This is a genomic window from Photobacterium aquimaris, assembly GCF_002954455.1.
Taxonomy (GTDB): Bacteria; Pseudomonadota; Gammaproteobacteria; order Enterobacterales; family Vibrionaceae; genus Photobacterium; species Photobacterium aquimaris.
Genome location: NZ_MSCC01000001.1, coordinates 1,546,471 through 1,587,344, shown reverse-complemented (window position 1 = coordinate 1,587,344; position 40,874 = coordinate 1,546,471). Strand labels below are relative to the sequence as shown.

At 38.1% G+C, this 40,874-nt stretch carries 30 protein-coding genes and 1 pseudogene; 7 read left to right on the top strand and 24 right to left on the bottom strand.

Annotated elements, in window-relative coordinates; translation table 11 throughout:
* The 10 genes and pseudogenes from BTN98_RS07045 to BTN98_RS07000 all read right to left on the bottom strand — a co-directional run.
* Window positions 1-630, bottom strand: a 630-nt coding sequence (locus tag BTN98_RS07045; RefSeq protein WP_167390197.1) for an alcohol dehydrogenase catalytic domain-containing protein, incomplete at its 3' end; no start/stop codon positions are given.
* A gap of 385 nt (window positions 631-1,015) precedes the next feature.
* Window positions 1,016-1,579 carry an S-(hydroxymethyl)glutathione synthase gene (gfa, locus tag BTN98_RS07040; protein WP_061000963.1) on the bottom strand — a complete coding sequence of 188 codons (564 nt, stop codon included), beginning with the start codon at window positions 1,577-1,579 and terminating at the stop codon, window positions 1,016-1,018.
* 310 nt (window positions 1,580-1,889) lie between these two features.
* Window positions 1,890-2,498 (bottom strand): S-(hydroxymethyl)glutathione synthase, encoded by a 609-nt coding sequence (gene gfa / locus BTN98_RS07035; protein WP_082732232.1) that lies wholly within the window; start codon window positions 2,496-2,498, stop codon window positions 1,890-1,892.
* Window positions 2,499-2,712: 214 nt separating this feature from the next.
* Window positions 2,713-3,939, bottom strand: a complete 1,227-nt coding sequence (locus tag BTN98_RS07030) for an NAD(P)/FAD-dependent oxidoreductase (RefSeq protein ID WP_061000965.1) — start codon at window positions 3,937-3,939, stop codon at window positions 2,713-2,715.
* A 552-nt stretch (window positions 3,940-4,491) separates the two neighbouring features.
* Window positions 4,492-5,385 carry a LysR family transcriptional regulator gene (locus BTN98_RS07025; protein WP_061000402.1) on the bottom strand — a complete coding sequence of 298 codons (894 nt, stop codon included), beginning with the start codon at window positions 5,383-5,385 and terminating at the stop codon, window positions 4,492-4,494.
* A gap of 258 nt (window positions 5,386-5,643) precedes the next feature.
* Window positions 5,644-6,871, bottom strand: a pseudogene (locus tag BTN98_RS07020) (NRAMP family divalent metal transporter).
* Between the two features lie 237 nt (window positions 6,872-7,108).
* Window positions 7,109-7,828, bottom strand: coding sequence for an acetolactate decarboxylase (budA, locus tag BTN98_RS07015; RefSeq protein ID WP_061000405.1), 720 nt, complete (start codon window positions 7,826-7,828; stop codon window positions 7,109-7,111).
* Between the two features lie 12 nt (window positions 7,829-7,840).
* On the bottom strand, window positions 7,841-9,505 hold the full coding sequence (alsS, locus tag BTN98_RS07010; RefSeq protein ID WP_061000408.1) for an acetolactate synthase AlsS: 1,665 nt from the start codon (window positions 9,503-9,505) through the stop codon (window positions 7,841-7,843).
* A 279-nt stretch (window positions 9,506-9,784) separates the two neighbouring features.
* Window positions 9,785-10,975 (bottom strand): NupC/NupG family nucleoside CNT transporter, encoded by a 1,191-nt coding sequence (locus tag BTN98_RS07005; RefSeq protein ID WP_061000410.1) that lies wholly within the window; start codon window positions 10,973-10,975, stop codon window positions 9,785-9,787.
* Window positions 10,976-11,619: 644 nt separating this feature from the next.
* Window positions 11,620-13,041 carry an MltF family protein gene (locus tag BTN98_RS07000; protein WP_240616111.1) on the bottom strand — a complete coding sequence of 474 codons (1,422 nt, stop codon included), beginning with the start codon at window positions 13,039-13,041 and terminating at the stop codon, window positions 11,620-11,622.
* 240 nt (window positions 13,042-13,281) lie between these two features.
* On the opposite strand from BTN98_RS07000, the gene BTN98_RS06995 reads away from it, so the two are divergent.
* The 3 genes from BTN98_RS06995 (at window position 13,282) to BTN98_RS06985 (ending at window position 16,043) form a co-directional block, all read left to right on the top strand.
* Window positions 13,282-14,178, top strand: coding sequence for a membrane lipoprotein lipid attachment site-containing protein (locus BTN98_RS06995; RefSeq protein WP_061000413.1), 897 nt, complete (start codon window positions 13,282-13,284; stop codon window positions 14,176-14,178).
* Between the two features lie 77 nt (window positions 14,179-14,255).
* On the top strand, window positions 14,256-14,747 hold the full coding sequence (locus BTN98_RS06990) for a YehS family protein (protein WP_061000415.1): 492 nt from the start codon (window positions 14,256-14,258) through the stop codon (window positions 14,745-14,747).
* 213 nt (window positions 14,748-14,960) lie between these two features.
* A complete protein-coding gene (locus tag BTN98_RS06985; RefSeq protein ID WP_061000418.1) occupies window positions 14,961-16,043 on the top strand; it encodes an aspartate/glutamate racemase family protein in 1,083 nt (360 codons plus the stop codon).
* Between the two features lie 50 nt (window positions 16,044-16,093).
* On the opposite strand, the gene copI is transcribed toward BTN98_RS06985, so the two are convergent.
* From copI to BTN98_RS06960, 5 genes are all read right to left on the bottom strand, one after another.
* Window positions 16,094-16,624 carry a copper-resistant cuproprotein CopI gene (gene copI, locus BTN98_RS06980; protein WP_061000420.1) on the bottom strand — a complete coding sequence of 177 codons (531 nt, stop codon included), beginning with the start codon at window positions 16,622-16,624 and terminating at the stop codon, window positions 16,094-16,096.
* 3 nt (window positions 16,625-16,627) lie between these two features.
* Window positions 16,628-19,804, bottom strand: a complete 3,177-nt coding sequence (locus BTN98_RS06975; RefSeq protein ID WP_061000421.1) for an efflux RND transporter permease subunit — start codon at window positions 19,802-19,804, stop codon at window positions 16,628-16,630.
* Entirely contained in the window at window positions 19,804-21,525 is a 1,722-nt protein-coding gene (locus BTN98_RS06970) for an efflux RND transporter periplasmic adaptor subunit (RefSeq protein ID WP_061000423.1), read from the bottom strand. The genes BTN98_RS06975 and BTN98_RS06970 overlap by 1 nt, the downstream gene beginning before the upstream one ends.
* Before the next feature lie 8 nt (window positions 21,526-21,533).
* Window positions 21,534-22,901 (bottom strand): TolC family protein, encoded by a 1,368-nt coding sequence (locus BTN98_RS06965; protein ID WP_061000425.1) that lies wholly within the window; start codon window positions 22,899-22,901, stop codon window positions 21,534-21,536.
* A gap of 225 nt (window positions 22,902-23,126) precedes the next feature.
* Window positions 23,127-23,519 (bottom strand): hypothetical protein, encoded by a 393-nt coding sequence (locus BTN98_RS06960; protein ID WP_061000426.1) that lies wholly within the window; start codon window positions 23,517-23,519, stop codon window positions 23,127-23,129.
* A gap of 297 nt (window positions 23,520-23,816) precedes the next feature.
* On the opposite strand from BTN98_RS06960, the gene lgt reads away from it, so the two are divergent.
* Entirely contained in the window at window positions 23,817-24,617 is an 801-nt protein-coding gene (gene lgt / locus BTN98_RS06955) for a prolipoprotein diacylglyceryl transferase (RefSeq protein ID WP_061000428.1), read from the top strand.
* Between the two features lie 57 nt (window positions 24,618-24,674).
* On the opposite strand, the gene BTN98_RS06950 is transcribed toward lgt, so the two are convergent.
* The 5 genes from BTN98_RS06950 to BTN98_RS06930 all read right to left on the bottom strand — a co-directional run bounded on the left by BTN98_RS06950 (window position 24,675) and on the right by BTN98_RS06930 (window position 31,831).
* A complete protein-coding gene (locus BTN98_RS06950) occupies window positions 24,675-27,278 on the bottom strand; it encodes a TRAP transporter permease (protein WP_061000430.1) in 2,604 nt (867 codons plus the stop codon).
* A 128-nt stretch (window positions 27,279-27,406) separates the two neighbouring features.
* A complete protein-coding gene (locus BTN98_RS06945) occupies window positions 27,407-28,369 on the bottom strand; it encodes a TAXI family TRAP transporter solute-binding subunit (protein WP_061000433.1) in 963 nt (320 codons plus the stop codon).
* Between the two features lie 368 nt (window positions 28,370-28,737).
* Window positions 28,738-29,580, bottom strand: a complete 843-nt coding sequence (locus tag BTN98_RS06940) for an energy-coupling factor transporter transmembrane component T family protein (protein ID WP_061000434.1) — start codon at window positions 29,578-29,580, stop codon at window positions 28,738-28,740.
* A 2-nt stretch (window positions 29,581-29,582) separates the two neighbouring features.
* A complete protein-coding gene (locus tag BTN98_RS06935; protein WP_061000436.1) occupies window positions 29,583-31,277 on the bottom strand; it encodes an ABC transporter ATP-binding protein in 1,695 nt (564 codons plus the stop codon).
* A gap of 2 nt (window positions 31,278-31,279) precedes the next feature.
* The gene (locus BTN98_RS06930) at window positions 31,280-31,831 is read right to left on the bottom strand and encodes an ECF-type riboflavin transporter substrate-binding protein (protein ID WP_061000439.1); all 552 of its coding nucleotides are present in this window, start codon (window positions 31,829-31,831) and stop codon (window positions 31,280-31,282) included.
* Window positions 31,832-32,493: 662 nt separating this feature from the next.
* Between BTN98_RS06930 and uvrY the strand changes: the two genes are divergently transcribed.
* From uvrY to pgsA, 3 genes are all read left to right on the top strand, one after another.
* On the top strand, window positions 32,494-33,138 hold the full coding sequence (uvrY, locus tag BTN98_RS06925; RefSeq protein WP_061000441.1) for a UvrY/SirA/GacA family response regulator transcription factor: 645 nt from the start codon (window positions 32,494-32,496) through the stop codon (window positions 33,136-33,138).
* Window positions 33,138-34,991, top strand: a complete 1,854-nt coding sequence (uvrC, locus tag BTN98_RS06920; RefSeq protein ID WP_082732218.1) for an excinuclease ABC subunit UvrC — start codon at window positions 33,138-33,140, stop codon at window positions 34,989-34,991. Before uvrY ends, uvrC begins: the two co-directional genes overlap by 1 nt.
* Window positions 34,992-35,125: 134 nt before the next feature.
* A complete protein-coding gene (gene pgsA / locus BTN98_RS06915; RefSeq protein ID WP_061000453.1) occupies window positions 35,126-35,683 on the top strand; it encodes a CDP-diacylglycerol--glycerol-3-phosphate 3-phosphatidyltransferase in 558 nt (185 codons plus the stop codon).
* Window positions 35,684-35,765: 82 nt separating this feature from the next.
* On the opposite strand, the gene cobA is transcribed toward pgsA, so the two are convergent.
* The 4 genes from cobA to nirB form a co-directional block, all read right to left on the bottom strand.
* Window positions 35,766-36,590: a uroporphyrinogen-III C-methyltransferase gene (cobA, locus tag BTN98_RS06910; RefSeq protein ID WP_061000443.1), complete on the bottom strand. Its 825-nt coding sequence runs from the start codon at window positions 36,588-36,590 to the stop codon at window positions 35,766-35,768.
* Between the two features lie 38 nt (window positions 36,591-36,628).
* The gene (gene nirC, locus BTN98_RS06905; protein ID WP_061000445.1) at window positions 36,629-37,447 is read right to left on the bottom strand and encodes a nitrite transporter NirC; all 819 of its coding nucleotides are present in this window, start codon (window positions 37,445-37,447) and stop codon (window positions 36,629-36,631) included.
* A gap of 110 nt (window positions 37,448-37,557) precedes the next feature.
* The gene (nirD, locus tag BTN98_RS06900) at window positions 37,558-37,884 is read right to left on the bottom strand and encodes a nitrite reductase small subunit NirD (RefSeq protein ID WP_061000447.1); all 327 of its coding nucleotides are present in this window, start codon (window positions 37,882-37,884) and stop codon (window positions 37,558-37,560) included.
* Window positions 37,881-40,430 (bottom strand): nitrite reductase large subunit NirB, encoded by a 2,550-nt coding sequence (gene nirB / locus BTN98_RS06895; RefSeq protein WP_061000449.1) that lies wholly within the window; start codon window positions 40,428-40,430, stop codon window positions 37,881-37,883. The genes nirD and nirB overlap by 4 nt, the downstream gene beginning before the upstream one ends.
* Window positions 40,431-40,874: the final 444 nt, after the last annotated feature.

Genomic DNA, 40,874 nt, shown 5'->3' with positions numbered 1-40,874 from the left:
GCCGATGATTGCAGCAAGACCGATACCGCCTAGACCAAAGACAGCGATAGTATTGCCTTCTTCAACTTTAGCAGTGTTAAGTACTGCACCCATACCAGTTGTTACACCACAACCTAGTAGACAAACTTCTTCAAGTGGCGCTTCTTTGCTGATTTTTGCTAAAGAAATTTCTGGAAGTACAGTGTACTCAGAGAAAGTAGAACAACCCATGTAATGGAAAATTGGCTGACCGTCTTTGTAGAAACGGGTTGTGCCGTCTGGCATTAGGCCTTTACCTTGAGTTTCACGTACTGCCTGACAAAGGTTAGTTTTGCCTGATAGGCAGTATTTACATTTGCCACACTCTGCTGTGTAAAGTGGGATAACGTGGTCGCCAACTTCAACACTTGTTACGCCTTCACCAACCATTTCAACAATACCGCCGCCTTCGTGACCAAGGATTGCTGGGAAGATACCTTCTGGATCGTCGCCTGATAATGTGAATGCATCTGTGTGACATACGCCAGTTGCAACGATGCGAACTAATACTTCGCCAGCACGTGGTAGCATTACATCAATTTCTTCAACAGAAAGAGGTTGTTTTGGACCCCATGCGATAGCAGCTTTTGATTTGATAAATTTGTCAGTCATCGTTTACTCTCTTAAATATTTGCGACCCATGATCAAGCATGGTGTTCGTTGTTAATTATAGCCACAGGTTTAACATTGTCATTGTGACTTGATGTAGCTATTATATTTATTTCTCGAAAATTGATAATCCCCATAAATGGAAAATCATTATTACTTGCATGTAATAATGTGAGGTTTTTTGGATACGAATATAATATCAAGTGCTCAATAGAGGCCAAATGTTAGGTTAGACCAAGATATTAAATTAGGTCTTAAGTGGTTATATAAATGTGATTTGTGTCACGTTTGTTTTTTTTGTGTTAGTGATATAAAAAACGAATAAAAAAAAGCAACATCTTCAAAGAGATGTTGCTTAATTTTTCACACAATAGTTATGTAAATATTATTATGCGTGATTTTGAGCGTAAACATGTGTTGCGATTGCATCCATTAACGCTGGAGATAGGCAATCGTAAGTGTTTAGGCCAAGTTCATTTAAACGTGCACGGATTGCCGTCATATCTTTTGGATCAGTACCTGTTTCGATGATTGAAGAAACAAATGCAGCAAACTCAGGAGCAGACCAACCTTCATCAGTAGATAGTTCAGTATGAACGAAATCTAAACCAAAGAATGGGTGATTAGTATTATCAATACGACCGTACATATGAACACCACATTCTTTACAAGCGTGACGTTTGATTGCTGCAGACTCATCGATAACAACAAGTTTTTCAGCATTTGCAATTACTTCAACATTGTCACGTGAAATAACAGCGATTTGTGAAAATACTGCGCCTTCTGGTTTCCAGCATTTAGAACAACCACAAGCATGGTTATGTGCAGTTTGACCAGATAGTTTTACACGTACAGTATTTGACGCACAGTTACAGTTTAATACGCCACCTTGGAAGTTTTCTTTAGTAGCCGCAAAACCGTTATCAATTGAAGGGTGTAGAGATATAGACATAATTTTTCTCTTATTTAATAGTTATTGGATAATATTTATTTTGTAGGTTTATTATAATTAATTATAAACAACTTTTTTAAAAGTACCGTGTTTAGTAGTACCTATTTGAAATATGGAAATTAATTATAATAATAAGCAACGAAAAATATATTGGGTTGATGTGATATATATTATGCTTATTTTTATTTTTCACAATAACGAATACTGTAATTGATTATTACTAAATAGGAATAATCAAAAATTGATCGCCCTAATAAGGCACAACTTAAAAGGGCACCATTATAATGAAATAAATTAGCAGCTATTTTATTTATTTTTTACTGATATGTGTTGCAATTGCGTCCATTAAGTCAGGAGATAAGCAATCGTAAGCTTCTAAACCTAATGACTCAAAACGTTCGCGAATTTCAGGCATTGACTTAGGATCGGTACCCGTTTCAATCACTGATGAGACAAACGCAGCAAAAGTAGGTGCAGACCAGCCTTGTTCACTAGAAAGCTCTGTATGAACGAAATCTAAGCCATAAAATGGGTGGTTAGTATCTTCGATACGACCATACATATGGACACCACAATCTTTACAAGCGTGACGCTGAATCGTTGCTGTTTCATCAATAATAATTAGTTTTTTAGCATTTGCGATAACTTCAACATTATCACGTGGAATAACCGCTACTTGTGAAAATAAAGCGCCTTTAGGTTTCCAGCATTTAGAACAACCACAAGCATGGTTATGGGCTGTTTGTCCGGTTAATTTAACATTAACTTTATTCTTTCGGCAATGACAGCTAATTAACCCACCTTTAAATGTATTACTTGTTGGTTTTATTCCATTATCAATTGCAGGGTGCAATTTAATAAAAGGTGACGTTGAACCTTCAGTATTATTACCGAATAATTTAGCAAAGAATTTTTTCATTATATTGATCTTATATTATATGTAGAGTATTAAATGCTAATGATGAAAACATCATTAGTTATATATTTAAGCATTAAGCATTAAGCATTAAGCATTAAGCATTAAGCATTAAGTATTAAGTATTAGATATTAAGTATTAAATATCAGATATTAAATATTCGGTATTAAGTATTCGGCTAATGGGATTAGCCGAATACACATGTGATGCCAGTTACTACATTCCGTTAGGCTGGAATAATGCTTTTAAGCGTTTAGTAATAATTAAACGTGATACAGTAAACATACCTTCAACAGTACGTTGGTGCAGACGGAAAATAGTATCGTAAAGACGACGAATAAGGCGTCCTTTAAATACCAACTTGTTTGCCATTTTTGACTGAGGAGCAAATGAACCTACAGCAAAGTGATGCCCAACAGCGACAACCATACCACCATCTTTAAATTCAAAGTCGGTCAGTTCTTTACCACGTAATAAGCTAGTTAAACTTTTGCTTAAATGCACTGCTGCACGGTTCGCCGCTTGTGCTTTTGGCGGAACAAAACTGCCATCAGCTTGTGGAATTGATGCACAATCACCTAAAGAGAAAATGCTATCATCAACAGTCGTGGTTAAATTCGCATTAACAATAATTTGGTTCATGCGGTTATATTCTAAACCACCAACGCCTTTAAGCCATTCAGGTGCTTTGACACCCGCAGCCCAAAATTGAATATCAGCTTCTAGTGATTGATTATCAGCCGTTACCATACCATGTTCTGATACTTCACTAATACGCGTATTTAAAAGCACATTAATATTTGTTCGTTGTAGCTCTTTTAATACTTTTGCTGACATTTTTTGTGGGCTATTTGGTAACACACGATCAGCAGCTTCAATTAAGTTGATTGTTAGCTTTGCGGCATTGTAACGCTGTAATTTATGACTTACTCGCGCAAGTTCAGCTGCAAGTTCAACACCAGTTGCACCTGCGCCGACAATATTTACAGTGCGATCATCACCTTCACGTAGTAATTGACTGATTTTATTCCATGCGTGACGGGCTTGGCTTGCTGAATCAAGGAAAATACAGTTATCACGAGCACCACTCGTATTAAAGTCGTTACTTACAGCACCAACAGCGACAACAAGGTAATCATATTTTACCGCAGCTTCTGTGCCATCATTGCGGCGAACACAAAGCATTTTATTTTCACGATCAATATCAGTCATTGCCGCTTGATAGTGTTGGTAACCATTAATTGCTCCATGGGTGAAGTAGCAAACTGAATCTAACTCGCGATCAAAGGTACCTGCAGCAATCTCGTGTAAACGGGGTTTCCAATAGTGATCTGTTTCTGGTTCAACCAAAATAATTTCATGTTTTTTACGGTTAGCTTTTGCTAACAAAGTCGATAGTTCTATACCGGCAGCACCGCCACCTACAATAACGATTCGTGACATAACGAATACCTCAAAAAGTGAACCCTAGATATCATTCTCAGGGGATGGTCTTCCATCATTTAATAGATGAGCTGATCCGTTGCTACAAAATGACTTTTTATTAGCCACAACACGCAGGGCGGCTACCTGATATCTTATGTGTGATGAATTTCTTTGATATAAGACAATTAAATCAATCAAAATTCAAGTTCTGTGAACTCGACACGGGTGTTTTTTTTTAAAATATCACTGTTGTGCCATTGGTGACCATTATATTCCAAACATATTTAATGACAATGCCATTAAAAAGTAAATGACCTTTACGTATTGGTAATAATAGTGCTAAATAAATTGTGCTTGTAATTGTTGGTAACAATTATTTACTGGTAAGGTGCTGTTTTTTCTGTAATCGAATAATATGCATAACTATACAATTATAAATGGAAAATTGATGTCTAAAGCGAAGGTTAAAAGAGGGAGGGGTTCTTATAATGTGAGAATATTGTCAATGTTACGTAGATCAGAAAAGTAATAGTAAGCATGAGCAAACTGCTCATGCTTAAAGGCGGTAATTTAAAATGATTCTATGTCGGTAAATTGCCCTTGCAGCCAGTGAATCGCTGGGCTTAATTGAGAACCAATTGGGTAAATAAGCGAAGCGGACCATACATTACTGGTAATTTTACTGAATGAAAGATTAAGTTTTTTTAGCATTTCATTTTTAAGGTCATGTTTTAATACGAAATCAGGCAAGCAACAAATGCCAATATCTTCACGGCATAATGACAAAATAGTATGGATATCTTCAACATGCCATAGCTGTAGTGCTGCTTTTGCTTCATCAAATGGCAATGAATCTAAAGATGCAGGGATCAATAGACGTTGCTGACAAAAATCTTGGTAGCTTAATGTTGTCGCACCCGCGTTATATTTATCAAGGTACGATTGAGTAGCCACCCAGCTAACATTGATATTGAATGCTTGAGTATACTCTAGGTTAATTTTATTTTCGTGATCAAAAATACCTAATGCAATATCAAGATTTTTAGCTTTGATTTCTTCAGCTAAACGCTTACTGTTTTGTTGCATAATAAACAATTCAATATTAGGCAAGTCAGAGGATAACCTTTTGATTATTGAAAGTATTTTTTCATTGCATACTAGCGGATCAATACCGACTTTGATTTTTACATCATTCATATGGTAAATAGATAATGAGCGCTCAAGAAATGTTTGATATTGCGCCATCATTATTTTGGCATTTTTTAATACATGCTCACCTTTTTCTGTTAGGCGAGGGCACTTGCTTGAACGATCAAAGACTTGAAATCCTAAATCAATTTCAAAGTTTTGGATAGTGAGGCTAACTGCAGCTTGAGTTTTATTCAGCTGTCGTGCAGCAGCACTAAACGAACCATATTCGGCAGCAGCAATAAATGAGCTAAGAGTTTCAATCTTTATATTCATTTTTTAACGATTCATCTTATTTTTATAATGGTTAATAGGTCATATCTTATCGTTCTACATAAGAATAACGAAATTGGTGTTATTCTAATATAACTAAAACCTATACCTAAAGACAACCATTAGTGCTCTTTATATTGATATTTATTATATTTATGGCTTATGGGGTGCTTGGCAAAATTCAGCTCATATGTTTTTTTATTTTATTAGTTGATATAAATCAGTCGCTAAAGGGTATGCCTAGCGACATACCCCTAATGTTTAGCCAATAAATTTAGTGATAAAGCCACTAATATTAGAAAGGCTTGCTAGGCTCATAATAAGGATAATAGTGACACCAATTACCGTAAGGTAGAGTGGGTGTTTGTAAGTTCCTACGATTTTGGGGTTACGTGTAGCACCAAGTACTGTAGCTAGTACTATGGGTAAAATGATGCTGTTAACAAGTCCAGCTAGCATCAGTAACAGGATTGGCATATTCATTAATACAGTGCCAAGAGTTGTGAATATGATAAACCCAACACACCATGATTTTTCATTACGGGCAACAACAGGGAAAAGCGTTTGTATTAATGATATTGCCATGTATGAGTTGCCGACCACCGAAGTAATTGAAGCGACAAATAATACCAATCCAAAAATAAAGTAACCAATATCACCCGCACCATGACGAAATGCATCTGCTGCAGGGTTTGATGGCTCTAACGTTACTCCAGTTGTGATCACCCCAAATACTGCACAAAATAATAAGATACGAATAATGACCGCAATAGAAATACCTGCTCATGCGGTTTTGGTGACATTGTGGGTATTTTCAGTGCCTGTTAAATTCACATCGATTAAGCGTTGTGCGCCAGTGTAATAGCCGCCAACGGCTCCTCCGACGATTGTTAATGTTGGTAATAAAAGGTTTGAAAAATCAGAAGGTACTATTGCAGCGATCACTGTTGGTGCGAGTGGCGGTAAATTGGTGAGTGCGACATAAGCAATTAATATGATCATTAATAAGCCTAAGTAACGCGCCATTTGATCCATACGTTTAGATGCGTTATGAACAATAAATAACAGACTACCAATTATCCCTGTAAAAATGGCTCCCCAGGTAGTATCTAGCCCTGTGAGAACATTCATGCCAAGTGCTGAGCCGCTAACGTTACCAAAGTTAAAAGCAACCGCGCCAAGCGCTAATAGGATGCCAATAAAGTATCCCATTCCAGGTGCTACTTTTATTGGCAATGTCTTGAATTCGTAAGCCAGAGACGCCAACGATACGCCATAAGTTCATGACAATACCAAAAGTAATAAACATTGAAGCAAAAACAGGAAAAGCCATATCAATGTTATAGATATTGGTAAATACAGCGGTTTGCGTTAAAAATCCAGGGCCAACAGAGGTCGTCGCCATTAAAAAAGCAACACTTAAAATTGCTTTGTTTTGCCAGTTAGCGTGGCGTGGGGAAGTTGTTTTGGTTTGTGTATCAGTGTGCATTATGAATCCCAAAATTAAAGTCTCTCATATTTATAAAAATAGAAAGACAACTGATGAGGATCAGCTGCATTGTGGAGTGATATATTTGATGAAAAAGCAATAAAATGTAATCGATTGCTTTAGTTGGCGCGGATAATAAATATAGTTATAGAAACTGTCAATAACCTTTTTTTTAAACAATAAAAAAAGCCCTATCTCGGTAAAAGCTAGGGCTTTAAAGTATTTGTTTAGGCAGTATTATTTCTCAGTGGTATGAATGGCCGCTTTAAGATCATCTGGATTTAAATCTGCGCGATCAAACTCTTGAGATGCAGGCATACGTAAGTGGAAATCTTTAAATATCTCAACTTCAGCTATGCCTTCAGTTAAAATAAAGTCACTAACATGACCACCTTGAGTACGATCATCACTGATAAAGTGGAAATGGAATCCTGGAACATTAATACCGATCATGTATTCAGGGATCTTAAAGCCAATCATGACACCTGAGACATGAGTCATTTCAGCAATCGGTTGATGCTTCACCACTTCTACCATTGGCGGATAAGGACGATGTTGTGCTGGTACTGTACGGGTTTTAACGTATGAGAATTTACCTGTTAAACGAATCGCATTAATGGCGTTATTAGCAACAAAGTCTTTTTCTAAGCAAGTTTCAAACTCAGATTTGGTTAGCTCAATAAGACTGACTGTATCAGTTGGCTCGAAATTAACCACACCAGCAAATGGTGTAGTAATATCATGATTTACAAGATGCACATCGCCAGTACTAGTAAGTTGATATACCTCATCGCCTAAAACAATCATCTCGCCGTCAAGATCATTGAAGGTACCGATACCAAAATTACCATGATCAAGTAATTGGCCAATTGTAAAATCACCTTGGTATAAACCTGCAATTAAGGCACTCATCATTGATGTTTGATAAAACGTTTTATCGTTATTTTGATGACTCATGATGTGTTCCTCTTAATCTTGTTGGCAAGGGTGAAGTTGATCAAGTAGACGGCTGTTATCGCGGTAATCAACATTAACGTTAACTAATACTGGACCACTTAATGCCATTGCTTTACGAAGTACTGGCTCGATATCATCAGCATTGTTAATTGCCAAGCCATGTGCGCCAAAACTTTCCGCATACTTAACAATATCTGGACCCATGAAACTAACGGCACTCTCACGACCATATTTTTTCAGTTGCTGAATTTTAACCATGTCGTAACTGTGATCTGTCCAAACAAAGTGAACAATATTGCATTTATGGCGAACAGCGGTTGCTAACTCCATCGATGAGAATAAGAAGCCACCATCACCAGACATTGAAATAACTTTTTCATTAGGAGTCAGCAATGAAGCAGCGATAGCCCAAGGTAAGGCAACCCCTAGTGTTTGTTGACCGTTGCTAAATAACAAGCGACGTGGTTCAAAAGCATGGAAGTAGCGCGCCATCCAAATGTAGATAGAGCCTACATCACAACATACGGTTGTATCATCACTCACGAAGCGACGTAGGTCATGTACAAAGCGTAGTGGGTGGACACCCATAGATGATGTTTTGTTAACACCCATTCGCATAATATGTTGTAGGTCTTGACGTAAATCTTGAAGTTTTTTGTTATTTTCAAGAGGTTCACGTTGATCTAATTCTGCAGCAATAGCATCAACAGACACAGCAACATCACCAACAACTTCAAAAATTGGATTATAACTAATCTCTAAATCTGCTTGTTGGTAACCAATATGAATAATCGGCGTTTTACCATTTTTGTTCCATAAAATAGGATCATATTCGATTGGACTGTAGCCAATAGTGATAATCAAATCAGCATTGTTTAATGCCATATCACCCGGTTGGTTTTTAAATAAGCCGACGCGGCCAAGGAAACAATCATATAAATCATGTGAAATAACACCAGCTGCAGCAAATGTGTTAACTACTGCAATTTTAGTTTGTTGCAGTAATTGACGAATAGAAGTTGTTACAAAGGGTTGACTGGCATCCATACCCAATAGCAATACTGGATTCTTGGCTGCATTAATACGATCTGCTGCTTGACGAATTGCTTGCGGATGAGCACCACCAAATAAAATTGGCTTAGGTTGTTGTACGGGAATAAACGGAATCTGATTAGTTAGCACATCTTGAGGTAAGCTAACAAAACTCGCTCCTTGAGTCGGTTGTTCTGCAATACGGAATGCTTTATGAACCACATCAGGGACTGAGGCACTGTCCATTACTTCTGCTGAGAATTTAGTAATAGGATTAAACAGTGAACGTGTATCCATTGATTGGTGCGTATTATGAGAATACATCGAAAGCGGGACCGCACCAGCCAGTGCAACAACAGGGTCGCCTTCACTATTTGCTGTCGCAACACCCGTAACAAGGTTTGATGCGCCTGGACCAGATGTGGCGAGACAGATACCTGCTTTGCCTGTTAAACGTCCAGTTGCTGCTGCCATGAAAGCGGCATTTTGTTCATGGTGACAAATAATGATTTCAGGACCGTTATCACATACAGCATCAAAAACTGAATCGATTTTAGCTCCGGGGATACCAAAAATATGTGGAACATCATGTGCGTTTAGAGTTTCAACGACAAGATCGGCACCTGAAATGGTTTTATTTAACATATAAGCCTCATGGTTATAATTATTAATCGGCTCAGGACATGTTTTCGCTAAATCGAATTTTATGTGATGAGTGGCACAAAATTTAAATTATTTATCATACAAATTAAAGGGGCTAAAATTGGAAGTTAATATTTCTTATTTAGTAACAGGTAGTGTAATTGGTTGCAGTTTGATGGTGAGGCAGAAGTAAATAAAGAGCAGAAGTGAAAATCATGAGGAAAGATAGAATAAGAGCTTCAAAAAAGAAGCTCCTGATTATTAACGGAAGTGCTTATAATCTTATAGCATGATGTTTGCTATTAGTGCTGATAACACACTAACTAATGTTGAACCATAAAGTAGACGCAAGCCAAAACGAGCAACCATATTACCTTTTTCTTCATTCACACCTTTCACCGCACCAGCAATAATACCGATAGAACTAAAGTTCGCGAATGAAACAAGGAAGATTGAAACCGTACCGACAGTATGTGCAGATAAGCTTCCCACTTGTTTTTGAAGATCCATCATAGCAACAAATTCATTGGTAACTAATTTAGTTGCCATGATACTGCCTGCTTGTAATGCTTCATGAGCAGGTACACCCATAAGCCATGCAACAGGGTAGAATAAGTAACCAATTAGGTTTTGGAAACTGATACCAAAAGCGGCATCAAAGCCCGCATTGATCATTGAGATTAGTGCGATGAAACCAATTAGCATAGCAGCAACAATAACGGCGACTTTAAAGCCCATTAAAATGTATTCGCCTAGCATTTCAAAGAATGTTAATTTTTCACCACTTTCAGCTGCCATCATTTCATCGATATCCATCTCAGCCTCATGATCGTAAGGATTGATGATAGAAAGAATGATGAAAGTACTAAACATGTTAAGGAACAATGCCGCTACTACATATTTAGGGTCGATAAGTTTCATGTATGAGCCAACGATAGACATCGAAACTGTCGACATTGCTGTAGCTGCAAGGGTATACATACGACGCTCAGACATACCGCCTAAAATATCTTTATAAGTAATAAAGTTTTCAGACTGACCAACCATTAATGCGCTGATTGCGTTAAATGATTCAAGTTTACCCATGCCATTAACTTTCGAAAGTAAAAAACCTAACGCCTTGATAATATAAGGTAAGACTTTTATATGTTGTAGAATACCAATTAATGCTGAAATAAAGACAATTGGCATCAACACACTGAGGAAGAAGTTAAAATCATTGTTATTCGATAAATTACCGAACACAAAATTAGTGCCATCAGCCGCAAATGCAAGCAGACCATTAAATGCGTCAGCAAATTCTTTAACTATGCCAGTACCAGCTGATGAATTAAGTAAAAAGTATGCTAATGCTAATTCAATAATAAGCAGTTGAAGAATATATCGATATTTAATGTTTTTACGGTTATTACTAGCAAGTAACGCTAATACTGCAATAACGACTAACCCGAGTATAAAGTGTAGATAGACCATATTGGATTGTGCTCAGTGTGATTATTATCTGTTTATGTGGTTATGCTGAACGATTTCATTCTCAGATAAAGTGATATATATCGCATTTTTAATCCAGTGCTTTTTTTTGCAACTGACAAGAACTTATTTCTCAAAATTACGCAATCGCTTGCTATTTTAAGAAATTAGACAGTAAAAGATGTTAAAAAAAACGCTTTTCAAGCGATATTTATAATGGAAGAAATGTTATTTTGTGATGTGAGTTACAGAATAAGCGTCATTTTCCCCTTGTTTTTTAACTATTGATGTCGTTAATGATGTCAGCTTGTTAAAATGGTGAGGTGGGATTTGTGGGGGGATAGTGTAACTTCCAGAGGTGAAGTATATTTGTTGTATCAATATTACAATTTAACATTGTAAAGATGGTGTGTCGTTGTTGGCTGCATTAATTTACATTAAGGCTAAATAATAGGATGATATTTACTCTATTTTTATTGTGATTGGTAATGTAATGAAAAAATCATCTAAAAACCGTAAATTATGGTATTTTCAAAAACAAGAACGTCGTATGAAACATTTATCTATCCCTAATTTAAAAGCATAATATAAAAGTGCGTATTGGATGCGCAGTTATATTGTATGCATAATATATTTTTCGATGTAGGTTATTTAAATAAGACTGAACCATCAAATCGATACGGTGGAATAAATGGTCGAACTCCAGAGTCACGAAAGCGTTTAAGTTTCATTATTTGTTTATAGACAATGAAATAACGATTTATGTTATTAACATAGACAATGGGCTGTAATCCTATATGTTTACGAGTAATAAGCTCAACATTATTAAACCAAACGTTAGGATTATAGCCTTGTTCTTTGGCATATCTTCTCATTTTATTGATATTACCAGGTCCTGCATTATAAGCGGCTAATGAGAGGTAAATTTTATTATCATAATCTATTTCATTGTTACTAAAATACTGATCTTGTAGGAAACGCATATATTTAATACCGGCATGAATATTATTGGTTGATGTATAAATATTAGGAATGTCAACATTAGGATCACGAGCAGTACTGGGTAATATTTGCATTATACCTATGGCCCCTTTATTTGACACTTTATGTTGATTTAGTCCTGATTCTTGAAACCCTTGTGCCATTAGCATTAAATAATCAAAATCGTACTGTTTTGAGTAACGAAAAAAAGTATGTGATAACTTTTCCATTCGATCAATATTGTTAGGATCAAGTAGAGTATGAAGCCAACGATGATTTTCCAAGTATTTATTATAAATCATGTTGCCTATTAATGTACCTTCCTTAACGGTATTAATATATTGATTAACTAAACTCATAAGCTTAGGGCTATCTTTACGCATTGCCCATGCTATCTCACCATTGTTGCGTAAAACAAAGCTATCGTTTACTCGAATGTTTTTTAAAATTGGTCGCCAAATTTTTATTTTATGATCATCAATTACCGTTGCATTTAATAAGTCTAAATTTATTAATTCCAATAATTCATAGTCTTGTAATGTTTCATCAATAAATAATATTGATGCAATAGGTAAATTTTGCATCCTTAATTTATTATTAACTTTAAGTAAGCTTTGGTAGTAACTTGAACTTTTTCTGATCCATATAGTTTGACCACTTAAATCAGTTACTGTATTGAAAGGTGGCTGTTTTTGGTTATTAATTAATACTTCTGAAATATTACTTAATACCGGTTGACTAAAAGCGACTTGTTTTTTGCGTTCAGCAGTAATGGTAATATTAGCTATGGCTAAGTCACCTAATCCACTAACAATATAAGGCAGTAAATTATCACGATGAACAGGAATGATTTGTAAATGTAGCGCTGGATGAACTTTATGAATATTTTTTTCAAAGTGTTGTAATAAATCAGCAATAATGCCTTTAGTGATACCATCTTCGATGTAATAAAAACCCAAATCTGCTGCGACCAATACTCGTAACACGCGTTTTTTTTCTAATTCAGCTAAATCACCGACATATTTAGTGCCGCTCAGAGGTGCGAGTTGAATTGAATATGCCTGAAAACTTATTAATAACAGGCACAATATTACTAACTTGTGTTATATTTAATGAAGTGCGAAATATTGAATATCATTTTACCTGCCATACCTAAGTAAACGTAAATTAATAGGTTTGGGGTTAATTATGGTTGTTAATCATAAAAAATGCCTATTTATCTCATGTTTTTGTATGGTTTATACTGATTTTTCATATGTTAAAGATAATGATATGATGGTTAATTATTGCTTTGTTATATTGTGTAATATATGGGTAACTAATTAATAATGAAAAGAATTCTAATAGGATTGATAGCTGTATTATTACTGTCTTCATGCAGTATGGTAGCTACTTATTTTGTACGGAATACCCTTTATGTAGATATTTTGGCATATATGCCTAAAAAGCTAAGCGAGACATCGGGGTTAGCTATTATTGATGGTGATATTTGGACTCAGAATGATACTTATGGTCAAAATAAGCTTTATCGATTAAATCATGATTTAACAGCTGTTGTACAGACGGTAAAAATTAATAAAAGCCTTAATCGAGATTGGGAAGACTTAGCGCAAGATCAGCAATATCTATATATTGGCGATGTTGGTAACAATCTTGCCAAGCGTAAAGGTGGTGTTATTTATAAAGTCGCCAAAAGTCAACTTAGTCACCAACAAGTCGTAACGCCAACGGCAGTATTAAATTACCAATATACTGATTTTAAAAAAGGTTGGTTTAATAAGCATAATTTTGACAGTGAAGCGATTACCATTGTTGGTGATCAGTTATGGCTGTTTACAAAAAACTGGAAAGATGAAAACACAAAACTGTATCGTATAAACACATCAATAGTAGATAAAATGCAATATGTTAAACCTGTTGCTGAATATCCAAGTAAAGGTTTAATTACTGGGGTTGATTATGATCCACAAACAGCAACCTTAGCCTTCATTGGCTACCGTAAAAATATGTATTTAGGGTACTCATTCATTTGGTTGGTAAAAGTGAAGAATAACGAGCCAGATTGGTCGACGGGCATTTATAAACGGTTAGGTATTTATTCACAGTGGGAAGCTATTCATTGGAATGGTCAGGGAAGATTATTGATTACTGCCGAGAAAAATCCATTGAACAAAGCTCTGATCGGTATAGTTGATGTGCAAAAGCTACTAGATACGGGTGAATAGCAATGGATTATCTGTTATTCTTCGCCGATAATTTCGCTGTGATTATTGCAACCACGGCATACTAAATTGGATAAATTGTGACTAATAACGATGTTTTGCGCCGTGTTCGCTATACTTTTGATTTAAATGATAGCGAGATGATCGCTATTTTTGCAGCAGCTGATTGTGAAGTGACACGTGAGCAAGTGTGTAGCTGGTTAAAAGCAGATGATGCTGAAGGTTATAAAAGTTGTTCTGATGAGCAAGTTGCTACTTTCTTAAATGGCTTTATTAATCAAAAACGCGGCAAAAAAGAAGGTGCTCAACCAGCACCAGAGATAAAAATCACAAATAATATTATTTTTAGAAAATTACAAATTGCACTTAATCTAAAAGCAGAAGATGTTCTTGATTTGTTTAAATTAGTTGACTTTCGTTTAAGCAAGCATGAATTAAGTGCTTTCTTCCGTAAAGTAGATCATAAACACTACCGTGACTGTAAAGATCAAGTATTACGTAACTTTTTACAAGCACTTCAGATCAATCATCGTGGTGTAGAGTCACTTGAAGAATCAACTGACGAGAAGTAATTCTCTTCGTTGATCTGACTGTTAGAAGCAGCTCCCATTGGGGCTGCTTTTTTATTGGCTGTAGTGTAGTAATACATTATAGCCATTGTGTTTCGAAATATTTACTAACACATTTATCAATTTATTGGTTGGATTGATTGTACTCATCAAAGAAAAAAACAGCTGAATTTGTAAGCTATTCACTTCAGTCATAAATGTTGAGTCAGTGAGCTTATGAAAATTACGGATAATTTACACTCGCCACGTATTGGTGTCATTGGTGGTATGGGCAATGAAGCTATGGTCGATCTAATGCTAAAAATGGCATCGTTACCAATGCACAGTGACTATCAATTTGTCGCTTTTGGTAATTCACGTTTAGCCTATAAGCCTCAAGAAGTGATGCAACAATGGCTACCAACTGATATACCCGAATTACGTAAATATGATACCGCGGCCTATACATTACGATTAATGCAATATTTAGCCGTTGATCAGCTTGGTTTAGCCTGCAATAGTGCTCATGAATTATTTCGACGTATTTTGCCAGAGATACCAGTAACTTTTGTCGATATGATTCAACAGACAGCAACGTCGCTACAAGGTTGTCAAGATACGGTTTTAGTCATGGGGGTTAACAGTCTAATAGAATCGAAATTATATCAAACAGCCTTAACAGAGCAGGGAATTAAAGCCACGCAGCCTTCTGTTGATAATCAAGCTAAGATAATGGAAGCAATTTATAATCCCAATTTTGGTATTAAAACCGCTCAAATCACCAAGCAAGCGGAAATATTATTATGTGAAGTGATATGTGATGAAATAGCAACACAAGGCTGTTCAAAAGTGATCTTAGGTTGCACTGAATTGCCATTAGCTTTAACGGCTAGCAGTTGTCAGCGATTTAAAGCACAAGGGATACTGCCAGAAAATGTTGAAGTGATTGATGCATCGATGGCATTAGCACAGGCATTAGTGTCAATTCAAGGACAAACTGAACCGTTAACCCAACCTTTGACTACTTATCAAGGGCAACACTTAGACTGGGTACAACCATTAGCATTTAGGGTATCGTCATTAGCTGAAGGTATAGAGATTCAGCAGCGTATTTTTGATTATACAGTGGATTATTTAACAGCGCGAAACCAAAGTCTTGCTGGTAGTTATTTTCATTTACCAACATTATTCTTTTCAGCGTCAGCAACGGATATTGAGCACAAGTTGCATGCGCTAGATATTGATGTTTACAGTGGTATTAATGCATTAGATGAAATTATCACTGATAAATTCGTTAAGTATTATGCTGATTTTGAATAGTTAAATAAAACGAGGTAGAACACATGATCTACCTCGTTTTTAATAAAGACTTATAAGGTGATTGTTTGGGTCATACCTGCGGTGGCATGACCAGCCATATTACAAGCAAATTCAATTTTGTTACCGCCGTGAAAATGCCATAAGACCTGTTTGGCTTTTCCTGGTGCGACTGTAACTGCATTACCACTTTCTATATGGTGATCTTGTCCAATTTGTCGAGCTTGTGCTTGCTCTTGTGGAGAGCCAATTGAAAACTCGTGTGCCATTTTACCTTGGTTGATAACCACAAATTGCACCACGTCATTAGGCTTGATATCGACAGGTTGTTTGAAGGTGATTTGCATATCATCCGAGAGAATGACATAGGCCACTTTATCGGGTTTTGAACCTGTCGCAGGCATACCCACATCAGACATACTTTTCATATTCATCATCTGATGGTCCATTTTAGTAGTGTCCATTTGTGAGTGATCCATACTACTGTGATCCATTGCACTATGCTCCATTGTTGAGTGATTCGTAGCTGCAATGGCGTTGGTGGTTGTTAAGGCTAGAGCTAAAATAAGTAGTGTTTTTTTCATGATTCATTCCTTTGTAATTGATGATGAATTTAATGATGCTGTAGTATTGGTATTGGTATTGGTATTAAGTTCGCGATTTTTCCAAAGTTTGAAGATGGCAGGTAATACTAATAAGGTTAGTAAAAGCGCTGACGCCATTCCGCCAATCATTGGTGCTGCAATACGTTGCATTACTTCAGAACCAGTACCAGAACCATACATTATCGGAATCAAACCAATGATAACGGTTAGTACGGTCATCATTACGGGACGAACGCGTAAGCCTGCACCTTCACTGATTGCTTGCTGTAAATCTGTTGCGGTTAATGCACGTTGCTGATCTTGTGCATCTTGTTTTTTAAAGGCCCATGACTGGTTTAAGTACACCAACATAATCACCCCAATTTCAACCGCGACACCAGAGAGCGCGATAAAACCAACACCAACAGCAATTGAAAAATTAAACCCCAGTATTAGCATCAACCATAAACCACCTACCATCGCTAATGGCAGAGTTGCCATAATAATCAATACTTCTTGTACTCGGCGGAAACTGAAATAAAGCAGCAGCATAATAATGGCAAGGGTAATTGGCGTGACAATACTCAAGCGGGATTTTGCTCGCTCCATATACTCATATTGACCTGACCACACCAATGAATAACCGACGGGAAGTTGTAGTTTTTTGGCGACCACTTGTTGTGCTTCGGCAACGTAAGAGCCTAAATCACGCTGTTCAATATCGACAAATATCCATCCATTTGGACGTGCATTTTCAGTCTTGATCATTGGCGGACCATCTTCATAACGAATATTAGCAACATCAGCTAGTGCTATACGGGCACCATTGGGAGTAATCAATGGCAGATTTTTTAATTTTGCGGCTGAATCACGGTAAGATTGTGGGTAACGCACATTAATAGGGTAGCGCTCTAGACCTTCAATGGTTTCACCAACGTTCATTCCGCCAACAGCTGTAGAGACTATCTGTTGAATATCTTTAATAGCTAACCCATAACGTGCAGCTTGACGACGATTAATATCAATAGTGATATAACGCCCTCCAGCAACACGCTCAGCATAAATAGAGGTTGTGCCTGTGATGTTATTTAAAATAGGCTCAAGTTCTGTCCCGATCTTTTCGATCACCTTTAGATCTGGCCCTGCAATTTTGATCCCTATCGGCGTTTTAATTCCTGTTGCTAACATATCAATTCGAGTTTTGATTGGCATTACCCAAGCATTGGTTAGCCCTGGAAATTGGATCAACTGATCTAATTGCTTACGTAAAGACTCCGTGGTAACACCATCGCGCCATTGAGTCCGTGGTTTTAGCTGGATCACGGTTTCAATCATGGTTAAAGGAGCAGGATCGGTTGCGGTATCAGCACGACCAACTTTGCCCCAAACAGTAGCGACTTCAGGAACGGTTTTAATCAGTTTATTGGTTTGTTGTAATAACTGCCGTGCTTTACCAATTGAAATACCGGGGTAGGTGGTTGGCATATACATCAAATCACCTTCATCCAAAGGAGGAATGAATTCACTGCCAAGTTTTGCTAACGGGTAATATGAAGATGCCATTAAGACAACCGTAATCACGATCATTGTCTTTGGAAATTTAAGACTTAAATTCAACAATGGTCGATAGAGTGCAATAACAGTACGGTTAACTGGGTTTTTATGCTCAGGTAGAACCTTACCTCGAACGAAATAGCCCATTAGTACAGGCACTAGCGTTATTGCTAAACCTGCAGCAGCAGCCATGGCATAAGTTTTAGTAAATGCCAATGGAGAGAACATTTTTCCTTCTTGTCCTTCGAGCGCGAACACGGGAATAAAACTTAGAGTAATGATCAGTAATGAGAAGAACAAGGGTGTACCTACTTCTTCTGCAGCTTTACCTATCACTTGCCAACGGTTTTTATCGGTGAGGGGAGTTCGTTCAATGTGCTTATGAACGTTTTCTATCATTACGATAGCTCCATCAACCATTGCGCCAATGGCTATTGCAATACCGCCTAATGACATGATATTGGCATTAATACCTTGCCAATGCATGACGATAAAAGCAGATAAAATACCAATCGGCAAGCTAATCGCGATCACTAATGAAGAGCGAATATGAAATAAAAATAAAGCGCAAACGATGGCAACAACAAGAAATTCTTCAGCAAGTTTTTGCCAAAGATTTTTAACGGCATGGTCAATTAAGGTCGACCGATCATAAGTGGCAACGATCTCAACACCTTCAGGTAATCCTTGTTGTAATTGAGCCAACTTAGTTTTGAGGTTAGTGATCACTTGGCTAGCATTTTCACCAAAACGCATTACAACAACCCCACCGACAGCTTCACCTTCACCATTAAATTCGGAAATACCTCGACGCATTTGCGGCCCCAAATTAATATCTGCAATATCTCCTAATAGCAGTGGCGTACCATTATCGGTTACTTTTAAAGGCAGTGATTTTATGTCTTCAATATTAGTTAAATAGCCAGTGGTGCGAACCATATGTTCAGCTTCAGCCATTTCAATAACAGAGGCACCAGTTTCTTGGTTACCGTTTTGAATAGCCATATTGATTTGTTGAAGAGTAAGGTTATAAGCGCGAAGTTTGGATGGATCGATCTGAACTTGGTATTGTTTTACCATGCCGCCAACGGTTGCAACTTCAGAAACACCTGCAACAGTTTGGAGTTCATACTTTAGAAACCAATCTTGTAAACTAAGCAATTCGGCTAAATCATGTTTACCTGTTTTATCTTGTAATACATAACTATAAATCCAGCCAACTCCTGTCGCATCTGGCCCTAAAGTAGGTTTTGCATTAGTTGGTAACTTAGGTGCAACTTGGCTTAAATATTCCAGTACACGAGAGCGAGCCCAATACATATCTGTTTTATCATTAAAGATAATATAGACATAGGAATCGCCAAAGAAAGAATAGCCTCGAACAGTCTCAGCCCCCGGTACGGCTAACATAGCTGTCGTTAATGGGTAAGTCACTTGATCTTCAACCACTTGTGGTGCTTGGCCTGGATAACTGGTCTTAATGATGACTTGAACATCAGACAGATCCGGTAGGGCATCGACAGGAGTATTTTTAACACTGTATAAGCCACCAATAGTTAAAAATAAGGCCGCAATTAATACCAATAAACGGTTATGGATTGACCAACGAATAATAGCGGGGATCATTATTTATTCTCCCTTGGCTTAAGATCTTGCAGAGTATAATCACTGCCATTCTTAACCAGTTTAAATCGCACTGGCTGATCCTGTTTAAAATCGCTTAATACAATAGTATCACTGACGGTAAAGTTCATTTCACCCGCTGGCCATTCCCATTCAGGAATAGCTTGGTAGTTAATTGTGATTATATTAAATTCAGCCATTAACATTGAGATATTGCCATTGACCCAAATTTCATTAATCATTTCGGTCGTATCTTTTTTATAATCAATAACTTGAAACTGATTGTTGGCCGTTTTTTGAATTTCAAATTTAATTTGCTGACCAACGATGAGATCATTAATTGTAAGTGTTTGATTGACTTTAAAATCCATTGTCATTGCTGGCCAATTCCAAGATCTGACTGGCTGGTGGTTGATGGTTAATATACCTTGATCGTTATTGATCGCCGTGATCTCACCTTGAGCCCAAGTGACGATAGAGTGTTTATCGACACCGTCGACACCATTTATACGTGAGAGATCAGCACTTTTACTGGATTCTGAATCAAGCATAAATTGCGCTGAAGTGACAATACGATCTGCGGTGGTTAATCCAGCCACAACTTCAACTAAATCATCTGCTTCACGGCCAATTTCTATTTTTACTGAACGGTATTTTCCATTGCCTTCAGCAAGTACCACACGCGTCATGTCACCTGAGCGAATTACGGCTTGAGCAGGAATAGTTAGTACGGCTGTTTCTGTTTTTGGGGTTAGGGTGATATTGGCAAACATATTCGGCTTTAATTGACCATTATGATTAGCAAACTTTAACCGCATCCGTAATGTACGTGTTTTAGGATCTAAAATAGGGTAAACATAATCGACCTTACCTTGCCATTGCTGACCGGGGATCGCATCTAATGTCATGGTGGCTTTACTGTCAGTGGTTATCCAGTGTGCTTGGCGTTCAAATATTTCGGCATTAACCCAAACTTCATTAAGTGGACCTGCACTGATAGCCGCTTGTGCAGGGGATAGATAACCACCTTCACGCACGTTTAAACTCGCAATAATGCCATCAGCGAGTGCTTTGACTTCGATGGTTTTGGTGGCTTTGCCAGTTTTGATAATATGTTCGATTTGTTGTTTATCAACGCCAAGAGCGGCTAATCTATCTCGCGCACCTTGCATTAAACCACTGCGACCAGTGCGATAAGCATTAAGTAATTCTTGTTGAGATTTAACGAGTTCAGGTGAATAAAGTGTAAATAGCACATCACCTTTATTTACCTGTTCCCCAACAGCATTGACGTATAATTTTTGAACCCAACCACTAACACGAATATTGGTTTGCCAGAGATGACTTTCATCAAAAGCCACATAGCCAATGGTATTGATTTTAGGTACGAGATTTTGCTCTATCACTGCCGCTGTTTTTACGCCTAAATTATTTTCAATCGCAGCGTTAATAATCACCGTTCCTATAACATTGTCGTTTGCTGTATTTTTCTCGGTATAAACAGGAATGAGATCCATCCCCATTGGTGACTTACCTGGTTTATCACGTTGGTAATTGGGATCCATTGGAGCAACCCAATATAACGGTTCTTCGTCTGTCGCTGTTGTGGCAACTGCTGTCATGGATGTTGAGTTATTTGAGATATAATGGGTTGCTGTAACACCAACAGCAGTGCCAATAAGTAACGCAACGGTGGCGATTTTAACTGTATTTTTTGAAGACATGCTGCTACCTACTCATTGGCTGTTGAATGCTGAAGTTGTAACGATTGTGGTTGAATATCAAAACCATTAACTAATGTAGCTAAATTACTGTTAGTGATGTTTAAATCTGTAATAACTCGCGCTTGTTCAATAAGTAATGTCAGTTCATCAGTAGCTGCGGCAATTACATTATTAAACTGTGCGGTATTATTTTGATAACCACGCTCAACTGCTTGAGTACGTGCTTTTGCTTGCTTAAGTAGGGTCGTTGTATAGCGAGATAAACGTTGGCTTAAATTATCACGTTCAACCAGTAGAGCATTAACCTTGGCATTCATTTGGTTCAGCAGTAGATCCCGTTGGGATTTTGCGGCTCCCACTTGATATTGCGCTGCGGCAAGATGATGATCTTGACGGTTATCAGTAAATAGCGGTAAATTCATGGTGAGATACGCACTAACCAGATCAGGGGCTGGTTTACCTGACATACCATTGGCTTGGCGAGAGGCATACATAACTTCAATGCCAAATTGAGGTTTATAAGCTTGCTGGCTAATAGTGACTTGGGTTTCATTAGCAGAAATAGCACTATTAGCAATCAGTACCATTGGATGTTGTTTTAGTAATGAATAATGTTGGGTGGTGGCTGTTAATTGCGGCATTAATTGGTTAAGCCGCTGCCAAGATAACTGTTCTGATGCCTGAAGTACGGTTTGAGTCGTAAGCCAATCCGCTCCCAGCCATTCAGACAGTTGTGCCATGATACGATGTTGTGTTTGTCGGTTTGTTTGTAATTTGTCTTCTATCTTGACGAGTTGCAATTTAACTTGCAGTAAATCTTGCGCTTCACTTCTACCAATAGCGTAATTAGTCTTGGTGAAATTAGCTAGCTCCATTACTAAACGGTGGTTGCGCTGTAAGGTATGGTAAACTGATTGTTGATAGCCCAATTCTAACCACAATTGTGTCATTTTATTGGTAATATCGAGTTCACGAACAGCATGTTGAATACTAATAGCCTGAGCTTGAATTTCCCCTTTTTGTTGTTGTAATTCAAGGGTGTTACCACGGTCAAATTGTTGCATTAAACCAATAGATAGTGTGGTCATTGGATCAGTATTAAGAGAAAAACTATCTGTTGGTAAGCCACCAACCCCCAGTTTTAACTTAGGATCAGGTAAGCTGTTATTGCCTAAACTAGTTGCATACATTGCACGTTGCTGAGCACTAATTTGAGCCATACTCGCATCGTTTTTAATCGCTTTAGTGATCAGTTGTGTCAACTGTTGCGATTGTTGTGTTGTTGTCACGGTTGCTGATGGTGAAGCAAACAGAGTTGCTGGTATTATCGTGCTAGCACTGATAGCCAGAACTAACATAGAAGTTGTAACGTTCATAACGTAATCCAATCTTCCATAAGCGAATATAAAACAATAGTAGTGATGATCTAATTATTATTACGCAGTTAGTTATTAGTAATAACGGTTTAGAGCAGTTATTGCATTAAATAAGGCTTATGGTGATCTTAGATCTGCTGCAAAATAATGAAACACAGATCATAAGATACAATTAATCTGTCACGGACAATAATGATGTCGTGAGTAAAAATAGATTAAGTGGATTTATACTATCGGAGGGCGATATAACGTTGGTGTAGTCGTATTTAGTTGGTGTGTTTTTTCTATAGCAATGAGTGTTAGATTTGATGGTTGGAATAAGTTTTCAAATTGACTCGGAAGAAAAGCAATATTACTTAAACATGCGATAGAACAACATTTATCAATCCCGCCCATTTTATCGCAATGAGAAGGTGATTCTGACGCTTGGTTATGTTGATGAGGTGTCATTGATTCATCATCACAGCAATCCATTGTTGATGACATTACCATCATTGAATTATTCATACTAAGCATTTTTATCGACATTAAAGGTGCACTGGAAGCAACACTTGATAGCAATAATGCTATCAGCGTAAAGCTTGTAATCCAAATTGTACGAAGATGTTTACTGTACATCTTTAGCCTTTAATTAATGTTAAGTTGTTATTATATGCAATGATTACTATTTGAGGTCAAGTAGTAATTGCTATTTGGTGTGTTATTAATGCATAAAATACCAAAATTGATGCTTTAAAATGTTTGTCATAATAGCTTGGTAGTTTTTTTATGCCGAATTATTAATCATATTTATCATAAATAGTTTGAAAAATTAAGCTGCTGTTTATTCACCCCGCTGGTTTTTCTTGCTAGTCTGTGATGATTATCGATAGCATCTATTGTTTTGGCTATTGTTCACTCAGAAGGTAATCTTGTTTGAATCATTTTGTTTGGGATGTTAATCCAATACTAGTGTCATTCTTTGGTTTAAAGATACATTGGTATGGCGTGCTATTTGCGCTCGCTATTACGTTTGGCTTCCAAGTTATGAAGTCAATTTATGAGCGTGAAAATAAACCTGTTGAAAGTTTAGATTCACTATTAATGTATGCCGTTGTCGGTATCATTGTTGGCGCTCGATTATTTCATGTTGTGTTCTATGATCCAGGTTATTACTGGGCACATCCAGCGAAAATATTCGCAGTATGGGAAGGTGGGCTAGCAAGCCACGGTGGTGGTTTAGGCTTAATCATTGCGGTTTATTATTACAGCAAAAAGTATGCTATTGATCGTATGTGGTTACTTGATCGTTTAGCGATTGCAACAGCATTATTTGGTTTCTTTGTCCGCTTTGGTAATTTCTTTAACTCAGAAATTTTAGGCACCCCAAGTAATTTGCCATGGGCGGTTGTATTTGAACGTGTTGATTTAGTGCCACGTCACCCAGTTATGCTTTATGAAGGGTTTTCTTACTTAGCAATATTCTTCTTATTGTTTGCGCTATATCGTAAAACCGATATTGGTAAATACAAAGGACTGCTACTTGGTTGGTTCTTAGTGCTTGTGATGACAGTACGATTCTTATTAGAATTTATTAAAGTACATCAGGCTGATTATTCAACCGATATAGTACTCAATACTGGTCAGTTATTAAGTATTCCATTTATTCTGGTAGGTATTTATTTTGTGATTAAAGGTCAAAGAGCGCGTAGCTTAGACCACGCTAAAAATAGCTAATCTAACAAATAAGATAACTATAAAGAGAAAGCCGATCATTCGATCGGCTTTTTTTGATTATACGATTATGGTTTGTGTTGGTGTTTCTGTTATCGGTGCCAATGTTAAACGTCGACGTTGATTTCTGACAATGAAACCAAAAAGTAAAATAGCAGGGAGCCATAACCACTCTTTACGCCAACGTTCCACTGGGACTCGAATATCAATAATTTGTTGGTCAAACTGCAAGTTTTCGGTTGCTGCTGGGCTTCCAAATGTCACCATATCAATCAATGTCTTGCCTTGGCTTTGATAGGTTTCAATACCGATTTTTTCAAGCTTCTGCTGGCCTGTTTCAGCGTTAGGTACTGTAAATAACACACTAAATTCACGATGTTTACCGATAGCATCTTCACCTGCAATTCGCATTCGAATAACATCGCCAGCAGGCAGGTTATCAAGGGTACTTACTAAGTGTGTTGACGCAATATTTTGATAAGGCTCAACGATTAAATCTTGCCAAAACCCTGGGCGGAATAACGTAAACGAGATCAATAATAGTACGATATTTTCATACCAACGATTACGGGTAATAAACCATCCTTGGGTTGCCATTGCAAAAATAAGCATCGCAATTGTCGCTATAACAAAAATAATGATCCCGTGACTAACGCTAACATCTATCAGTAATAAGTCGGTGTTGAATATAAATAAAAATGGTAAAGCTGCGGTACGTAAACTGTAATAAAAAGCAGTAATACCCGTTTTGATTGGATCACCTTTTGATACCGCAGCCGCAGCAAAAGACGCTAACCCAACTGGCGGTGTCACATCGGCCATAATGCCAAAATAGAACACAAATAAATGTACGGCAATTAAAGGAACGATTAAGCCATTTTGTTGGCCAAGGGTGACAATAACGGGTGCTAATAAACTAGAAACAACAATATAGTTCGCCGTGGTTGGCAATCCCATACCGAGAATAAGGCTTAATAGTGCTGATAAAATTAGCATCAGCATTAAATTACCCATAGATAGCATTTCAACTAAATCAGCTAAAATTAAACCCACACCTGTTTGAGAAACCGCACCGACAATAATACCCGCAGTTGCAGTCGCGATACCAATGCCGATCATATTGCGAGAACCTGCAATTAAGGCTTCAATCAGATCGTTTTTACCTTCAATAAAATGCCCATAATGACAGCCATCTTTGCGTAATAAGCTCAGTAAGGGACGTTGCGTCACTATAATTCCCACTAGCATCACCGAGCCCCAAAAAGCTGAAAGTCCAGGTGATAAACGTTCAACCATTAAGCACCATACTAAGACCACTACTGGTAGAATAAAATGTAATCCTGCCAATAGCACACTGCGTGTTTCAGGTAATTCATTCAATGGTGCATTAGGGTTGTCTTCTGGTAATGGCGGGTGGTTGGCTGCCACTTTGAGTAGGCTAATATATACTGCGACTAATAATCCACTAATCACAAAAGCGGCATAATCGCCAAGTAATGGTTTTATCCATCCTAAACCGTAATAAATCGCTAATGAAAAGCCACTGATTAACAAGCAAGCAAAGCTAAAACTTGTTAGGCGTACTAGCCAAGGTTTATGGTGTTTGGGTTCAATTGCTGTCATGCCTAGCTTTAACGCTTCTAAATGAACAATATATAGCAGCGTGATATATGAAATAGCGGCAGGTAAAAAGGCATGCTTAATAATATCGATATAGGGAATACCGACATATTCCACCATCAAAAAAGCGGCAGCGCCCATCACTGGTGGCATGATCTGACCGTTTACCGAAGATGCAACTTCTATTGCACCAGCTTTTTCTTTGCTAAAGCCAACTTTTCGCATCATCGGAATGGTAAATGTACCAGTGGTAACTACGTTAGCTATTGAAGATCCAGATATTAGTCCCGTTAACCCAGATGCAACTACTGCTGCTTTAGCGGGGCCTCCACGTAGGTGTCCTAATAAACTAAAAGCTAGCTGAATGAAATAATGTCCAGCTCCCGCACGCTCAAGTAGAGCGCCAAACAACACAAATAAAAATACAAAGCTGGTGGATACCCCAAGGGCAATACCAAATACACCTTCAGTTGTGATCCATTGATGGTTTGCCAGTGAAGCAAATTGGACTCCTCGATGAGCAAGCAATCCTGGCATCCAAGGACCAGCAAAACTGTAACCAATAAAGCCAAGAGCAATAAGAGGTAAAGCTGGGCCTAATACTCGCCGAGCAGCTTCTAGTAGTAACGGTAAACCGATACATGCAATAACTAAGTCAAATTGAGTGAGGCTGCCAGGGCGTTGAGCGAGCTCATTATACATAACAAATAAATATAATGAGGTTGCAGCTGCTATCATACCAAGTGCGATATCACTGTAGGGTACTCGATACGTTGCTGAACAATGACGGGCAGGGAAGACTAAGAAAGCCAGAATAAGCGCAAAAGCCAAATGGATTGCACGAGTTTCAGTATCATTAAAAACCCCAATGCCAATAATAAAAGGCAGAGGAGAGGCAATCCATAATTGAAACAGCGACCATGAAATAGCTAAAAAAGTAATGACCTTTGCCATTATTCCTGTTGGTAAACGTGCACCTACATCTTTGGCGATAAGATCTTCGGTTGAAAGGATGGTGTCGTTCGAGAGATGTTGTTGAGCCATATGTATTCACTTACAAGTTGGCACTAATGAAAATAGCAAATGTCATTTAAGTCATTGTGAGTAGTGTATTTCCATTAGTAAAAAAAGAGAGCAAGCGAGAGAAATGGCTACCTCGCTTGGTGGTGAAATTACATCCAGCCTCGTTCTTTATAGTAACGAACAGCGCCATCGTGTAACGGTGCAGTTAAGCCTGTTTTTATCATCTCGGTTTCTTTTAGATCTGCAAAAGCAGGGTGCAGGCGCTTGAAGCGATCAATGTTAGTAAATACTGACTTTACTAACTGATATACCATTTCTGGATCAGTATTGGCGTTAGTCGATAATACCGCTTTACCGCCTATAGATACGGTATCATTGGGGTTACCACGATACATACCTCCTGGAATTATCGCTTTAGTGAAATAACTCTTTTCTTTTAGTAGCGCATCAATATCAGGCCCAGTAACTGCAATTAAACGGGTGTCAGTCGTGGTAGAGGCTTCTTGAATCGCTCCATTAGGGTGACCCACAAAATAGCTCATCGCATCGATTTTATTATCACTCATTGCAGGAGCTTGTTCTGCTGGCTTGAGATCAGAAACCAAGCTAAACACATCACTATTCCAGTTTTTAACCGCTAAAATTTGCTCAAATGTGTCACGTTGACCAGAACCAGGATTGCCTAAATTCACGCGTTTGTTTTTTAAATCATCAAAAGAATGAATTCCTGAGTCTTCACGAGCCAAAATCGTAAATACTTCACTTTGCAAAGAAAATACCGCTCGAATATCGTTCATTTTGCCATGATCTTGAAAAGGGGCTAAGCCGTTAAGGGCCTTAAATTGATGATCAGACTGCATGATGCCAAAGTTATATTCATGGCTACGGAGGCCATTAACATTCGCAACACCACCGCCACTGGTCGGGGCATTACATTTTATTTGATGGGTATCAGTAGTACGGTTTACAAAGCGACAAATAGATTGTCCGGCAATGTAATAAACCCCTGTTTGACCACCAGTACCAATAGAAATAAAGTTGTCTGCTGCAGTTGCGAAGGATGGGTAAAAAATACTGCCTAACGCACTGACAATAATTGCGAGTCGTTTCATTTTAAAGTCCTTTTTATGATTATTACAGGGTGATAATTATTATTTTCCTATCACAATGGCATTGATGTTGTGTTTGTTAATGTTGATGCATAAAGTGTGTTTACTGATGCTGATTAGCAATAAAAAAGCATCGTTTTGTGTGATTGATGGTCAATAAGTTTATTTTTTGTTAATACAAGGTACGGTTAAATAGGTAAGGTGACAATAAGTAAAAAGTTACTTTTCTTATAGTTTGAGAAAGGTGTGAATATTGTTAACAAGGAGGAATATTGAAAATAGAAGGTTGAGAAAATAATTAAGCTAGCTATGACAACTGCTTAAAAAAAACCGCCAATAAATGACGGTTTTTAATTCAGTTTTAGTGAGCCTTAATGGAACGGATACCAGAACAGCGTTGTTGATTGATAACGGTGTAAAATCCCCAGTCCAAGCACGAATGCAATAATGATTAATGCGATAACGTCGTTTCTCGTCATTGGTTTTAAGCTATACCAAGTACGTTTTTTATTGCGCCCAAAACCACGCAGCGTCATAGCATTAGAAATTACATCGGCACGGTCTAAACTTGAAAAAATCAGTGGTCCAAGAATTTTTGCAACGTTACGAATACGTGTCATTACAGGCGCTTTCTTTGAAATATCTACCCCTCGCGCTTGTTGTGCATGCATAATATTGGTGAAATCTTTCATTACTTCAGGTAGATAACGTAACGTTAGGCTTACCGCATAAGCAATACGATAAGGTACACCAAGTTTGTTTAAGCTTGCTGAAAATTCCGTTGGGTGAGTCGTGAAAACAAACACTAACGCAATCGGGAACATACTGAAATATTTAAGGGTAACAGTCAGTAAATAAAATACAGTCTCAAGGGTTATATTATAGTGCCCAAAAAGATGCACCAGCACCGTAGTTGAATGCATGTAATCGGTGCCTTGTTGAGGGGCAATCAAAAACATAAATAAAGCATTCATTAATAATACTACTGCGGTACCGATTAAGAGTGGTTTATAGACCGCAAATGGAATTTTAGTCGCTTTTAATAGCAATAATCCCACAATGATTAATCCACAAATAACACGCAGATCAAAGGTCAGCAGTACCATGGTTACCCACGCCATAAATAACACAAACTTGGTAATACCGTTCAAAGCGTGCAGCCAAGAGTGAGTGTTGACATAACTGATGCCAAATTTTAAATGTTTGCTTTTCATGGTTATTTATTTTTTAGTTCGTGGGCGATAAAACAGCGAATAAATTGGTCAATATGCTCAATACCCATTGCCTGAGCCAATGAATATAAGCTAGTAACGGTTAAGTTTGCTTGATCTAATAATGCGGGCTGACTAAAGATATGATTAACCTTATCGTCAGTCAGTAAGCGGTTATCAGCAATGACAATAGCGCGTTGGGTATATTCAAGTACTAAGTGCATATCATGTGAAATAATCACAATGGTTAGCCCTAGTTTTTGATTCAGTTCTTGAATAAAAGACATCATTGCAGTGTAGTGATGGTAATCTTGGCCAGCAGTTGGTTCATCAAGGATCAACAACTCTGGTTCCAGCACTAACATTGTTGCAATAGTTACCCGTTTTTTCTGACCAAAGCTTAATGCATCAACAGGCCAGTGGTGGTAGCGTCCCAGACCACAAAGTTTAAGCGTTGCTTCTACTTTGATTTTAATCTGTGCTTCATCCATGCCACGGTTACGTAAACCAGATGCCACTTCATCAAAAATCATATGGTGCGAGATCATATGATTAGGGTTTTGCATTACTACCCCAATATGTTGGCTGCGCTCAAAAATGGATTGGTTAGCTAAATTGTTACCATTAAGTGTAATGGTTCCGCTATCAGCTTCTAACACTCCCATGATCAGACGAGTGATTGTTGATTTACCCGAGCCATTTTTCCCCATAATGGCAACAAATTCGCCCTTATGAACATCAAAACTGACGTCATCTAAGGTGTTGCGAACACCATCATAGGAATAGTTAAGGTTTTTAACGCTTAAGAGTACATCTTGTATAGGCTCTGCTTGAGGCTGCTTAACTTGATGGAACCAATCTTCAATTTGAGGCTTGAATTTATTAAGATTAATTGTTGAAAAATAAGCAGGCTTATCTTCAACTGTGATCGTACATCCTGCTGCTTTAATTGCTGAGAGATATAACGGCTCACGAATACCATGTTGTTGTAATAATGGGCTGGCTAATAGTTCATCAGGACTCATATCTGCAATGATTTCACCACGCTCCATCATAATAATACGATCAATAGGGCGGTGTAATACATCTTCTAAACGGTGCTCGATAATGATCACTGTTTTACCTGAATCTTTATGCAGATTATCAATGATTTCAATTGCCGCTTTACCTGTTTTAGGATCAAGACTCGCAAGAGGTTCATCAAATAATAAAATATCAACATCATCAACCATGACACCAGCCATAGAGACACGTTGTTTTTGACCGCCACTTAAGTCAAAAGGAGAGTGATCTAAAATACTGTTTAAATCGACCATGTTGGCGGTTGCTTGCACGATTTCATGCATTTTTTGCTGTGGGATCATTTGGTTTTCAAGCGCAAAAGCAATATCTTCGCCAACACTTAAGCCGACAAACTGACCATCTGTATCCTGTAATACTGTTCCCACCATGCTGGTGCAATGATCAAGATCTAAGCTGCGAGTATTTTTACCGTTAATGTATAACTCTCCGCTACAATCGCCTTTAATTGCATGAGGAATAAGTCCATTAAGACATTGACCTAAAGTAGATTTACCACAACCACTAGGGCCAATTAGCGCAATTTTTTCGCCCTTATTTATTGTTAGATTAATATTTTTAAGGGTTGGGTTTTCAAGAGCCCAATATTTAAATGAAAAATTATTAAAGACAATACTCATTATTAATAAGCCTCTTTTAAGTTGAAGCTTTGCTGCTTACGCTTAGCCACCGACGTTAGAATTAAATGGCCCACAAAGGCAATAATAACGGTATTACTCAGTGCAATAATCACTAATTGTACTAAGACCTTAGTAAACGGTTCGGCATAGAGAACAGCATCAAGAAAGGCGGAGCAGCCATAGCCAACGACATTGGCAACAAAGGCAAGCATGACAAATAGACTAAAATCAAACTTAGAAAAAAGTCCCATGTCTAAACGACCACGAGTAAGAATAGGGTAAAGACCAATAATTAAGCCAACGATACCAGAGCCTAGTTCCCAAGTGAACCATACGCCCCAACCAGCAAATAAATCTGTTACCCAGTGGCCAATAATACCAACTAGAAAGCCAACCAAAGGGCCGAAGAGAACTGCAAATAAGGCGAGTACTGCCATTGCAGGTTTAAGCGTAGTATTAGCAAAAACAGGAATACCGAACATAGGTAAACCACCTATGCCATATAAGGCTGCACCAATTGCAATAACAACAACTGTTTTAGCAGAAAGACTCATAACTTAACCTTGTTAACTCAGCCATCGAGACATCATATTGTCATCGATGAAATGCAATAATTGGATTATAAAAATGCTTATGGTAGTAATCGTCGCGTTGCAGATTCGACAGACCAAGCCAATCAGTAGAGTACCGTAGATAGCAATCACTATTTAATAAGGTAACTCAGCACTAATAATCCATTATTAAGTAAGAGCGGTGTAAGTCTTTTCAATATGAAAACGGAGTAAATTTTAAAATGTGAAACCAAAAGCGGCGCTATGATAACGTAATCTAACAAGGAAAGGAATGCTTTACATCTAGACGGCTAAAGAATAATCAGCATTAATTTATACCCACTAAATTAGGTTAATAAAGTGTTATAGATTACTGATTTGGTTATTTTTTATCATAGTATTAGAGCTATATGAATATACCTATTTTTTGGGGCTTTATTTTTATTATAAAATAGACAATAATCGAACAACGGTCATTATTTTACAGCGCGTAAAAAATAGATAACCGTAAACTGTCAAGTCTTAACTTTATGTGAAACTTTGCACTGATACACAGAATCAGTATGAGGTTAATGTTGAAGTTGAGGTAGAATTATAAGTAATAGTGAGTTAGCTGTCCCGCCATTGTGGCAGGGTGCAGAGCCAAATCATATTGGAGATACAGCTTGATTAATGTATTCCTTGTAGATGATCACGAACTGGTTCGCACAGGGATCCGACGTCTTCTTGAAGATGTCCGTGGTATTAAAGTGGTAGGGGAAGCCATCAGTGGTGAGGAAGCCGTAAAATGGTGTCGTAGCAATTATGCGGACATTATTCTTATGGATATGAACATGCCAGGTATCGGTGGTCTTGAAGCTACTCGTAAAATTTTGCGCTTCAACCCTGATGTTAAAATTATTGTATTAACGGTTCATACTGAAAATCCGTTTCCAACCAAAGTTATGCAAGCTGGTGCTTCTGGTTATTTAACTAAAGGTGCTGGGCCAGATGAAATGGTGAATGCCATTCGTATGGTTAACAGTGGACAACGGTATATTTCATCTGAAATTGCTCAACAAATGGCTCTAAGTCAGTTCGCGCCCGATTCTGAAAATCCATTTAAAGAACTGTCAGAGCGTGAATTACAGATCATGATGATGATCACTAAAGGCCAAAAAGTTACCGATATATCAGAACAATTAAGTTTAAGCCCTAAGACTGTGAATAGTTACCGTTATCGTCTATTTAATAAGTTAAATATTAGTGGTGATGTTGAATTAACACATTTAGCTATTCGTCATGGCATGCTTGATACCGAGACATTATAGTGTCTGAGCATGTTGATGATAGTACTGTTTTTGATGCCCAAAGTTTTCTCAAAACGGTCACTCACCAACCTGGCGTCTACCGTATGTACGACGCCAGTGGTGAGGTAATCTATGTTGGTAAAGCCAAAGATCTCAAAAAACGTTTAGCCAGTTATTTCCGTATTAATGTTAACGGTGAAAAAACGCGCGCGTTAGTTAAAAATATTTGTAAAGTGGATGTGACGGTTACCCATACAGAAACCGAAGCATTAATTCTTGAACACAATTATATCAAGCAGTATTTACCCAAATATAATGTCTTATTGCGTGATGATAAGTCTTATCCTTATATTTTGTTAAGTGCGAGCAAACATCCTCGGCTATCTATTCATCGCGGTGTGAAACGCCGTAAAGGTGAATATTTTGGTCCCTATCCAGATGTTTCTGCTGTGCGTGAAAGTTTGCATCTAATGCAAAAAATATTTCCTATCCGCCAATGTGAAGATTCGGTTTATGCTAACCGTAGTCGTCCTTGTTTAATGTATCAAATTGGTCGTTGTTCTGGCCCTTGTGTTGCTGGTTTAGTGTCTGATGAGGATTATCAGCAACAAGTACAATGGGTGCGTTTGTTCTTGCAAGGTAAAGATCGTCAAGTGATCAATACTATGGTAGAAAAAATGGAACAGGCCAGTATGGCACTCGATTTTGAACGCGCAGCTGTTTATCGTGATCAGATCCAAGCTTTACGCCGAATTCAAGAACAACAATTTGTTAGTCAAGATAACGAAGATGATTTAGATGTTATTGGTATCGCTTATCAAAATGGTATGGCGTGTATTCATGGATTGTATATTCGACAGGGAAAAATTTTAGGTAGTCGTAGCTATTTCCCTAAAATGCCGGTTGATGTTTCATTAACGGAAGTGTTATCAAGTTTTGTTACTCAGTTTTACTTTAATCAAGCTGAAGGACGAGTTATTCCAAGCTTGATTTTATTGAGTGAAGAACTCGGTGATGACAGTGATGTTATTTTAGCGGCGCTGTCAGAGCTTGCTGGACGTAAGATTGCGATTAAATATCATCCTCGTGGTACGCGAGCAAAATATTTACAATTAGCACAAACAAATGCTGCAACGGCGTTAACCAGTAAACTCAATCATCGCATGACGATTCAAGAGCGCTTCTTTGAGTTACAACAAGCACTAAACTTAAAACCTATTTCACGCATGGAATGTTTTGATATTAGTCATACTATGGGTGAAAAGACCGTTGCATCTTGTGTGGTCTTTAACCAAGAAGGCCCATTAAAGCAAGAATACCGTCGTTATAATATTAGTGGTATTACTGGCGGCGATGATTATGCAGCAATGGCACAAGTATTAGAGCGCAGATACAGTAAAAACATGGAATTAGATAAAATTCCAGACATAATTTTCATAGATGGGGGTAGAGGTCAGCTCTCAAGAGCGTATGATGTTGTTAAGCCTTATATTACTGAGTGGCCTAAACGACCAATGCTGGTGGGTGTTGCCAAGGGAACCACTCGAAAACCAGGGCTTGAGACATTAATTTTCGTAACGGGTGAAGAATTTTCTATGCCAAGTGATTCTCCCGCGTTGCATTTAATTCAACATATTCGAGATGAAAGTCATAATCATGCGATCAGTGGTCACCGTGCCCAGAGAGCAAAAGTAAGAAAACGTAGTACACTTGAAGATGTCGAGGGAGTTGGACCTAAACGGCGTCAGGCTTTATTAAAATACATGGGTGGAATGCAAGAACTGAAAAAAGCAAATAAAGAAGAAATTGCTAAAGTTCCTGGCATCAGTTTAGCTTTAGCGGAAAAAATAGTTGATGCATTGCAACATGGTTAGTCTGTCGCTTTGAAGGTCATCATAGCCTCAGTACTTTAATTGGTTGAATTTACAGAAAAGGCACACTCTTTTTCGTTTTTTAGAGTAGTCTAGGTTGTATGTTAGGCCCAGATCTTGAACATAAGAATAAAATTATGCGTTTATCAATCCCAAATATTTTAAGTTTTATCCGACTCATTCTAATCCCATTTTTTGTTATTGCCTTTTATTTACCTTATGAATGGTCGGCGTTTGTTACTGCGTTAATCTTTTGGGTTGCAGGTGTAACTGATTGGTTTGATGGTTATCTTGCGCGTAAGCTTAATCAAACAACCCGCTTTGGTGCTTTTATTGACCCTGTTGCCGATAAATTAATGGTTGTTACTGCAATGGTGCTGGTGGTTGAGCATTACCACACATTGTGGGTAACAGTGCCAGCGATCACCATGATTGGCCGTGAAATTATTATTTCAGCATTACGAGAGTGGATGGCTGAGTTAGGTAAACGTGCAAGTGTTGCCGTTTCATGGGTAGGTAAAGTAAAAACAGCATCACAAATGTTTGCTTTATTATTATTATTATGGCATCCACATGAGTATGTTGTATGGTTAGGTTACGCATCACTTTATATTGCAATGGTGCTAACGTACTGGTCAATGGTGCAATATCTTAAAGCCGCAAAAGGTGATTTGTTAAACGCAGATAATCACTAATAAAAACCTAAGGGTTGGTTTACAGATAAAAAATGGCGAGCTAATAAGCTCGCCATTTTTATTACTGCTGATAACTTATTGCTTAACCACAAAGTTGCTGACTGTGGTTACTGTGCGTAATTGAGTCAGCTTGCTGCTGGAACCAATTAAGTTGTTGTGATAATTGGGTCACACTGCCAATAATAATTAATGCAGGGCTTATTGCTTGCTTCGCTAAGGTTTCTATTTGGGCTAATTCGCCCGTCAAAACACGTTGCTGAGCCGTAGTTCCGCGTTCGATAATAGCAATTGGTGTTGCAAGAGACATTCCATAAGCACTGAGTTTATGACGAATGACGTTACTTTGATTAAGCCCCATATAAAATACTAATGTATGTTTTGCACGTGCCAGTGATAACCAATCAATTTGATCTTGGCCTTGTTTTAAATGTCCGGTAATAAACTGCACACTTTGGGCATGATCACGATGGGTTAATGGAATACCTGCATAGGCAGCACAGCCAGATGCAGCTGTTATCCCTGGTACTACTTCAAAAGGAATATTAAAAGGCAGTAAGGCCTCTAATTCTTCACCGCCGCGACCAAAAATAAACGGATCACCACCTTTTAAACGTATGACTTGTTTGCCAGCAAGCGCATGTTTAACTAATAATTCGTTTATTTGCTGTTGAGGTACACAGTGATTTCCAGCCTCTTTACCAACAAATATTGATTGGCTATGCGGTGGAAATAACGCAATAATTTCATCAGAGACTAACCGATCATAAATAATGACATCAGCCTGTTGAATTAAACGCATTGCTTTTACCGTTAGCAAGTCAGGATCGCCAGGACCGGCACCGACAAGGATCACTTTACCGATAGTTGTTGATGTCGGTAAACTATATAAGGTGTCTTGATGTGGCATAGCTATGCTCCAAGGCTGTGTCATTATTATGGGTATGATTAAGCAGTTTGGTGTTGAGGTTGACTATCTTTTTTTGCCGAATCAATGATTGGACGTTGTGACTTTGGTGTAGTAAACCAATAACCTAAGCCCATAAAGACCACGCCAGAAATAGTATTACCAATAGTTACCCATAGTAAGTTATGGCCAATTCCTGCAAGTGTGAATGCTTCTTTATGAGCACCAAACCAAGATAAAGCAAAGATTGTCATATTCGCAATTGAGTGCTCATAACCTGAAGCGATAAATGCTAATAAACACCACCAAATAGCGATGAATTTCGCTGAACCTTCAACTCGTTGGCACATCCATATAGCTAAACAGACCAGCCAGTTACATAGAATACCCTTGAACAACAGTACTGATGCTGGTGCCGCAGTTTTAGCCATAGCGACATTGTTTAGTAAGCTATTGCCATCATTTAAAAGATGACCACCGCCAGCATAGTAAAATAGTAGAGCAACACCGACAGAGCCTAAAAGGTTACCTGTCCATGTTTGTGGCAATACACGTAGCGTATCAGCAAGAGTAATTTGACCTGTTTTTACACCAAAAGTTAAGAACATAGTGTGTCCGGTGTAAAGCTCTGATCCTGCGATAATGACCAAGGTTAACGCGATGCCAAATGTGGCACCCATAACGAGTGGACGTATAGAAGGATCAACCATATTACCTAAAGTAAAAATTAAAATAATACCTAAACCAACGTAAGCACCTGCCATAGCAGAACTTAGCCAAAATCCTATTTTTTCTTGTTGTGCAAATTCAACAATACGAGCGGCATTAGCTGAACATTTTTTGATGGTATCAGTGTACATACATTTTCCCTGTAGTAATTAAAACTGTTTGTCATAGATTGATAACTTTTTGTGTATCAACCTATGGCAAAAGAGTTTGGCAATGACTGCCAAACTCATTACTGCTCTGATTACAAACGGACTTGTACTTGACCTTGCTGTACTTGAATTTGATAACAAGCGACTTTAATCTCAGGTTGTTCTAGACAATGACCATCAATTAACGAGAAGCGCTGTTTTTTGAGTGGACTAGCAACCCAGAGTTGATTTTGATGTTGGCAAATAAGACCACGAGAGAGCACATTTGATTGTGCAAAAGGATCGTTATTATTTAGAGCAAACAGTTGTTCACTATGATCTGGTCGAAAAATAGCCACTTGTTGGTCATCAACTAAAGCACAGATACCTGTCCCAGGAATTAAGTCATCAAGCTGACATACAGAAATCCACTGACTCATGCTTTTTCCTCCAATGAAATGTTAAAGGTAGTTGCTTTTTCATTAACCGTCGCAGGGCGGTGTTGGTCACGCTCAGGTACAAAAACGACATTATCATCACGTTTGGTACTATTGATGAAATGAGCAAATCGTTTTAATTGCTGTTCGTTATTAAGTGTGGTTTTCCATTCACAGTGATAGCTAGCAATTAATCTTTCAGCATCAGCTTCGAGTTGTTGATTAAGACCTAGTTTATCGTTGATGATGACCTCTTTAAGGTATTCGACACCGCCGTCTAAACTGGTTAACCATGTTGAAGTACGTTGTAATTTATCAGCGGTACGAATGTAGAACATTAAGTAGCGATCAACGTATTTAATAAGGGTTTCAGTATCGAGATCTGCGGCAAGAAGATCGGCATGACGAGGCTTCATTCCTCCATTACCACCAACATACATATTCCAACCTGCATCGGTTGCAATAATGCCTAAATCTTTGCCTTGTGCTTCAGCACACTCGCGAGTACAGCCAGAGACGCCAAATTTCATTTTATGTGGCGTACGGATGCCTTTATAACGGTTTTCAAGTTGAACCCCGAGGCCAACACTGTCTTGCACGCCGAAACGACACCAAGTACTACCAACACATGTTTTTGCCATGCGTAGTGCTTTGGCATAGGCTTGACCGGTTTCAAAACCAGCATTAATTAAACGTTGCCAAATTTGTGGTAAGTCATCTTTTTGAGCACCAAATAAACCAATACGCTGTGCGCCGGTAATTTTGGTGTAGAGCTGATAATCGTTAGCTATTTGTGCTAAAGCCAATAATCCAGCTGGAGTGACTTCACCGCCAGCCATGCGTGGAATGACAGAATAAGTGCCATCTTTTTGCATATTACCGAGGAAAATATCATTGGTATCTTGCAATGGTGTATTTTGAGGGGTGAGGGCGTACTCATTCCAGCATGAAGCAAGGATAGAGCCGACAGTTGGCTTACAGACTTCACAGCCATAACCTTTACCGTGTTTGGCAAGTAAAGCTTCAAAAGATTTGATTTCTTCGACACGAATAAGATGAAATAGCTCTTGGCGAGAATACTCAAAGTGCTCACATAGGTGGTTTTTAACCTCGATACCAGCTTTAGCTAGTTCACTATTAAGAACCTGAGTAATAAGAGGGATACAACCACCACAGCCAGTACCTGCTTTAGTAACCGCCTTTATTTCGCCAAGTGTTGTGTGGCCTTCAGCAACTGCTGTTGCAATTTTGCCTTTAGTCACATCAAAGCATGAGCACATTACTGCGCTATCAGGAAGAGAATCTGCACCCATTGCTGGTTTCTCTGCGCCAGCATGTGCCGGTAAAATTAGGCTGTCTGGATTTTCTGGCAATTCAATATTATTGAGTTTTAGCTGTAATAAGTTGCCATAGTCAGCAGTATCACCGACTAAAACCGCACCTAATAGTTGTTTGCCGTCTTCTGAAACAATAATACGTTTATACACATCTTGTTGTTCGTTAAGGTAAACATAGCTTTTACTGTTAGGCGTTCGACCATTAGCATCACCAATGCTACCGACTTTTACGCCTAATAGCTTTAACTTAGCGCTCATGTCAGCGCCTTCAAAAGTATGAGACTCACCTAATAAGTGGCTTACTGCAATTTGCGCCATCTTATAGCCTGGTGCAACCAATCCAAAGAACATGTCGTTCCATGATGCACATTCACCGATAGCGTAAATATCGTTATCCGACGTTTGGCAGTAATCATTAATCGCAATACCGCCACGATGACCTAACGTTAGGTTACAGTTATTAGCAAGTTTATCTTGCGGGCGAATACCGGTAGAGAAAACGATGAAATCCACCTCAAGCGAGGTGCCATCAGCAAAAGCGAGAGTGTTACGTGCAGTTTGACCTTGAGGAATAATTTCTTGGGTGTTTTTACCGGTATGAACCACAACACCAAGTTGTTCGATTTTTTTTCTAAGTTGAGCACCGCCATGAGGGTCTAGTTGCTCAGCCATCAATACAGGGGCAAATTCAATAACGTGAGTATCAACACCTAATGCTTTAAGTGCCCCGGCAGCTTCCAAGCCAAGAAGACCACCACCAACAACAACACCACTTTTACTGTGTTTAGCAGTTGCTTCAATTGCTTTAAGATCTTCAATAGTTCGATAAACAAAACAGTCTTTGGATTCATTGCCTTTAATGGGTGGTACCCAAGGATAAGACCCTGTCGCCATCACTAATTTATCGTAATTAACCTCACGACCAGTATTAGAGTAAATGATTTTTTGGTCACGGTTAATCGTGATCGCACGTTCACCTAATAAAATATTAATATTGTGCTTTTGATAAAAACCATGCTTAACGAGTGATAGTTCTTCTGCTGTATGGTGAGAGAAGTAAGATGAGAGATGAACCCTATCGTAAGCAACGCGTGGTTCTTCACAAAAGACAGTGACGTCATACTTATCCATGTCGGCTTTATCGATTAGCTCTTCGATATAGCGGTGGCCAACCATGCCGTTGCCAATAATAGCTATTTTGATTTTGCTCATAAATCCTCTTAACAACATCGTGAATTACAATAATCTTATTCAGAGTTTCGTAGAATAAATATGATGCAAATCAAATCCAACTTTAAATAACCCTAAAGAGGTATGCTTTAAAATCAGATAATTAGCTGTGATTGTTGCCTTTTGGTTAGATAAGTTGAATATAAAAGAACAGAGTTACTTTAGTGATAGTCTTTTTTAGATGGCATATAAAAAACAAATCCTACTAAACAAGCATTGATAATCTTTAAATTTGGTGTTGTTATTTTGATGCGGATGGTTTTTGATCAGAAATGGGCTGATTTTTAGGTTGATGTAACGGAAAATGACCACTTAAATAAAAAGTCATAATTTTTCATTGACTCAGTTCGTAAAATCAGTAAATTACATCACATACCGCAGCGGAGAGACTTGCTAAGGTAGGTGAGGTTTTTTTTCTTCACAAGA

What these genes read in the sequence shown, in the direction of transcription:
- gfa (WP_061000963.1), bottom strand. Translation starts at nt 1,579, where the DNA reads ATGTCTATATCTCTACACCCTTCAATTGATAACGGTTTTGCGGCTACT.
- gfa (WP_082732232.1), bottom strand. Translation starts at nt 2,498, where the DNA reads ATGAAAAAATTCTTTGCTAAATTATTCGGTAATAATACTGAAGGTTCA.
- BTN98_RS07030 (WP_061000965.1), bottom strand. Translation starts at nt 3,939, where the DNA reads ATGTCACGAATCGTTATTGTAGGTGGCGGTGCTGCCGGTATAGAACTA.
- BTN98_RS07025 (WP_061000402.1), bottom strand. Translation starts at nt 5,385, where the DNA reads ATGAATATAAAGATTGAAACTCTTAGCTCATTTATTGCTGCTGCCGAA.
- budA (WP_061000405.1), bottom strand. Translation starts at nt 7,828, where the DNA reads ATGAGTCATCAAAATAACGATAAAACGTTTTATCAAACATCAATGATG.
- alsS (WP_061000408.1), bottom strand. Translation starts at nt 9,505, where the DNA reads ATGTTAAATAAAACCATTTCAGGTGCCGATCTTGTCGTTGAAACTCTA.
- BTN98_RS07005 (WP_061000410.1), bottom strand. Translation starts at nt 10,975, where the DNA reads ATGGTCTATCTACACTTTATACTCGGGTTAGTCGTTATTGCAGTATTA.
- BTN98_RS06995 (WP_061000413.1), top strand. Translation starts at nt 13,282, where the DNA reads ATGAAAAGAATTCTAATAGGATTGATAGCTGTATTATTACTGTCTTCA.
- BTN98_RS06985 (WP_061000418.1), top strand. Translation starts at nt 14,961, where the DNA reads ATGAAAATTACGGATAATTTACACTCGCCACGTATTGGTGTCATTGGT.
- copI (WP_061000420.1), bottom strand. Translation starts at nt 16,624, where the DNA reads ATGAAAAAAACACTACTTATTTTAGCTCTAGCCTTAACAACCACCAAC.
- BTN98_RS06975 (WP_061000421.1), bottom strand. Translation starts at nt 19,804, where the DNA reads ATGATCCCCGCTATTATTCGTTGGTCAATCCATAACCGTTTATTGGTA.
- BTN98_RS06970 (WP_061000423.1), bottom strand. Translation starts at nt 21,525, where the DNA reads ATGTCTTCAAAAAATACAGTTAAAATCGCCACCGTTGCGTTACTTATT.
- BTN98_RS06965 (WP_061000425.1), bottom strand. Translation starts at nt 22,901, where the DNA reads ATGAACGTTACAACTTCTATGTTAGTTCTGGCTATCAGTGCTAGCACG.
- BTN98_RS06960 (WP_061000426.1), bottom strand. Translation starts at nt 23,519, where the DNA reads ATGTACAGTAAACATCTTCGTACAATTTGGATTACAAGCTTTACGCTG.
- BTN98_RS06950 (WP_061000430.1), bottom strand. Translation starts at nt 27,278, where the DNA reads ATGGCTCAACAACATCTCTCGAACGACACCATCCTTTCAACCGAAGAT.
- BTN98_RS06945 (WP_061000433.1), bottom strand. Translation starts at nt 28,369, where the DNA reads ATGAAACGACTCGCAATTATTGTCAGTGCGTTAGGCAGTATTTTTTAC.
- BTN98_RS06940 (WP_061000434.1), bottom strand. Translation starts at nt 29,580, where the DNA reads ATGAAAAGCAAACATTTAAAATTTGGCATCAGTTATGTCAACACTCAC.
- BTN98_RS06935 (WP_061000436.1), bottom strand. Translation starts at nt 31,277, where the DNA reads ATGAGTATTGTCTTTAATAATTTTTCATTTAAATATTGGGCTCTTGAA.
- BTN98_RS06930 (WP_061000439.1), bottom strand. Translation starts at nt 31,831, where the DNA reads ATGAGTCTTTCTGCTAAAACAGTTGTTGTTATTGCAATTGGTGCAGCC.
- pgsA (WP_061000453.1), top strand. Translation starts at nt 35,126, where the DNA reads ATGCGTTTATCAATCCCAAATATTTTAAGTTTTATCCGACTCATTCTA.
- cobA (WP_061000443.1), bottom strand. Translation starts at nt 36,590, where the DNA reads ATGCCACATCAAGACACCTTATATAGTTTACCGACATCAACAACTATC.
- nirC (WP_061000445.1), bottom strand. Translation starts at nt 37,447, where the DNA reads ATGTACACTGATACCATCAAAAAATGTTCAGCTAATGCCGCTCGTATT.
- nirD (WP_061000447.1), bottom strand. Translation starts at nt 37,884, where the DNA reads ATGAGTCAGTGGATTTCTGTATGTCAGCTTGATGACTTAATTCCTGGG.
- nirB (WP_061000449.1), bottom strand. Translation starts at nt 40,430, where the DNA reads ATGAGCAAAATCAAAATAGCTATTATTGGCAACGGCATGGTTGGCCAC.